Annotated in this window: 47 protein-coding genes, 1 rRNA gene and 2 riboswitches (1 of these 50 running past the window's edge); of the genes, 33 read left to right on the forward strand and 15 right to left on the reverse strand. The window is 53.9% G+C overall.

The window, feature by feature from the left end:
- Nucleotides 1-48: 48 nt before the first annotated feature.
- The 3 genes from rrf (at nucleotide 49) to YWK_RS0114860 (ending at nucleotide 2,393) form a co-directional block, all read left to right on the forward strand.
- Nucleotides 49-165: ribosomal RNA gene (gene rrf, locus YWK_RS0114850) — 5S ribosomal RNA — on the forward strand.
- A 276-nt stretch (nucleotides 166-441) separates the two neighbouring features.
- Nucleotides 442-912, forward strand: a complete 471-nt coding sequence (locus YWK_RS0114855; protein ID WP_026965415.1) for a PTS transporter subunit EIIC — start codon at nucleotides 442-444, stop codon at nucleotides 910-912.
- 35 nt (nucleotides 913-947) lie between these two features.
- Complete coding sequence (locus tag YWK_RS0114860; RefSeq protein ID WP_026965416.1) at nucleotides 948-2,393, forward strand: PTS transporter subunit EIIC; 1,446 nt, start codon at nucleotides 948-950, stop codon at nucleotides 2,391-2,393.
- Between the two features lie 86 nt (nucleotides 2,394-2,479).
- Here YWK_RS0114860 and odhB read toward each other — a convergent pair whose 3' ends face one another.
- Together odhB and YWK_RS0114870 are read right to left on the reverse strand one after the other, a co-directional pair.
- Entirely contained in the window at nucleotides 2,480-3,760 is a 1,281-nt protein-coding gene (gene odhB / locus YWK_RS0114865; protein WP_026965417.1) for a 2-oxoglutarate dehydrogenase complex dihydrolipoyllysine-residue succinyltransferase, read from the reverse strand.
- A gap of 14 nt (nucleotides 3,761-3,774) precedes the next feature.
- The gene (locus YWK_RS0114870) at nucleotides 3,775-6,624 is read right to left on the reverse strand and encodes a 2-oxoglutarate dehydrogenase E1 component (RefSeq protein ID WP_026965418.1); all 2,850 of its coding nucleotides are present in this window, start codon (nucleotides 6,622-6,624) and stop codon (nucleotides 3,775-3,777) included.
- Nucleotides 6,625-6,826: 202 nt separating this feature from the next.
- On the opposite strand from YWK_RS0114870, the gene YWK_RS0114875 reads away from it, so the two are divergent.
- The 3 genes from YWK_RS0114875 to YWK_RS20165 all read left to right on the forward strand — a co-directional run bounded on the left by YWK_RS0114875 (nucleotide 6,827) and on the right by YWK_RS20165 (nucleotide 9,624).
- Entirely contained in the window at nucleotides 6,827-7,084 is a 258-nt protein-coding gene (locus YWK_RS0114875; RefSeq protein ID WP_026965419.1) for an HPr family phosphocarrier protein, read from the forward strand.
- Between the two features lie 199 nt (nucleotides 7,085-7,283).
- On the forward strand, nucleotides 7,284-7,646 hold the full coding sequence (locus YWK_RS0114880; RefSeq protein WP_026965420.1) for a hypothetical protein: 363 nt from the start codon (nucleotides 7,284-7,286) through the stop codon (nucleotides 7,644-7,646).
- A gap of 397 nt (nucleotides 7,647-8,043) precedes the next feature.
- Nucleotides 8,044-9,624 carry a PAS domain-containing sensor histidine kinase gene (locus YWK_RS20165; RefSeq protein ID WP_169727194.1) on the forward strand — a complete coding sequence of 527 codons (1,581 nt, stop codon included), beginning with the start codon at nucleotides 8,044-8,046 and terminating at the stop codon, nucleotides 9,622-9,624.
- 131 nt (nucleotides 9,625-9,755) lie between these two features.
- Here YWK_RS20165 and YWK_RS0114890 read toward each other — a convergent pair whose 3' ends face one another.
- Nucleotides 9,756-11,084: an amino acid permease gene (locus YWK_RS0114890; RefSeq protein WP_026965421.1), complete on the reverse strand. Its 1,329-nt coding sequence runs from the start codon at nucleotides 11,082-11,084 to the stop codon at nucleotides 9,756-9,758.
- Nucleotides 11,085-11,323: 239 nt separating this feature from the next.
- On the opposite strand from YWK_RS0114890, the gene aspD reads away from it, so the two are divergent.
- The 4 genes from aspD to YWK_RS0114910 all read left to right on the forward strand — a co-directional run bounded on the left by aspD (nucleotide 11,324) and on the right by YWK_RS0114910 (nucleotide 17,043).
- Nucleotides 11,324-12,958 (forward strand): aspartate 4-decarboxylase, encoded by a 1,635-nt coding sequence (aspD, locus tag YWK_RS0114895; protein ID WP_026965422.1) that lies wholly within the window; start codon nucleotides 11,324-11,326, stop codon nucleotides 12,956-12,958.
- Nucleotides 12,959-13,123: 165 nt separating this feature from the next.
- Nucleotides 13,124-15,346, forward strand: a complete 2,223-nt coding sequence (locus YWK_RS0114900) for a BglG family transcription antiterminator (protein ID WP_026965423.1) — start codon at nucleotides 13,124-13,126, stop codon at nucleotides 15,344-15,346.
- A 32-nt stretch (nucleotides 15,347-15,378) separates the two neighbouring features.
- Nucleotides 15,379-15,648 (forward strand): PTS sugar transporter subunit IIB, encoded by a 270-nt coding sequence (locus tag YWK_RS0114905; RefSeq protein ID WP_026965424.1) that lies wholly within the window; start codon nucleotides 15,379-15,381, stop codon nucleotides 15,646-15,648.
- A gap of 18 nt (nucleotides 15,649-15,666) precedes the next feature.
- Nucleotides 15,667-17,043, forward strand: coding sequence for a PTS ascorbate transporter subunit IIC (locus YWK_RS0114910; protein ID WP_026965425.1), 1,377 nt, complete (start codon nucleotides 15,667-15,669; stop codon nucleotides 17,041-17,043).
- 75 nt (nucleotides 17,044-17,118) lie between these two features.
- Here the strand turns inward: YWK_RS0114910 and YWK_RS0114915 are convergent, their stop codons facing one another.
- Nucleotides 17,119-18,453, reverse strand: a complete 1,335-nt coding sequence (locus tag YWK_RS0114915; RefSeq protein ID WP_026965426.1) for a GntP family permease — start codon at nucleotides 18,451-18,453, stop codon at nucleotides 17,119-17,121.
- 406 nt (nucleotides 18,454-18,859) lie between these two features.
- On the opposite strand from YWK_RS0114915, the gene YWK_RS0114920 reads away from it, so the two are divergent.
- Nucleotides 18,860-19,195 (forward strand): hypothetical protein, encoded by a 336-nt coding sequence (locus YWK_RS0114920; RefSeq protein WP_026965427.1) that lies wholly within the window; start codon nucleotides 18,860-18,862, stop codon nucleotides 19,193-19,195.
- Between the two features lie 133 nt (nucleotides 19,196-19,328).
- Here the strand turns inward: YWK_RS0114920 and YWK_RS0114925 are convergent, their stop codons facing one another.
- Together YWK_RS0114925 and YWK_RS0114930 are read right to left on the reverse strand one after the other, a co-directional pair.
- Nucleotides 19,329-20,702, reverse strand: coding sequence for an amino acid permease (locus tag YWK_RS0114925; protein WP_026965428.1), 1,374 nt, complete (start codon nucleotides 20,700-20,702; stop codon nucleotides 19,329-19,331).
- A gap of 348 nt (nucleotides 20,703-21,050) precedes the next feature.
- Nucleotides 21,051-22,652, reverse strand: a complete 1,602-nt coding sequence (locus YWK_RS0114930) for an acyl-CoA dehydrogenase family protein (RefSeq protein ID WP_026965429.1) — start codon at nucleotides 22,650-22,652, stop codon at nucleotides 21,051-21,053.
- Nucleotides 22,653-23,060: 408 nt separating this feature from the next.
- Between YWK_RS0114930 and YWK_RS20170 the strand changes: the two genes are divergently transcribed.
- Nucleotides 23,061-25,274, forward strand: coding sequence for a protease pro-enzyme activation domain-containing protein (locus tag YWK_RS20170; RefSeq protein ID WP_051375642.1), 2,214 nt, complete (start codon nucleotides 23,061-23,063; stop codon nucleotides 25,272-25,274).
- A gap of 137 nt (nucleotides 25,275-25,411) precedes the next feature.
- A complete protein-coding gene (locus YWK_RS0114940; protein ID WP_026965430.1) occupies nucleotides 25,412-26,383 on the forward strand; it encodes an aldo/keto reductase in 972 nt (323 codons plus the stop codon).
- A gap of 24 nt (nucleotides 26,384-26,407) precedes the next feature.
- Here YWK_RS0114940 and YWK_RS0114945 read toward each other — a convergent pair whose 3' ends face one another.
- Together YWK_RS0114945 and YWK_RS0114950 are read right to left on the reverse strand one after the other, a co-directional pair.
- Nucleotides 26,408-27,637 (reverse strand): winged helix-turn-helix domain-containing protein, encoded by a 1,230-nt coding sequence (locus YWK_RS0114945; RefSeq protein ID WP_026965431.1) that lies wholly within the window; start codon nucleotides 27,635-27,637, stop codon nucleotides 26,408-26,410.
- A 134-nt stretch (nucleotides 27,638-27,771) separates the two neighbouring features.
- Complete coding sequence (locus YWK_RS0114950) at nucleotides 27,772-28,293, reverse strand: MFS transporter (protein WP_084453755.1); 522 nt, start codon at nucleotides 28,291-28,293, stop codon at nucleotides 27,772-27,774.
- A 91-nt stretch (nucleotides 28,294-28,384) separates the two neighbouring features.
- A riboswitch (TPP riboswitch) is annotated at nucleotides 28,385-28,488 on the forward strand.
- An 83-nt stretch (nucleotides 28,489-28,571) separates the two neighbouring features.
- Between YWK_RS0114950 and tenA the strand changes: the two genes are divergently transcribed.
- From tenA to YWK_RS0114990, 8 genes are all read left to right on the forward strand, one after another.
- Nucleotides 28,572-29,273 (forward strand): thiaminase II, encoded by a 702-nt coding sequence (gene tenA, locus YWK_RS0114955; RefSeq protein WP_026965433.1) that lies wholly within the window; start codon nucleotides 28,572-28,574, stop codon nucleotides 29,271-29,273.
- A gap of 27 nt (nucleotides 29,274-29,300) precedes the next feature.
- On the forward strand, nucleotides 29,301-30,224 hold the full coding sequence (gene thiD / locus YWK_RS20175; protein WP_051375647.1) for a bifunctional hydroxymethylpyrimidine kinase/phosphomethylpyrimidine kinase: 924 nt from the start codon (nucleotides 29,301-29,303) through the stop codon (nucleotides 30,222-30,224).
- A gap of 17 nt (nucleotides 30,225-30,241) precedes the next feature.
- The gene (gene thiM, locus YWK_RS0114965) at nucleotides 30,242-31,060 is read left to right on the forward strand and encodes a hydroxyethylthiazole kinase (RefSeq protein ID WP_026965434.1); all 819 of its coding nucleotides are present in this window, start codon (nucleotides 30,242-30,244) and stop codon (nucleotides 31,058-31,060) included.
- 1 nt (nucleotide 31,061) lies between these two features.
- Nucleotides 31,062-31,709: a thiamine phosphate synthase gene (gene thiE, locus YWK_RS0114970; protein WP_084453756.1), complete on the forward strand. Its 648-nt coding sequence runs from the start codon at nucleotides 31,062-31,064 to the stop codon at nucleotides 31,707-31,709.
- Nucleotides 31,710-31,813: 104 nt separating this feature from the next.
- The gene (locus tag YWK_RS0114975; protein ID WP_026965436.1) at nucleotides 31,814-32,716 is read left to right on the forward strand and encodes an aldo/keto reductase; all 903 of its coding nucleotides are present in this window, start codon (nucleotides 31,814-31,816) and stop codon (nucleotides 32,714-32,716) included.
- 137 nt (nucleotides 32,717-32,853) lie between these two features.
- Entirely contained in the window at nucleotides 32,854-33,633 is a 780-nt protein-coding gene (locus YWK_RS0114980; protein WP_026965437.1) for a M15 family metallopeptidase, read from the forward strand.
- A 643-nt stretch (nucleotides 33,634-34,276) separates the two neighbouring features.
- Entirely contained in the window at nucleotides 34,277-34,621 is a 345-nt protein-coding gene (locus YWK_RS20180; RefSeq protein WP_245578634.1) for a hypothetical protein, read from the forward strand.
- 14 nt (nucleotides 34,622-34,635) lie between these two features.
- The gene (locus YWK_RS0114990; RefSeq protein WP_026965438.1) at nucleotides 34,636-34,992 is read left to right on the forward strand and encodes a spore coat protein; all 357 of its coding nucleotides are present in this window, start codon (nucleotides 34,636-34,638) and stop codon (nucleotides 34,990-34,992) included.
- Between the two features lie 124 nt (nucleotides 34,993-35,116).
- Here the strand turns inward: YWK_RS0114990 and YWK_RS0114995 are convergent, their stop codons facing one another.
- A complete protein-coding gene (locus tag YWK_RS0114995; RefSeq protein ID WP_026965439.1) occupies nucleotides 35,117-36,166 on the reverse strand; it encodes a zinc-dependent alcohol dehydrogenase family protein in 1,050 nt (349 codons plus the stop codon).
- A 469-nt stretch (nucleotides 36,167-36,635) separates the two neighbouring features.
- On the opposite strand from YWK_RS0114995, the gene bcaP reads away from it, so the two are divergent.
- Together bcaP and YWK_RS0115005 are read left to right on the forward strand one after the other, a co-directional pair.
- Nucleotides 36,636-38,066 (forward strand): branched-chain amino acid transporter BcaP, encoded by a 1,431-nt coding sequence (gene bcaP, locus YWK_RS0115000; RefSeq protein ID WP_026965440.1) that lies wholly within the window; start codon nucleotides 36,636-36,638, stop codon nucleotides 38,064-38,066.
- A gap of 383 nt (nucleotides 38,067-38,449) precedes the next feature.
- On the forward strand, nucleotides 38,450-39,940 hold the full coding sequence (locus YWK_RS0115005) for a UDP-N-acetylmuramoyl-L-alanyl-D-glutamate--2,6-diaminopimelate ligase (RefSeq protein WP_026965441.1): 1,491 nt from the start codon (nucleotides 38,450-38,452) through the stop codon (nucleotides 39,938-39,940).
- Here YWK_RS0115005 and YWK_RS0115010 read toward each other — a convergent pair whose 3' ends face one another.
- On the reverse strand, nucleotides 39,941-40,639 hold the full coding sequence (locus YWK_RS0115010; RefSeq protein WP_051375643.1) for a response regulator: 699 nt from the start codon (nucleotides 40,637-40,639) through the stop codon (nucleotides 39,941-39,943).
- Complete coding sequence (locus YWK_RS0115015) at nucleotides 40,630-42,228, reverse strand: ATP-binding protein (RefSeq protein ID WP_051375644.1); 1,599 nt, start codon at nucleotides 42,226-42,228, stop codon at nucleotides 40,630-40,632. Before YWK_RS0115015 ends, YWK_RS0115010 begins: the two co-directional genes overlap by 10 nt.
- A 305-nt stretch (nucleotides 42,229-42,533) precedes the next feature.
- On the opposite strand from YWK_RS0115015, the gene YWK_RS0115020 reads away from it, so the two are divergent.
- From YWK_RS0115020 to YWK_RS0115030, 3 genes are read left to right on the forward strand one after another with little or no spacing between them, the layout of a single operon-like run.
- Nucleotides 42,534-43,373, forward strand: a complete 840-nt coding sequence (locus tag YWK_RS0115020) for an ABC transporter ATP-binding protein (RefSeq protein ID WP_084453758.1) — start codon at nucleotides 42,534-42,536, stop codon at nucleotides 43,371-43,373.
- A complete protein-coding gene (locus tag YWK_RS0115025) occupies nucleotides 43,357-44,208 on the forward strand; it encodes an ABC transporter permease (RefSeq protein ID WP_084453759.1) in 852 nt (283 codons plus the stop codon). Before YWK_RS0115020 ends, YWK_RS0115025 begins: the two co-directional genes overlap by 17 nt.
- Nucleotides 44,209-44,233: 25 nt before the next feature.
- Nucleotides 44,234-45,307, forward strand: a complete 1,074-nt coding sequence (locus YWK_RS0115030) for an ABC transporter substrate-binding protein (protein ID WP_026965446.1) — start codon at nucleotides 44,234-44,236, stop codon at nucleotides 45,305-45,307.
- A 157-nt stretch (nucleotides 45,308-45,464) separates the two neighbouring features.
- On the opposite strand, the gene YWK_RS0115035 is transcribed toward YWK_RS0115030, so the two are convergent.
- Nucleotides 45,465-46,604 (reverse strand): trans-sulfuration enzyme family protein, encoded by a 1,140-nt coding sequence (locus YWK_RS0115035; RefSeq protein ID WP_026965447.1) that lies wholly within the window; start codon nucleotides 46,602-46,604, stop codon nucleotides 45,465-45,467.
- Nucleotides 46,601-47,761: a trans-sulfuration enzyme family protein gene (locus YWK_RS0115040; RefSeq protein ID WP_026965448.1), complete on the reverse strand. Its 1,161-nt coding sequence runs from the start codon at nucleotides 47,759-47,761 to the stop codon at nucleotides 46,601-46,603. The genes YWK_RS0115035 and YWK_RS0115040 overlap by 4 nt, the downstream gene beginning before the upstream one ends.
- 110 nt (nucleotides 47,762-47,871) lie before the next feature.
- Nucleotides 47,872-47,978: riboswitch (SAM riboswitch) on the reverse strand.
- Nucleotides 47,979-48,162: 184 nt separating this feature from the next.
- On the opposite strand from YWK_RS0115040, the gene YWK_RS0115045 reads away from it, so the two are divergent.
- The 6 genes from YWK_RS0115045 (at nucleotide 48,163) to YWK_RS21150 (ending at nucleotide 54,931) form a co-directional block, all read left to right on the forward strand.
- Nucleotides 48,163-48,861 carry a phosphoadenylyl-sulfate reductase gene (locus YWK_RS0115045; RefSeq protein WP_245578635.1) on the forward strand — a complete coding sequence of 233 codons (699 nt, stop codon included), beginning with the start codon at nucleotides 48,163-48,165 and terminating at the stop codon, nucleotides 48,859-48,861.
- A gap of 143 nt (nucleotides 48,862-49,004) precedes the next feature.
- On the forward strand, nucleotides 49,005-49,784 hold the full coding sequence (locus YWK_RS0115050; RefSeq protein ID WP_026965450.1) for a sulfite exporter TauE/SafE family protein: 780 nt from the start codon (nucleotides 49,005-49,007) through the stop codon (nucleotides 49,782-49,784).
- A 78-nt stretch (nucleotides 49,785-49,862) separates the two neighbouring features.
- Entirely contained in the window at nucleotides 49,863-51,032 is a 1,170-nt protein-coding gene (sat, locus tag YWK_RS0115055) for a sulfate adenylyltransferase (protein WP_026965451.1), read from the forward strand.
- Nucleotides 51,025-52,719 carry an NADPH-dependent assimilatory sulfite reductase hemoprotein subunit gene (locus YWK_RS0115060; RefSeq protein WP_026965452.1) on the forward strand — a complete coding sequence of 565 codons (1,695 nt, stop codon included), beginning with the start codon at nucleotides 51,025-51,027 and terminating at the stop codon, nucleotides 52,717-52,719. Before sat ends, YWK_RS0115060 begins: the two co-directional genes overlap by 8 nt.
- 14 nt (nucleotides 52,720-52,733) lie before the next feature.
- The gene (gene cobA / locus YWK_RS20185; protein WP_051375645.1) at nucleotides 52,734-54,137 is read left to right on the forward strand and encodes a uroporphyrinogen-III C-methyltransferase; all 1,404 of its coding nucleotides are present in this window, start codon (nucleotides 52,734-52,736) and stop codon (nucleotides 54,135-54,137) included.
- A complete protein-coding gene (locus tag YWK_RS21150; protein ID WP_026965453.1) occupies nucleotides 54,134-54,931 on the forward strand; it encodes a sirohydrochlorin chelatase in 798 nt (265 codons plus the stop codon). The genes cobA and YWK_RS21150 overlap by 4 nt, the downstream gene beginning before the upstream one ends.
- Nucleotides 54,932-54,983: 52 nt before the next feature.
- Here the strand turns inward: YWK_RS21150 and YWK_RS0115075 are convergent, their stop codons facing one another.
- Both YWK_RS0115075 and solA read right to left on the reverse strand, forming a co-directional pair.
- Nucleotides 54,984-55,358, reverse strand: coding sequence for a hypothetical protein (locus YWK_RS0115075; RefSeq protein ID WP_026965454.1), 375 nt, complete (start codon nucleotides 55,356-55,358; stop codon nucleotides 54,984-54,986).
- A 133-nt stretch (nucleotides 55,359-55,491) separates the two neighbouring features.
- On the reverse strand, nucleotides 55,492-56,673 hold the full coding sequence (gene solA, locus YWK_RS0115080) for an N-methyl-L-tryptophan oxidase (protein ID WP_035467223.1): 1,182 nt from the start codon (nucleotides 56,671-56,673) through the stop codon (nucleotides 55,492-55,494).
- Between the two features lie 369 nt (nucleotides 56,674-57,042).
- On the opposite strand from solA, the gene YWK_RS0115085 reads away from it, so the two are divergent.
- A protein-coding gene (locus tag YWK_RS0115085; RefSeq protein WP_156909171.1) for a ubiquinol oxidase subunit II crosses the window boundary here: on the forward strand, nucleotides 57,043-57,671 show its 5' portion. It continues 328 nt past the right edge of the window; 629 of the gene's 957 nt are visible here — the first part of the coding sequence; the start codon lies at nucleotides 57,043-57,045; its stop codon lies off the right edge, out of view.

The raw sequence follows: 57,671 nt of genomic DNA on the forward strand, positions 1-57,671 counted from the left end.
GAAGGATGTAACTCAACGCACAAGATGTGCGATGAGCATACATAGATGTCTGGTGGCAATGGCGGAGGGGAAACACGCGTACCCATCCCGAACACGACCGTTAAGACCTCCAGCGCCGATGATACTTGGGGCGGGAGCCCCTGGGAAAGTAGGACGCCGCCAGGCAAGAGAGCAAAAGAGCTCAGTGCTACACGCACTGGGCTCTTTTATGTAACGGGGCGTTAGCACTTATCTTGGGTTTGTGAAGTCTAGCCCGCAGGCACGTAATTTCTAACCTCTCACAACCTACCTATTGCATCATGTGGTTGCCTGATGTATTTTAGGACCAAGGTTAGCGTATTACTGCGGATGGCATGCAGGTATGAGCTACGTGATAGTTCATGTCTGCATTTTTTCGTCCATGGCGGCAAACGCTTACACTACAACAAAAGGGGGATGTTTATGCAAAACAACGGGAGCCTCTTAAAAGTCGTTCTCTTGATGGCTGTTATTTTCCTCATAGGCGCTATCCTATACTACTTGGGACTGCCCAGTGGGCTGAACGTGCCATTCCTGCTCTCTGTGGGGTACGGAATCCTATCCAATTATTCGGCCATCCTGGCCATTGGTCTGGCTGTGGCCATTGCGAGAGAAAACCAAGGTGCGGCTGGATTGGCTGCTTTCCTGGGATATGAGGTCATCATTCAAGGCGCGACGGCCATTCAAAACTCCATCGACGCGAGTGATAAAAGCGCGTTTGTTCTTGTTGCTGGACTTATCTCTGGTGTACTTGCCGGCTTAATGTACAACAGATTCTACAACACAAAACTGCCCAGTTGGCTTGGATTCTTCGGCGGCCGTCGCTTCGTTCCAATGGTCACAGCCTTTGCTTCACTGTTCATCGCGTTGATTCTTGGACACACCTGGCACTAATTCTTTTGATGCTCAGGCGATAAAGGGGGATACTCATGCTCGGTCAACTACAGAGAATTGGCAAGGCGCTCATGTTGCCGATTGCCGTCATGCCCGTTGCGGGCCTCTTGCTGCGGTTAGGGCAACCGGACACGTTGAATATACCGTTCATGGCGGCTGCGGGGAATGCGGTGTTCAACTTCCTACCGCTTCTCTTTGCGATTGGTATCGCGGTAGGGTTCGCAAGAAACAATCACGGGCTCGCCGGTTTAGCTGGATTTATCTCGTATCAAATCTTGTCCTGGGGCGCCGTTGCCATCAACAAGGATAACAACCTGAGTTATCTGGGAGCCATCATTTGCGGCCTGTTAACAGGTTGGTTGTTTAACAAGTTTAGTGAAATGAAATCTCGGTCAAGGATGCTCGAGTACATCGGTGGTGGACGCGGACTCGCCGTCATTCTGATTTCTATTTTGTCCATTGTACTTGCCATTGTGGCTGGACTCATTTGGCCTTACGTACAAGACCTATTTAATGCGCTCGGTAAGTGGCTGGGCGAAACGGGCGCGATAGGCGCCGGGTTCTACGGTTTGTTCAACCGCTTGCTCATTCCGCTTGGTCTCCACCACGTCATCAACACGTACATCTGGTTCGTATATGGAACCTACCACGGCCCACACGGTGTCGTGACGGGTGACCTCAGCCGCTTCTTTGCGGGCGATCCGCATGCTGGCGGCTACATGGCAGGTATGTTTCCTATCATGATGTTCGGCCTACCAGGTGCTGCATTGGCGATGATTCTGGTCGCCAAGCCGGAACGACGCAGCGTTGTCGCGGGTGTTCTGGGGAGCGCTGCATTCACCGCATTTCTAACCGGTATCACCGAACCGATTGAGTTTGCATTCATGTTCCTTGCGCCCGTGCTGTTTGTATTCCACGCGGTGCTCACTGGTGTCTCGATGTTTGTGTGTTACGCGCTGGGTATTCGCGACGGGTTTACGTTTTCGGCCGGTGTGATTGACTATGTGTTGAATCGAAACTACGCGACCCATGGCTGGTGGATCATCCCCATCGGCTTGGTCTTTGGCGTCATTTACTTTGTGGTGTTCTACTTTAGCATTAAAGCGTTCGATATCAAGACCCCTGGACGTGAAGACGAAGACGCGAGTGGGCCGGTAGGCGGCGGATTCATCCTTGATGAATATCAGGTTGCGGGTGACCCCGAACAGCGCACAGATTCAGCAACCTCTGCGAAAGCAAACCCGATGTCTGTTCAGGCCAAGGGGTATGTGGAAGCGCTCGGAGGAGCGGATAACATCGTGGAAGTGGAAGCGTGCACGACGCGCTTACGGCTCAATTTGAAGGACGTAAGCAAGCTGAATGAGGCTCAGTTGAAGGCCCTTGGTGCCAGCGGCGTAATCAAGCTGAATCAGCACAATGCGCAGGTCGTCGTGGGTACCATCGCCGATACGCTTGTCGACGAAATGAAGCAGCACATGTAATGGATCAAGGACTGCATAAAAAAGGGCTGTCCGAGCGGGTGGTTTACAATACCCGCTTGAGACAGCCCCGTTTCATATTGTCGAACTTAGCCTTCAATCAACAGAGATTCCGGATCTTCGACGAGTTCCTTGATCTTTGCGAGGAACTGAACGGCTTCCGCACCGTCGACGATGCGGTGATCGTATGACAGGGCAATGTACATCATTGGCCGAATCTCAACTTGTCCATTCACAGCGACCGGGCGCTCCTTGATGCCGTGCATACCCAGGATACCCACTTGTGGCGCATTCAGGATAGGCGTAGACATCAAGGACCCGAAGACGCCGCCATTGGTAATGGTGAACGTACCGCCTTGCAGGTCTTGGAGGCTGAGTTTGTTCTCGCGTGCGCGTTTCGCCAGCGTGGCAATCTCGCGTTCGATTTCCGCAAAGCTCAACCGATCCGCGTTCCGTACCACCGGAACGACCAAGCCTTGTTCGGTCGCGACGGCGACGCCGATGTCGTAGTACTTCTTGATGATGATGTCTTCGCCTTGAATTTCTGCATTCAGCAGCGGGAATGCTTTCAATGCACCAACGGTAGCCTTGGTAAAGAAGGACATGAAGCCAAGGCCAACGCCATGCTTCTCCTTGAATGCTTCCTTGCGGCGCTTGCGAACTTCCATGATGGCGGTCATGTCGACTTCGTTGAACGTGGTCAACATGGCAGCGGTATGCTGCGCTTCGACCAAACGCTTCGCGATGGTGCTGCGGCGACGAGACATGCGCACGCGCTCTTCTTCGCGGAACGACCCCTTGTTCACAATTGCGGGCGCAGCCGGTGCTGGGGCCTTCGGAGCTGCAGGTGTAGCAGCAGGTGCACTTGCACTCGGCGCCACATGGGCCAGAAGATCTCGAAGTTCAATGCGCCCGTTTTCGCCGGTACCCTTCACTTTATTGATGTCCACGCCAAATTCCAGCGCAGCCCGACGGATTGCAGGGGTTGCCCGGACTGGACCATTGGACTCTGCTTCCGGCGCTGCCGTGGGCTGAGCTGCAGGTGTTGGCGCAGGCGCAGCGGCAGGAGCCGAGGCAGCCACTTCTTGTGCTGCAGGCGCAGCGGCAGATGCTGCAGCCGGCGTAGGAGCGGACCCAGCAGCGCCAATCACAGCCAGCGTCTCACCAATCGCCACGGTGTCTCCGGTTTGTTTTGCAATAGACTGCAGCACACCTGCTTCGTCGGCAATGACTTCAATATTCACTTTATCCGTTTCGAGCTCGACGAGGGCTTCGCCGGCATCGACAGTATCGCCCACTTTTTTCAACCATGTCCCCACCGTTGCTTCGACGATGGATTCGCCTAACTCTGGAACTTTCACTTCACTCACTGTGACAGCCTCCCTCACTGTAAAACAGCAGATAATGTTGGTTGCAGTGCTTCGTCGAGAATGCGAGCTTGTTCCGCATTGTGTGCATGTGCGTGACCTTCAGCCGGGCTGGCTTGTTCTGGACGACCGACGTAGCGCAACTTCACCTTCGCAGGCAGCAGGGCTTGCAGTTTCGGTTGCATGTAGGTCCATGCGCCCATGTTCTCCGGTTCTTCCTGCAGCCAGACGATTTCTTTCAATCCCGGGTACTGCGCGATGACATCTTGCAACTCTTCTTCCGGGAATGGGTAGAGCTGCTCGATACGAGCCACGGCCACCCACGTGAGGTCTTGTTCAGACTTTTCCATCGCGTTTTCGAGGTCTACAGCCACTTTGCCGCTGCATAGGATTAACCGCTTGATGTCTTTCGCTTTCAAGGCGCGAGTGTCGCGCAGAATCGGTTCGAAACGGCCTTCGCTGAACGCGGTGCCGTCCGACATCGCCTTCTGATTGCGAAGCAGGCTCTTTGGCGTCATGATGACGAGCGGACGAGCGGTTTTACCCAGTCTTGCCGCTTGCAGACGAAGCAAGTGGAAGTACTGCGCTGCCGTCGTGACGTTGGCCACCATCCAGTTATTCTGGGCTGACAGCTGCAGATAGCGTTCCAGGCGAGCGCTGGAGTGCTCTGGGCCCTGTCCTTCGTATCCGTGCGGCAGCAACAGCACCAGACCAGACGACTGTCCCCACTTGGAGATGCCGGCAGAGATGAATTGGTCAATCAGAACTTGCGCTGTATTGGCAAAGTCGCCGAATTGCGCTTCCCACATGACCAGCGCGTCTTTGGCGTATACCGAATAGCCGTATTCAAAGCCGAGCACAGCTGCTTCCGACAGAGCGCTGTTATACACCGCAAACGAAGCCTTTGCTTGTGGCAGCGCCTGCAGTGGAACGAATTCTTTGTTTGTGTTCACGTCATGCAACACGAGGTGGCGATGGCCGAACGTGCCGCGTTCTGAATCCTGACCTGTCAAGCGAATGGGTGTGCCGTTCGCCAAAATGGTGGAGAACGCCAGGGATTCTGCCAGCGCCCAGTCCACTTTCCCGCCTTCGTCCAACGCGTTGCGGCGACGCTCCAAGATGCGTTTCAGCTTTGGATAGACCGCGAAGTCGGACGGGAACGTGAGCAAGGCCTCGTTAATTTTCTTGAGTTCCTCAAGCGAGACGGGTGCAGGGGCAACGTCTGAGACCGCCCATTCGGTAAACGGAACGTCTTCCTCGACCTCGCCGACTCTTGCGTACGCTTCTTTCAGCTTTTGTTGGACTTCTGCTTCCATCGCCGCTGCGTCTTGCTCGGACAACACGCCTTCAGTCTTCAGAGCGTTCGCATACAGCGTGCGAACCGTCGGGTGTTCGGAAATCTTCTTGTAGAGCAGCGGTTGCGTCGGAGATGGGTCATCTCCTTCGTTGTGACCCCAGCGACGATATCCAATGAGGTCAATCAAGAAGTCCTTGTGGAAGCGTTCGCGGTACATGTGCGCCAGGCGAATCGCTGTCAGGCACGCTTCTGGGTTGTCTGCAGACACGTGCACCACAGGGATTTCGAAACCTTTCGCGAGATCGCTCGCGTACCGGGTGGAGCGGCCCTCGTCTGCCTCAGCCGTAAAGCCAAGGTGGTTGTTGGCGATGATGTGAATCGTGCCACCCGTCGAGTAGGCGCGCAGTCGAGACAGGTTCAACGTTTCAGCAACGACGCCTTCCCCAGGGAATGCTGCGTCACCGTGAATTTGTACCGCAATCGCCTTTTGCACATCTTGCGAGGGTGCGCCGCCGTGCGTGCGGTCGTCCTGCGCTGCGCGTGTATATCCTTCAATCACCGGGTTGACGAATTCCAAGTGACTGGGATTGTTTGCGAGTGTGATGCGGACTTCCACTTGCGTGCCTTCGCCAATCACGCGGTTCGCACCCATGTGGTATTTGACGTCGCCCGTCCAACCGTGGTTGATGCCCGTGGAACCTTCCGACGGAACCAGGTCTTTGTTTGGCGATCCGTGAAATTCTGCAAAGATTTTTTCGTACGGTTTGCGAAGAATGTGTGCAAGTACGTTCAGGCGTCCCCGGTGGGCCATGCCAATCATCACGTTGTGCGTACCTGCGGAAGCCGACAACTCGACCAGTTTGTCGAGCATCGGGACCATCGCGTCAACGCCTTCAATGGAGAACCGTTTTTGACCGGCAAATGTGCGATGCAGGAACTTCTCGAACGATTCCACTTCAGTCAGGCGATACAGGAGTTGGCGTTTTTCTTCTGGAGAATAAGGTCTGTGTAATTCATCGGACTCAACGACTTGATCCAGCCACTTGCGCTCTTCCACATCCGTGACCTGGTTAAATTCATAGGCCAAATCGCCAGTGTAAATCGCTTTCAGCCGTTTGACGGCGTCCAAGCCCGTCCGGACATCTTGTGGCGCGTTGGGCCAAATCATGGACGCGGGAATCGACGCCAAATCAGCTTCGGTCAACTGGTACTCGGCCAGTTCCAGAATGGGAACCGGAGTGGGTTCGGAGAGCGGATCGATATGAGCCGCCAAATGGCCGTAGTTGCGGATGTTTCGTACGAGTTCCGTCGCTGCGACTAGACGGCGCGCGAAATCCGGGCTCAGGACACTGCTCGGTACGTTTGCTGCGAGCGGTGCGTCGCCTGCGGATCCGCTGCCGACAAAGTCCGCCGGGTTGCCGAATTGGTCAAACAGCGCACGAGTTTCCTCATCAACCGAGGTTGGGTCTTGTAAATATTGCTCGTAAAGCTCGAGAATGTAGCCACGATTGGGACCGTGAAAATCCTGCCAGAACTGTGCTCTGGTCGTTGTTGCTGCATTGTCCCCCACAGTGCAACCCCTCTTTGCTGTCACATTTTGTTGTATATGAACGAATAAATACTCCGGCCTTCTTTGATCCTACAAGGTAGCGCACGCGTGTTCCAATGCCGGATTTCGATGAACTGTATCACAAAGTGAGAATGAAAGGAGGCACGGAAATCGGGTATGTTAAGACCAAAAGCACCCATGGACAAGAGTGGAGGTAGATATCATGTATGAACGGAGCGTTGTTGTATTACTCCGCCAGGGATTGCATGCTCGTCCGGCGGCTGAGTTTGTCAAACGGGCAAACACATTCAGAAGCCAGATCACGGTTACGAAGGACGGTAGGTCCGTGGATGCCAAGAGTATTCTTGGGCTCATGGGATTAGCAGCGGGTCACGGAAGCGAGATCACCATCAGTGCCAACGGCACGGACGAAGAGCAGGCCGTCGAGACGCTTGTACAACTGGTCTCCCAAGAAGGATAGGCCTTAGGGCACATGTTGTGATAACGGATTCGGCCGGAAGCATCGACGTTGTTTCTCCAAGCTTGCCTGACAAACGCCGCCCTGTCGGCAGGCGATTCTCCGCTGGTATTTGTCATGCGCCGCGCCCAGGCGGATAATATATCGTGGTGGTTTGCCCCCGGCATCCACGACAAACTTACATACAACGGGTGGCGTATGCATGGTCAAATTGGAAGTACAAAAGCGGATTATCGAGAGGGCATTCAAGAAACATCCCCTCCCTTTCGATGTGGAACAGGAGACGTTTCGTTGGACGGGAAGTACCAAAGTCACAAGTAGACAAACCGAACGAACGTATGAAATCAACGTGGACATTTCCCTGAAGCCGAATAAGCGGCTGTTTGGAGAGGTGTCTGCTTGTTTGTGCAAACCAGAGGGGGTTCGGTTTGAAGACTTGGTGATAGTGACCATGATTGATCCGAAAATCCAGGGGACCATTCGGCTCACTGGATTGCCGAGAGCAGATGAGTCGCATGACTTTGCGAAATTCGTCAAAAAGGTGAGTGAGGCAGCGGAGAAGTAACGTGGCCGTCAAAGTTCGCTTAGCAATTTGCAAAATCACTAGACTACCACTGGTTCAGCACAAACCATCGCGTTTGTGTGCTGAACCATTCCAAATGGAATTTTGCAAGACGCATCCCGGGTCTGCTGAGCGACGCCAGTGGAATCTTGTACATCGCTGTAATTTGGAAGTTATTACAGCGCATCCGAACGTTCAGATAAGGAGGAAATTAGGGAGAATCGAAGAATATTTATAGTTGAAGGGATACAATTGGAAATTGTCTGACAGTGAGAGGATATGTGTTGTGGATATGAAACACAGGGATCATGAGTGGAGGAAAATCCATATAACTCCGGTGAAACAAAGGGTATTCTACGTCCTTATTGGCTTAATGTGGATATTTTTTTCTGGATGGTTGATGACGCACTGGGTACAGTATCCTGTCACTGTATTTGGTTTGTGGATTTTCGGAACCGTAGTCGTACCGGTGGTTCTGCTCATCCTTTTCCGACAGCACAAAGCATTGCGCGATACGCGCGAGGAATACAGGTTGTTTGTTGAGCGCATTCGACAACCGATTTTGATTCACGGTGATGGCATCATTCTCGATGCCAATCGGTATGCCGTGGATCTTTTTTGTGCGCGCAACAAAGAGGAACTCATTGGGAAGCCTGTCTTTGACTTCGTTTGTCCGGAATATCGCGAAGTTGTACAGGAGAGAATTGGTCGATTGAAGCAAGGCATCGCTACGGATGCTTTGGAGGAACAGATTCTGACACTGACTGGAGAGGTTCGGGTCGTCGAGATTGTTGGCGTGCCCGTGACGTATAATGGTCGACCAGCCATCAAATGCATGATTCGGGACATGACGCAACGGAAGCAGACGGAGGAGAACCTCAAGCGCGTGGCGGAGTTGTTTCGCTTAATAGAACAAAACATGACTGATGCGATAGCTGTCATGAACGTGGATGGAACCGCAGAGTATATTTCCCCGTCACACACACATTTGATTGGTCGTCACCTCGTTGCAGAAGGTGGAAAATATATTTCCGAAGCTGTGCATCCAGATGATTTGCCGCGTATCAAAACATTGTTTCAAGGACATAGTCCATTCCGGACGGAGTGCCGTGTGAAGCATGCATCGGGCCGGTGGATCACGGTAGAAATGAGTGGGGTCCCGGTCATCGATGAGCAGCAGAACGTGAGACGCATGGTGTTGGTATGTCGGGACATCACGGAGCGCAAAGAATCTGAAGCGATGTTGCGAAAGTCGGACAAGCTGGCAGCGGTCGGAGAGTTGGCCGCAGGCGTGGCGCACGAGATCCGGAACCCGTTGACCGCCTTGAAGGGATTTACTCAGATCCTGCGGGCCAAGGCATCGTCCCACGACCTGCCCTTCTACGAGATTATGCACAGTGAATTGCAGCGTATCGAGGTGATTACGAATGAACTCCTCATGCTTGCAAAGCCTCGAGAGTGCAAATTCAAAGCGGTTCAGGTGGTCTCCATCGTACAGGAGGTCATCACCCTTTTGAGTTCACGGGCGGTCCTGAACAACGTACAAATTCACCAGGAGTTTGAGCAGAACACGCCGATGGTCCAATGCGATGAGAACCAGTTGAAACAGGTATTCATCAATGTCATCAAGAATGCCATCGAGGCGATGCCTCGCGGTGGTAACTTGTATGTGAGGATCCAGTCGCAGGGAGACAGGGTGTACTTGGAGTTCGTGGACGAGGGGAATGGGATTGCAGCCGAGCATTTGCCCCTGATTGGACAACCGTTCTTCACCACTAAGGAAACCGGTACGGGGCTTGGTCTGATGGTCAGTTATAAAATCATTCAAGGCCATGGCGGCACGATGGACATTCAAAGTCAAGTTGGGTCTGGGACCACCGTGACCATCTCGCTTCCTGCTGTCACGATGGCTTCTGACCAACTACGGAATCACACTCGTGAAAACTTCGTCAATACAGATTCCTTCGGCATCGCTCAATGAGCTGTCCAGGGGCTTGTACAAAGATGCTTCGGTGGATGGTCTTTAGCGCTTTCCATGTTGGAATGAGCGATTGCAATTGGCTTGCCATAAGAAATACCCCGCTGCTCAAGCGGGGTATTTCTTATTCTCTCCTAGGCGTCCTGCTGTTTCAGGGGAGTGGAAATCGGAACTAACCCTTTCGGTAGTACCCAGTAACTGGCGGCAATGGCGACCAGTCCTACAAGGGTGATAAGGGTAGCGATGATGGGCGTGGTACACACCACTCCTATCAGTACGGCGACTGTGACCACGCAGGAAACCAACGCGGAAAAGGTCACACCACCGCGCTTCATCCTGCTCACCAGCAGCAGGATCCACACGAGAATGACCGTGTAGCCGGGGAACACCATTAGATCTTGAAACGTCTGTCCTTTTGCAAAGAACGCCACGATGACACCTACGTACAGAAACAAGGTGCTGCAGAGCAGTGCGCGTACAGGTACTTTACCTCGTGAAAGTCGGGCCAAAAACTGGGGTGCCTGACCGTGCACAGCTTGTGCGTAGAGAATGCGGGATGCTGCGTACATTCCTGTATTGACCGCAGATAGGACAGCGGTGAGCAGGACTGCGTTCATGATACTCCCGACGTAGGGAATGCCAACCGCGCGAAAGACTTGGACAAACGGGCTCTCCGTAAATCCCAAGGTATTCCACGGAACGAGGCTTACGATGACGAGAATTGGAAGCACGTAAAACAAAATTACGCGAAGGATGACACCGCGAACCGCCCGCGGAATCGTTCTTTCGGGGTCCTGCGTTTCACCCAGAGTCATACCAATCATTTCAACGCCACCAAAAGAAAACATCACCACAAGCATGGCTGACAATAAGCCACTGACTCCATGCGGAAATATCCCACCGTGTCCAAGCAAATTCTGCGCAGCTTCGTGAGGGTGTCGACCCAATACCAATACGGAACCGAGGACAACAAATAGTACGAGTGTGGCAATCTTTACGCCTGCCAACCAATACTCCATCTCCCCGTAGATTTGAACGGGAAATAGGTTCGCGATGGTCATGATGAGAGACATGACAAGTGCAAGAACCCAGAGTGGAACGTTTGGCAACCAATATTGCATGAACGATGCAGCTGCGGCCATTTCTGCGGCCATGACCAGAACCCAGTTGACCCAGTACAACCAACCTACGCTGTACCCTGTAAATTTGCCCAAAATCGGTTCCATCAGGTCGCGCAAGGTCCTTGCATTCGGTTGGCTTACGGCCAGCTCCGCCATACTTTTCATCACGATATACAGAATCATTCCGCCGATGAGATATGGAATGATTACGCCCGGCCCTGCCAGTCCAATGGACGAACTACTCCCTTTGAAGATTCCAGACCCGATGGTTCCGCCAAGTGTCAGCATCATGATGTGACGAGGCTTTAACCGCCTGTCCATGTCAGATTTGATGTCGCTCATGTTGTCTCCTTCCCACATTGAGGCACGTCATTGCCGTGTCAAAGATGCCCCTTTATCGCTGTTATGCTTTTGTGCTTTTATGCAATAAAGTGAGTGTATGAGGAGAGATAGGTTTTGTCAAATGGACAATCGTGGGCTGAACGCAGAATAGCTCCAGCACGCAAAGCGAATAATGATCTTCGGCTTCAAGAACGGACAGAACTGCACTGTGTGCGCCGCAGCGTAAGGAGTTGTTGGACATGGACTATGAACAAGCAGAACGTCGCATCATGGAGCGAGCATATGAGGGAATCAGCCCTTTCGAGTTTCGGAACCAACTCATCCGTCTCGCGAAAGAGGGAGAGAAGAAAAGTGCACGAGCAATGCTGGACGCAGGCCGGGGAAACCCAAACTGGATTGCGGCGACACCCAGGGAGGCGTTCTTCGCATTAGGGTACTTTGCGGTTCAAGAAAGCCGCCGAGTGTGGGACGAGCACGACCTGGCCGGAAAGCCGAATGTCGCAGGGATTGCTGGCCGATTTCAGGACTTCGTACGGAACAACGAGCAGATGCCGGGCATGAAGCTCCTATATGACATCGTGGAATACGGGATACGGGAGAAGGGCTTTGACCCGGACGCGTGGGTCTACGAGTTGGTCGACGGTACGATTGGTGACAACTATCCGATGCCGGACAGGATGTTGGTGCACGTGGAAAAGGTGGTTCACGACTACCTGATTCAAGAGATGTGCAACCACGACACATCCTCTGGCAAGTTTGATGTGTTTGCGGTAGAAGGCGCAACGGCCGCCATGTGTTACATTTTTGACTCGCTTCTGGAGAACTACCTCCTTTCCTGTGGCGACAAGATTGCCATCATGGTTCCAATCTTCCCACCCTATGTAGAGATTCCGCATTTGGCACGCTACAACTTCGACGTCGTGCGTATCAAGGCGACAGGGATGACCGACGCAGGCATCCATTCCTGGCAATATCCAACGACGGAGTTGGAAAAGCTCAAAGATCCGTCCATCAAAGCGCTGTTTTTGGTGAACCCGAGCAATCCTCCCTCAGTGGCGATACAGCCGGAATCCGTGCAACAGCTGGTCGACATTGTGAAACAGCACAATCCGAATTTGATGATTATATCAGACGACGTGTACTGCACGTTCGCTGATCACTTCCGTTCTCTGATGGCGGACTTGCCATTCAATACGATTGGTGTGTACTCGTATTCAAAGTACTTCGGGGTGACGGGATGGCGTTTAGGCGTTGTGGCGATTCATGAACACAATGTGTTTGACCACCTACTGAAGCAGTTGCCGGAAGACAAAGTGGAGATTTTGAACAAACGCTACGCTTCGCTGACTCAGCACCCGGAAGGCATTCGATTTATCGACCGCATGGTGGCCGACAGTCGCCAGGTGGCGTTAAATCACACGGCTGGTTTGTCTACGCCGCAGCAAGTGCAGATGGCGCTGTTTTCTGTGTTTGCTCTATTGGACAAAGAGCAACGCTACAAGCAACTGACGAAGGACATTTGCCGTCGACGCAAGCAGCTTCTTTACGAAGGACTGGGATTGCCAGTACCGAACGTGCCATACGATGTCAACTATTACACGGAGTTCGACCTGGCCGAGTGGGCCAATGCGAAATATGGCAGCGCCTTCGCGGATTACTTGACGCAGCACTATGAGCCGGTGGATATTCTGTTTCGTCTGGCGGAGAACTCTTCCATCGTACTGCTGAGCGGGGGCGGATTTTACGGTCCAGAATGGTCCATCCGGGTCTCTCTCGCAAATTTGGATGACGACGCATATGCGCAGATTGGGCGCGAACTGCACACCGCGTTAGAAGGTTACGTTGACGAGTGGAGACGGGCGAACGGAGGCTAGGTCACTATTTCGCACCTTTCTTCCGCTACATAACGGAAATTAGATGCTGTTTTTTGCAATTGAATTCACCATTCCATAGGCATAAAATCAACTCTGTAAGGGCTTTCATAGAATTCAATTCTTGCAATACACTTCCGGATCGTCAACGTGCAGGAGGGGTGAAACGTGAACACGGAAGCACTGCTGGCGACGTTGCGTTTCAGGAAGTCCCGTGTTCGAGAGATATTTCACGACCTGCTGGGACGCTCTGGAGCGACAACGACTGGAGAGTTGGCGGAGCGGTACCATCTGAGCACACGAAGTATCCGCTATGACCTCGATGAGATTGCGAAGCTGTGCGAGGACTTGCCGGTACGACTGATTCGTCAGCGTAACGGTGTGTGGCTGGACGGAGAACCCGACGCGAAGGCACACATCCAAGAGCAACTGCGGCAATCTCCTGGGCTTTCGGCGGTGGCTGTTCCGGAGCTCAGGTTGCACCGGCTACTTTCCGTATTGTTGACGGCGGAACAGCCGATTGTCGTCAAACAGATTCAGGATTTGCTCCAAGCCAGTCCACGTACGGTGTACGCCGACATGGACAGAGCAGAGTCCTGGCTGGTTGGATTGGGCTTACAGTTGACTCGCAAGCCGCATTACGGGGCGAAGGTGGAAGGCTCCGAGTTGTTGCGGCGCCACGCTTGTTTCAAGTTGCTGCTCATGGCTTGCCAACGGGTGGAGGACTTGGATTTGTGTGACGGCCCCGAGTCATTCTGCGAACGCCTGACGACTCAGGTGGACGGTCATGTGCTGGAAGGTTTTCTGGACGTTGAGGATCTGGTCCGGATTGTTCAACTACTTGGTGGAACGGTCCGGCAGCGTCCGCACAGCTCGCCGTGGTGGACGAAGGTCGCACTGTACGCCGCTGTCACTTTGAAACGAGTGAAACGCGGACACCAGGTTTTATTGACGAAATCTAACGTCAGGCAGCTTCAGGAGACGAGCGAGTACGCCTTCGCGGTTCAATTCGTGGACCAGCTGCGGAATGTGTTTCGCGTGACGCTGGGTGACGAGGAGTCTGCCGCGCTGACTCTGCACATGCTGGGATTGTACCCCAATCTTGAACTCGACGCGGCAGATGTAGAGTCTCAATATGATCCGTTTTCAGAAACCTTGGTGAGACAGATGTTGTCTGCCGTCGACACCGGACTTGGGGTCATGTTTAGCACGGATGAAGAGCTGTTTCGCGGGCTTATTCTTCACATCAAGCCAATGGTCTACCGCTTGTTGCACGGGGTGGCCATCCAGAATGAGTTGTTGGATGAGATCAAAGAGGATCACGCGTTGGCGTATTATGCTGCGGTGGTTGCAGGACAGCGGCTCGAAAGTCTAATAGGAAAGTCCATCAACGCGGCGGAGATTGGTTACATTGCATTGCACTTTGGAGCTGCACTGGAGCGCAGGCGAGAACGACCGCAAGGTGGCAGCGGCAAAATCCGGGCTTGGGTGGTCTGTGCTGGAGGAATCGGCACAGGGAAGATTCTGCAGTCCCGCATTGAGGCCAGTTTGACGAATCTACACGTGGTCCGAGTCGTGGATCAGGAGCAAGTGCAGAGAAAATCACTCGTGGACGCCGATGTCATCGTATCCACGGTGCCTTTGACTCATGTTCCCTGTCCGCACATCGTGGTCAACCCGTTGTTGCCGCTTCCGGATTACCACAGACTCCAACGTTGGGTGGCGACCGTGGTTGGCGAGTCGAACGCGGCATCTGTTGCAGCCCGTTTGAAAGCATCGATGCAAACACTGATCAGCCAGTATTTCGAGATTTTGGAACCGACAGCGGTCGAAGAGGAAATCGACCGCATGCTCGATAGAGTGAGCCCATACCTCTTCTTGCGACAGGGTAGACAGGACAGCGAAATGAACACGGTAGAGAGAAACAGAAAGAAGGTTTTACGAATGCTCGATGTACTGACCGAGGATTGTATCCGGGTTCAGAATCGCGCCCAGAACCGAGCCGAAGTCATTGAGGTGGCAGGTGAATTGCTGGTCCAGGCGGGGGCAGTGGAACCTCGATATGTGGAGGCCGTGAAAACGTCCTTGGAAGTGAACGGGCCGTATATGGTGATTGTGCCTGGCGTAGCCATTCTGCATGCGAGACCGGAAGATGGGGTGCGACGTGTGTGCATGAGTCTAGTGACGCTCTCGGAAGGAATTCGATTTGGTCACAAGGATAACGATCCAGTGGATATCGCGATTGCCTTTGCCGCCGTGGATCAGCACCAGCACTTGCAGGCGCTCTCTGATTTAATGCGGCTTCTGGCGGACGAAACTGCGCTCAAAGACATTCGCTCGGCGGATTCCGTGGCGCGCGTACTTGAAACCATTGGACGGGTCGTTGCCTAATACGTTGAACTGGATAAGGAGGATGCAAATCAATGAAAATTCTCGCGGTATGTGGAATGGGATTTGGTAGCAGCATGGTGCTCCGGATGACGATTGAGTCTGTATTGAAGGAACTGGGTGTCACTGCAACGGTGGCCACCTCGGACATCGGCATGGCGAAGTCTGAGATGGCGGACATCATTGTGACGTCGTCCGAGTTTGCTCCCCTGTTGAAAGACAAAGGGGTACCGATTTTGGAAATCAAAAACTACGTCGACAAACAAGAAATGAAAGACAAACTGTTGACCGTGCTGCCGAAATAAGAAAGGGGACTGGCGCAAATGGGCATCATCCACTTTATTGTTCATGAAATTTTGGACCAAGCCGAACTGCTGGTTGGTATCATCGCGCTCATCGGTTTAATTACCCTTCGCAAGTCCTTCAGCGACATTATCACTGGAACGCTGAAAGTGATTGTCGGCTTCCTCATTCTGTCTGGTGGCGCCAACATCATTGTCGGTGCGCTGGCGCCGCTCGGAAATATGGTTCAAGCCGGATTCCACCTGCACGGTGTCATTCCCACCAATGAAGCGATTGTCGGCGTCGCACAAAAGGCATTCGGCGCACAGACCGCCATCATCATGGGGCTCGGGTTTGTGGTCAACTTGCTCCTTGCACGGTTTACCCGGGCGAAGTTCATCTTCCTCACTGGCCACCACCTTTTCTTCATGGCGACTGTGATTGCCGTTGTGCTGGGAAGTGCCGGAATCACGGGGACCAACCAAGCCATCATTGGCGCTATTTTGGCGGGCACCGTTTCCACCATCATGCCTGCATTTGTGCATCCATTCACGAAAAAGGTGACAGGCGGCGCGGAATTCGCCTTGGGACACTTTAACACGCTGGGTTACATCACGTCTGCTGTAGTCGGTAAATTCGTCGGCAAAAACAGCCGAACCACGGAGGAAATCAAGGTTTCGCCAAAGATGGGATTCCTACGGGATTCTCTGGTGATGACTACGCTCACGATGATGATTCTCTACCTGATCCTCGCCATTGCGGCAGGACCGAAGGCCATTGCGGATTACACGCAGGGTAGCAACTACATTATGTACTCTCTGGTTCAAGCGATGACGTTTGGCGCTGGTATCGCTGTCGTGTTGATGGGCGTGCGGATGATTCTGGCGGAAATCATTCCGGCTTTCCAGGGGATTGCACAAAAGATTGTCCCGAATGCGGTTCCGGCACTCGACTGTCCGACGGTGTTTCCGTTTGCACCAACGGCTGTGTTGGTCGGGTTCATCTCCAGTCTCGTCGGCGGTATTGTCGGCATGTTTCTCATGGGCCCGCTGGGCCTGGCACTCATCATACCAGGCATGGTGCCGCACTTCTTCGATGGCGGTACGGCAGGTGTCTTTGGGAATGCAACAGGGGGACGCCGCGGCGCCGTCATTGGGGCCTTCATCAATGGCCTCTTGATCACTGTCCTTCCGGCACTGTTGCTCGCGTTCCTTGGATCTCTCGGACTGGCGAACACCACGTTCGGTGACAGTGATTTCTGCTGGGTCGGTATTTTTGGTGGGTTGATTGCCAAAACTGGCGTGGCTGGCGCGTACATCTTGACCATTGTCATCTGCGTCATCCTGGTTGGACTCGCGAGCTTGGTTACGAAGCGGAGTGCTGCGAAAGCCACTTCAGACTCTTCCATTCAGGCGTGAAAGAGCGGTCTCCTGAGCATGTTCGCACAGGAGACCGCTCTTTTTGTGCTTTTCCCACCCAACAACCCGTTTGACTCAAAAGATGGAGAACAGTGCGATGGCGACAAACATGCCAATGGTCGTGATGACGACGCTGACCACAGCGAGTGGTCCGTAGGCGCGCTTGTGGGTATCTTTCGCGATGGAACGGATGAGGGTCACCACGTATCCGTTGTGCGGCAACGCGTCAAGACCACCGGAGGCGAGGGCGGAGACGCGGTGCATTGCGCCCGGATCAATCCCCATCTTCGTGTAAATGGGCGCCAAAATCGGCAGAGCGATACCGAGACCGCCAGAAGCTGAGCCTGTGACACCGGCAATCAAGGTCACGGCGATACCAAGGCCCAGCAGCGGGGGCCCCGGCATGTGCGTCACGGCATCCACCACTTGCTTAAAGCCTTGCGTATTGGCCACCACAGAACCGAATCCGACGACGGCACAGGTGTTACAGATGGCTACGACTGAATCCTGTACGCCGTCAGCCAACGTGCCCCAGAAGCGCTTGACATGGGTGATCATCAACAGCAGGGCTATCACGATGCCAGCTGTCAACGCGTACACCGCGGCAATCGTCGATTCGACGTGAAAGGCGTTGGTCATCACGGCGAGGCTGATGACCACCATGGCCAACGGAACCACCGCCACTCCCCAATGCGGTAATGTCCGTTCAGCCGCGACTTCTGAAGTGGCCGCCATTTCAACGGCGGAGTCCGAAAGTTTGAGGCCTGAATGGGAATCTTCAAAGTGTTCTCCCCGTGCCACCGCACGTTTCACCGCAAGCATCAGGTACACGCAACCGGAGACAGCGATACCCGCGGCGACCAGCATGCCAATGATTCCGCCTGCCCACGGCGTTGTATGAAAGTATTTCGTGGGAATGAGATTCTGGATTTCCGGGGAACCGGGCATCGTCATGGTAAACGATACGGACCCTAGAATGATGGCTGCGGGAATGTACCGACGCGGCAGGTTTGCCTGCCGGAACAAAGCCAGCGCCAAAGGAAAAACGGAGAATCCGACGACGAACAGCGATACGCCGCCATAGGTCATGATGGCGCAGGTAAGGACAGTGGCGAGAATAACCCAGCGTTCGCCCAAAAACCGCATGAGTGCGCTGGCGATGGCGTCCGCGGCACCGGTATCCGCCATCACCTTGCCGAATACGGCGCCCAGCAGGAACAAAATAAACCACGAGGCAAAGAATCCTGAAAACCCTTTCATATACGTCCCCGTGAGCACTGCAGCGACGTCCTGGCCTGCGGTCACTGCCACGACTGCGGATGCAATGATGCCGGCCACAATGATGTTGATGCCGCGCATTGTCATCCAGATCAGCAGTCCAAGGGCAATGACAAGAAAGAGAATCGCCATAGAATTCACTCCTCTCACTAAAATGTTGAATCATTCTGTAAAATCAAGATGAATGCGTAACCGACGCGGAAGACGAAAACAGCTGAAATCGCGAGATGGAACAAGTTGGTCACTTGAAAACGTGTCGACTATCACCGTCCCATGATATCAATATTACATAAAAAACGTAACATTCGTTAGATTTGTGTCCACGATGATTCTATCATACCCAATCATTGGTGGAGCGTGAGGGGAGATGGACGCGTATACTCATGAAGTAGAGTCCGTTCAAAAAATTTCCTATCGATTATTTATTGTTGACGGCATGCATGGTACGTTAGATTCATCGAAGTTTGGATGTTGGGAGCATCTATAGCGTCGCGGTGGTGGTCGCGGTATCTCCGGAGCTGTGGACGGGGGTGATCTGATGGACAAGGAACTGCTGGAGTTCTTGACCGGGATGGAACAGCGGCTCGATCAACGAGTGGCAGATCTGGAACAGCGATTTGAGCGACAGATAGCTGGCCTTGAACAGCGCATCATGCAGCATGTCGATGAACAGATGGACGACGTTCGTAAACGTTTCGATGACGTTTATGTGCGCATCGATCAAGTTCATAAGCGCATTGATGCCGTTGTGCAAGAAGTGCAAGCTGTAGGCCAGTCGGTTATCGAAACACGGGAGATGGTGGACAAGCTGTCCGGCAGACTCCAAGATACCGAGCTTGACGTGAAGTTGCTGAAGAAGGTCGTAGCAGGTTGAAATGAACGGGTGTGCCCAGTGGGGTATGCCTTTTTGCTATTGCGCGCCATTGGAACCCTTGTCCTCACATGGCCCTACAATGGTCAAACATAGCGGCGTGCCAGAGCAGATGTGCCTTGGCACGCCGCGCCGTTTACATGTTGCCAGGGAGTTTAGAATTTCGGGACATCGTTTGTTTTACAGCAAAGATTATCATCAAAATCACGACACTCACGAGGCTGAGGATCAACTGGGAACGATTGTCTGCTGTAAAGGCCATGGAAGCGATTACAACGACTATCGCAATGATTGTTAAATACGTGAGATACGGGTACGCCCACATGCGCACGCGCAGCGACTCTGGCGACTCCCGTTCTAGCTTGCGCCGTATGCGCAGTTCCGATACAGCAATCAACAGGTAGATGAACAATCCGACAGCACCAGAGGAATTCAGCAGGAACAGGAACACGGTGTTCGGCGACAGATAGTCCATCGCTACGGAGAGATAGCCAATCACCATGCAAAACAGAATGGCTTTGACCGGCACGCCGCGGTCGTTCGTGTCCACTAAGCCCTTTGGTGCGTGACCTTGGTTAGCGAGTGCAAACAGCATCCGCGAAGCGGTGTAAAGTCCAGAGTTCAAACAGGACAAAACGGCGGTCAATACAACGAGATTCATGATCCAAGCGGCGCCTGGGATTCCGATGACTTTCAACGCACTGACATAAGGACTGACCATCGCGCTCTTGTCATTCCATGGCAAGATGGTGACGATGAGAAAAATAGATCCGATGTAGAAAACCAGCACGCGCCAAATGACCGAGTTCGTCGCCCGAGAAACGGCCTGCCGGGGTTCTGCTGACTCGGCGGCAGCCACCGTCACAATCTCTGACCCGAAGAAGGAGAAGACGAGCGTTGTCACGCTAGAAAATAGGGCGACAATACCAAGCGGTGCAAACCCGCCGTGCCGCGTCAGGTTGCTGAAATCCAGATGTGCGTGCGGCCAGAGGCCGAGGACGTACAGTGCGCCAAAGAAAATAAATAACACGATGGCGGCCACCTTGATGGAGGCAAACCAGTACTCAAATTCCCCGTAGGACCGAACGGAGACCAGGTTGGTCAGCGTCAACAAGAGCAACAGGATGGAAGCAAGGACCCACAGTGGGACGTTCGGTAGAAACCAATTCTGAAGTGTTTTGGCGCCTGCCGTGGCTTCCACTGCAACAACGATGACCCAGAAATACCAATACAACCACCCGACAAGAAAGCCAGCCCAATCTCCCAGTGCTTCGCGGGCGTATGCGGCGAACGATCCGAGCGAGGGATGTGCCACTGCCATTTCCCCGAGCATCCGCATGACCAAGACGACAAGAACGCCGGCGAGTGCGTATGAAATGACGGCTGCGGGACCCGCAGATTGGATGACTGCACCACTGCCGACAAACAGTCCAGCGCCGATAACGCCGCCGAGCGAGATCATGGTCATGTGACGCATTTTGAGGTCTTTCTTGAGCGATTTTTGGCTCACAAATAAATCCCCTTTCAAAACTACGTCTCAATGATTTACACATAACGAATATTATCAGAAGTTTAATTTCATTTTAACCCTTCGAAAACTGCATGATCCTGGATTTGCAGGTAACACCTTTTTGATTCCTTGAATCATTCGGGATAAAAACGAAATCTTCTCTCGGTGAAATGAGCGATTTGCAAAATAACGACGAACCGCTCTAGAGGAATTTTGCAAATCACTCAAATTAAGAAAGGGACCAGTGCCCTCTCAGGCATTCCGGTCCCTATGGTTCGCTTTGTAAGTGGCTAATATGTTGGCACAGGTGGTTTGCGACTGAGCACCAGCTACTCAGGAATGCTCCACTTATGCATCGAGGTCCGCTCCCCACACCTGTTCGTCCGTGAAGGCCCAGTCTGGGTACTCCTGATGCTCTATGAACCGGTTCACGTACAATCCTGCGAGTTTGGCATACAACTCTCCTTGTGTTTCCGAGAGGTTGTATAGTAAGGCAGCCTGCGTCGCGTCGGCAATCTGCTGCAAAGCGTGTTTGGCATACCATTGTGCGGCTGGGCCATTGAGGGAAGTAAGGTGCGTTAACGTCTTCTGAATGCATTCCGATGCGTCTCGAGCTTCCCTCGTATCGGCGCGTTCCAGCATCGGGAGAACTTCCTCCAGGTACTTCTCGTAGGACTTGTGCTTGTTCACGGTCTCCAGAAAATCGAGGGACTGTATGTTGCTGGGACCTTCCCAGATGGGCGTGATCAGCGCTTCGCGGTGCCAGCGGGCCACAGCGTATTCTTCCAGGAAGCCGAGACCTCCGAATAATTCCATGCCCATGGCTGTCATGGCAGCCGCGTGATCGGCTGTGCGATTCTTGGCGAGATGGGAGAGGAAACGCGCGTGATGGTAGGCCGGCGTATACGGTGGACGAGCATCCCAAGCCTGGTCAAACTTCTCGATGGCGTGGAAGGAAAGCGCAAGGCCACCGGCCAGTCGGACGGAAAAATCGGTCAAATCGCGGCGAATGAGCGGGTGGTCCTTCAGTAACTTTCCAAACGTGCGTCGGCGCGACACACGACCCAACACTTCGAGGTGGGATTTGCGCGCAGTACCCATGGCGCTGACTGCGTTCGCGAGGCGGGAAACCGTGAGGTTTTCGAGCGTGTAGTAAATGCCCTCTTCGGGGCGACCGATAAGATACGCCTCGCTGTTGTTCAGTTCAGCTTCGCCGGACGGGACAGCGCGGGTCGCGCTCTTGTCCTTCAGGCGGCGGACGTGGTAATTCAGATTTCCATTGCGGTCGAGGCGAGGCAGAAGGAATAGAGCCAGGCCTTTTGGACCGGATGGCGCGCCCTCTGGCCGAGCGGTTGTGATGGCGTAGTCGGTGAGGCCTGCGCCGCTCGCGAAGTATTTGTCGGCCGTAATCCGCCACACGTCTCCGTCCTGGCGGGCGGTGGCGAGGTTTGCGCCGAGATCACTACCACCTTGCGACTCCGTCATCCACGTGGCCCCGAATGCTTCACCAGACAACAGCTGTTCCTTCCACGCGGAAAACGCAGGCGCGTACTTGTGGATGGCGTACGCGGCTTGCCCGGTGATAGTCACGACGCAGTAGAGCCCGGGGTCTCCAATGAGATAGCCAAGGGCAAAGTGATGGTGCCAGCTTCCGCCTTCGTAAGGAGGACGGTTGATACGCGCCGCTTCTTTCAACACGGCGCGGTGGACTGGGCTGAGCCGCACTCTGTCAATCCGTTGCCCGTCTATGTCGTGGTGAACCAGGATGGGGCGAGCGTCGTGATCGACATGGTAAACGGTTTCATACACATCGCGACCGGCGAATGCTCCGAAAGCGCGCAAATCCGCTTGGTGCTGCTGAAAGTCTTTCCAGTAGTGTTGCAGCACAGCTTTCAGATGAGAATCGCTGTCGTAGTGGTTTTTCCCGTACGCGTAGGAAATGTGGTTCATTCTTTTCGGACTCCTCCCAGTTTTTCATTCAGCGATGGAAGCAGGTGGCTTCGCAGTTCCAACTCTTCAGTTAGGAGATGATGTACTGTCGGTGGACGTGAAGCGTTCCTTGTGCACAGGATTCATTTAATATGAAATATACGGAAAATTTACATGAACGACTACAGGAATCTGGGGCAGCCTGGACAATTTATGTTTCATAAGTGTTGCCATGTACACAAAAAGAGACGTTCACTGCGGATGAAATGCGAGGATGGATAGGTGGTACGCGCCGGATATTCATCATATTTTACAACCTAGGAACGGCAAAAGCGGCGGCGAAACAGGTGTATACGCGACACATCTTAGAGGGTATGACATTGCAATCCATCAACCGGAGATGTAAATCCGGACAGGGGAGGGCTACTTGTGAGGGAGTGGCATCACGCAGTCAAAGTGGCACTCGGGTTGGTCGGGCTCATCGGGGCAATGGCGCTGCCATCGGCCCCACGTGCATTTGCACAGGGCAACTCGTCGATTATGGTGTTGCCAAACAACGCGAATGCGTCCAAGCATGGCAAGTTGCTGGGACACGCCGATGCGAACAAAAAGGTTTCGGTGACCATCAGTCTGCATCTGCGCAATGCGGACAAAGTTGACGGCTTCATTGCAGATCTGTACAATCCTTCGTCACCGAACTACAAGCATTTTCTCACGCCACAGCAGTTCGCGCAGATGTTTGGCCCATCTAGTGACACCATCAACCAAGTCACCCATTACTTCACGTCGAAAGGGTTGCATGTAGACAGCGTATCGCCGGAAAGGACGCTGATCCAGGTCAGTGGTACCGTTGCACAAGTAGAGCGCGCGTTTGGGGTCACCATGAACAACTATCAAAACGCGGAGGGACATCAGTACTACGCAAATGCGAACAACCCGCAGTTGCCGAGCGACATTGCCGACGTGGTTACCGGTATTACAGGTCTCGACAACGAGCCCCACTGGCGGCATGCTGCGCAAGGTCGACAATCTTCACCGCATGTGTCCGGTAAACCAAACACGGAGGCATCACATGTAGGGAGTGGTCCGGCGGGAGGATACACGCCGAGTGAACTGCGGGCTGCGTACGACGTGAACCCGCTGAACAGCGGGGGGACGAATGGCTCAGGTCAAACCGTAGCGCTCTTCGAATTGGATGGTTACGTGAAATCGAACATCACGACCTACGACAACTACTATAGCCTCGGTAGTCCCGCCCCGACCAACGTCCTGGTGGATGGATACAACGGTGCTGCCGGACAGGGCGAAGGCGAAGTGGAGCTGGACATTGAAGTGATCAACGCCATGGCTCCGAAAGCCAACGTCACTGTGTACGAGGGCCCGAATTCGGATCAAGGTGTCATTGACACCTACCAAAAAATCGCATCGGACGACAAGGCCAAACAGGTCAGTGTCAGTTGGGGACTGTCTGAGTTGCAGAGCAGTGCATCCACGATGAACAGCATGCACACGATTTTCCAACAGATGGCCACCCAGGGGCAGAGTGTCTTCGCTGCATCCGGTGACAGTGGCGCGTACGACGGTGGGGATACCCAACTTGCAGTAGATAGCCCCGCGAACGATCCATATGTTACAGGCGTCGGTGGCACACACTTGACCTTGAGTGGCGGTAGTTACGGCAGCGAGTCTGTATGGTCCAACTCGACCAACAAGACTGGCGGCGGTGGCGGGCTGTCGACGGTGTACAGCCAGCCTAGTTGGCAGACGGGGACAGGGGTTCAGAACAGTTACAGCAACGGGAAGCGAGAGGTACCGGATGTCTCGGCGGACGCGGATCCCAATACGGGGTACTCCATCTACAGTGCGGGCCAATGGGTGGTCTATGGAGGCACATCGTGCGCAGCCCCACTTTGGGCTGGATTGGCCGCCTTGAACAACCAGTATGCCGAGGCAAACGGAAAGGCCGACTTGGGTTACGCCAATCCGACACTGTACAAGATGTTCAACACCACGCAGACCTACCCGGCGTACCACGATGTAACGCAGGGGAACAACCTGTATTATCCAGCGACGGCCGGCTACGACATGGCCAGCGGCATCGGAACACCTGATGCGTACAACCTCGTCCGGGACCTCAACGGAGGGAGCTCCGGTGGCGGAGGAGGTGGCGGTGGAGGCGGAACGCAGACACAGCTCCTCAGCAACGGTGGCTTTGAAAACGGGAAGACACCGTGGGTAGAAAGCAGTTCCGGTGGATACGAACTGATTGACACCACGTATCCTCACACGGGCAGCTACTCTGCCTATCTGGCGGGGTACAACAATGGCACGGACACGATATACCAAACCATCTCCGTGCCGTCCACGGCCAAGACCGTCACGTTGACGTACTGGACTGATGTGGACACCACTGAGACCACACACAGTTACGACTACTTGTACGTGCAGGTTCGCAACGCCAGCGGCACCGTGTTGAAGACGCTGCAGACGCAGAGTGACGGCACGGCAGCTGGCTGGCGGAGTCAATCGTTTGACCTCGGCGCGTACAAAGGGCAGACGATTCAAATCGCATTCAAGGCCACCAACGACTACAGCAATCCTACCAGTTTCTTCGTGGATGACGTCAGCGTCACAGCGCAGTAAGCAATCACCGGGTAATGTCACAAGGCCCCGCTCTTGGACAAGAGGGCGGGGCTTTGTCTGTGTGCGGTTTGATCCATTGTGGCAACTTCGCTACGCTCAAACTAAACGACTACAGGCATATCGGAGGAGTGACCACAGTGCAGTATCGTCGATTGGGAGCGAGTGGCCTGGAGGTATCCGTACTCGGGCTTGGCACGAACGCATTTGGAGGACGCGCGGACAAGGAGACATCCATCCGGATTGTCCATGCCGCGCTGGACGCAGGTATCAACTTCATCGACACCGCGAATATTTACACGAACACCGCCTCGGAAAGTATCATCGGTGAAGCGCTGGAAGGGCGGCGCCACGAAGTGGTGCTGGCCACAAAGGCAGGATTGCCGAAGCGTGAGGGGCCGAATTGGCGGGGATCGTCCAGAGTGCACCTGATGCGCGAATTGGAGGGGAGTCTGAAGCGACTGCGCACAGACTACGTGGATCTGTATCAAATTCACTCGTTCGATCCGCACACACCCCTCGAAGAAACCCTGCGCACGTTGGACGACATGGTGCGGTCTGGCAAAGTGCGCTACATCGGCGCGTCGAACTACGCGGCGTGGGAGTTGATGAAGGCACTGGCTGTCAGTGACCGGCTGGGATTGAATCGGTACGTGTCCATTCAGCCGTGCTACTCGCTGGCTGACCGGACACCGGAGTTGGAACTGGTGCCGTTGTGCCTGGACCAAGGCTTGGGTATCATCCCGTACTTCCCGCTTGCAGGTGGAATTTTGACCGGGAAGTACGCAGGGGGAGAGACTCCGAGCGGATCGCGCGCAGACAAAGACCCGAATTTTGCAAAGCGGCTGGATGAGAAACGATTGACTCTTGGTGCCAACGTGGCTCGCCTGGCGGAGGAGTTAGGCTACACGGCAAGTGCGTTGTCACTCGCCTGGCTGATGCAGCGCCCAGCTGTGTCCACGATTATCGTCGGGGCTACGCGCGTTGAACAGGTACAGGAAAACTTGAAGAGCCTCGATGTCACGCTGACGGACGAAACGGTTCAAGCGCTGGACGAGATGAGTCAGGACTTTGTGTACGGGCCTCCGTTTGCAGCGTATCGGTTGGGATAAGATGAGGGTGGAATCCTCCGCCCTTCACACGGTCAATCCTTCGGGCTCCACCCGTTCAATGTTTCCCACCTCTGCCTGATGGAACTGCGCAAAGGCATGCAGCGCACGAAATAGCCGGTCGCAGAGCGTCTTCGTCCAACGGATACCGGGTTCAATCTGGAGTAGCTGGACGTCCAGTCGTGCGCGTGCCCGGTCCAACCGGGGATCCATGCGGCCAATGAGTCTGTCGCCCGCCAGGATGGGCATGGCGTAGTACCCGAATTTGCGCTTGGCCGCGGGGATGTAGACCTCCCAGGTGTAGGAGAAGTCAAACAGGTCCATGATACGTTCTCGCCGCCATAAAAGGTTGTCCAGCGGCGGCAGGAACCGGATGTTGCCCACCCGAACAGGCCATGGGTCGGCGCTGGACGCCTGGTGTTCTAGCAACCGGTCGACGTCTTCGGAGCGCACGTAGTGGACGCTCTTCACGCCTTCTATGTGGATGGGGACGAGGGTACCCTGTGCTACCCGCTGTTCAACCGCCTGCCTGCGCTCGCCTGCGGTCATGCGGTGCCAGCCGAAGCGGGGGTCCCCTGGATGGAACACGCTGTACGCTCGGATGTACTTGTCCACCAAGGCTGCTCGCGCGTCGGCGTCATCCATCTGCGATGCCTGGTCCAGCAAGTCTTGGGGTACCGCCCGTTCCCGAAGGTCGAAGAAGCGGGTGGCTCCTTCGCGCCGGACGACCTGGATGCGGCCGATATCGTGGAGAAGGTTCAGCGCATGCGACGTGGCCTTGGTCTTCGGATGCGTGTTGTCCCAGTAGCCATGGACCTTATCCGAAGATTCAAACGCCTTGGCTGGCAGCGGACCTTCCACTTCCAGCCGCGTCAAGACCTCCTCGACCACGGAACCCAGTTTATCTAGTTCCGGCTGAAGCCGTTCGCAACGTTGGCGTCGAATTACTTCAAACATCGGATAGTCCTTCATCGGGATGACACATGCGGCGTTGGCCCAGAACTCGAATACTCGTCCCTCGCTGAGCAACTGCTCGAGCGCCGCCGGTCTATATCCGCGCATGCGGGCAGAGAGAACCAGGTGTTGGTTCCTCTCCACGGCTGCGACCGGATCCAGCTGAACGCATTCGAGCGTCTCAATCATGTGCAGGACGTCGTCCGGTTCAGATACCTTCGCACTTCCCTCAGCGTGAAGTCTCTGTTTCTCCAACAGGAATCTCCGCACGGCCACTTTGTTCACGTTGAGTTGTGTGGGCATCATTTCCACCTCTGCCTGTACTGTACCACGCCATGCGCCAGAGAACAAATGTTCCCCATGCACCTGGAAAGATTGAAATGCGCCACAAAGTAAGCGAAACTTCCCTCTACACTCGGTGGCGCATGTTTACAATGCTATAAGGAGCGAAATTCTTGGACTGTAGAAGCGAGAATCCCCAACAGAATGACTCCGCCTCCCGTGAATCCAACAATGGCGGACGGATGGAGCCAGTTCGAAGCCAGTCCAGACAGGTAGGATCCAAGTGGAACACCAACACTTATCAGGGAAGAACGAATCCCAAATACGCGACCCTGTAACTCTGTCGGGACCATCAGCTGGACCATCGTTCGCGCCATGGGCGGATGCACCGCAAAAGTAGCCCCCGCAAGCCCCATGCAAATCACTGTGGTCCAAGCGTGGTGGAGCCATATCATCGGTAACAGCGAAGCTCCCCATGCGATAATCATACAAATCATCACAATCCCCTGGTGTTTGGGTGTCTTCATCAGTCCATATACGGCGGATCCGAGTATAGAACCGATGGAGTACGCGGTCCCCAACAATCCCAATGTGACGGCGGACAACATGAGCTCGCGATGGACAAGCAGTGGAAGAGACACCTTCAGGACCGCAACAGAAAAATGTGTAAGAAGAATAACCGTTTACATATTCCTATCAAGCAACTCTAGCGTTACGCTCTTTGCAACGGTTGTTTTCCGTGATATCTTAACCTTGAACCAAATGAATTGGAGCCACTAGGGGAGCTACACTGCTGAGACAAGGGATTTTCCCTTGGACCCTTAGCACCTGAACTGGGTAATACCAGCGTAGGAAAGTGGCGTGAAGCAATCGTGTCGGGTCCATGCCATTTGTACAATCCGACATTCCTTGCTTCCTACCCCCAGCGGCCTCCGATACTAGGGAGGCTATTTTCATGTCCTTTTCTGAGCAGCTCCGACGCGAGGCAGACCATGTGTTCCAAGCCATCCGGCAACATCCCTTCGTGCAGGGACTGGCCCACCAGAACTTGTCCCGCGAGACACTGATCCACTACGTGAAGCAAGACGTCCAGTACCTAAAGACGTATGCGAAAGTCTACGGGCTGGCCTTGGCTAAATCGCAAACCATCGAACAGATGAAGTTTTTCCACGAGCGGATTGGCGTCGTCCTCGACGGGGAAGCCCTGCCGCATCAGAATCTCTGCCGTGCTGCGGACGTGCAGTATGAAGACCTGAAAACCCATGCCACACATATGGCGCCGACGGCTCACCACTATGCCCACCAAATGCTTGCCACTGCGTACGCGGGCACCCTGGGTGAGATTTTGGCTGCCCTGTTGCCGTGTCACTGGGTCTACGTGGACGCAGCCGAATACCTGCTTCGCGAATATCGCCCCACGAAAGAACATCTGTTTTACGACTGGATTTCGTTCTATGCCAGTGATCCGATGCAAACCAGTTTGCAAGACTTCTTGCATCTCTTGGACGCGTACGCTGACAAAGCTGGGACGGACGAACTTGAGCGAATGAAAGCCGCATTCCTTGCAGGATGCCACCTCGAGTACCGATTCTTTGACATGGCTTACACGCTAGAAGATTGGACTCTACCTGTCACACAGTCGCAATCACGCAAGTAGAATCAGGGGGAATACAGATTGCAGCAATTGCTAAACGGCCATATTCCGCGCGCATTGACCATCGCTGGCTCGGACAGTGGCGGCGGAGCCGGCATTCAGGCGGATCTCAAGACCATGCATCAGTTTGGCGTATACGGTATGTCCGTTATTACGGCGCTGACTGCCCAGAATACGCAGGGCGTCCAAGGCATTCACGAAGTACCTGCAGCGTTTGTGCGGCAACAACTGGAGTCGGTTTACTCAGACATCAGGGCGGATGCCGTCAAAACCGGTATGTTGTCGTCCGAGCCCATCATTCGGGAAGTCGCGTCCTTCCTGGACTCCGTCCATGCACAACAAGTTGTTGTGGATCCCGTGATGGTTGCAAAAGGGGGATCCCGCCTGCTGTCGGAAGACGCGGTGGAGGCACTCCAACGCACACTCCTGCCGCTGGCGTACATGGTGACCCCGAACCTGCCGGAAGCAGAAGTGTTGTGCGGTTATCCTCTGAAAGACTGGGAGGCGTGCCATCAGGCAGCTCGGGATATCGCCAATTTAGGACCTCGCGTGGTCATCATCAAAGGTGGGCACGCCCCTGTGGAATGGAGTCACGAGGTACCGGGCGGCGTGGACGTCGAGGATCATCCTGTGGTTGACATCGTGTACCACAGTGGGGAATTTACGTACTTTGCCACGCCTCGGATTGAGACAAAAAACACGCACGGGACGGGTTGTACGTTCTCGGCGGCCGTGACGGCGATGCTCGCGCGGGGGGCGGCTCTGCTCGAGGCCATCTCGGCGGCCAAGGCGTTTGTGTTCCGCGCCATCGAAGGGGGGCGCAACTGGGACGTTGGGACTGGACATGGCCCTACGGATCATAGTGCGCCAGTAGGCAGCCCCGGTGCACCTCGCCCCGGCGGGTTCTACCTATATACTGGAATCGACTGGATGGAATTATCGAAGGTGGAATGAGAACGGAGGATGTATTCATGAACGTCGGGTACTGGCTGAAAGAAGTACGGGAGCATCGACCATTAGTCCACAATATCACGAACATCGTGGTCACGAACATTGCGGCAAACGTGCTACTGTCCGCTGGGGCATCTCCGGTGATGGCCGATGCCAAGGAGGAAGTTGCCGACATGGCACGGATTGCAAACGCTCTGTCCCTCAACATGGGCACCATCTCGGCGGACATCGTGGACGCCATGCTTCTCGCGGGTAAATCCGCAAACACGCACGGTGTACCGATTGTGTTCGATCCGGTCGGCATCGGAGCCACTCCTTACCGCACGGAAGTAGCCCATAGACTCACGTCCGAGTTGGATATCCAGGTGTTGCGCGGGAACGCGGGCGAAGTGGGCGTGTTGCTGGGCTGCGGCGGGGAAGTGAGAGGCGTGGACTCCGCAGGCGCGAGCGAAGATTTACCTGCTGCCATGAAGGCATACGCGAAGCAGCATGGTACGGTGGTGTTGGCGACAGGAGAAGTGGATCTCGTCACAGACGGAGAGTCTGTGTGGCGACTGCACAACGGTCACCCTTTGATGGCTGCCATCACGGGATCCGGGTGCATGTTGACTGCCTTGTTGGGTGGCTTCGTCGGCGTGGTACCGAAAGGCAGCCCGCTTCGCGTTTATGCAGAGGCGGCGGTGTCGGCCGTGACGTGCATGAATGTGGCAGGCGAGTTGGCGGCACGCGGATGCGACGGGCCAGGGACGTTCCAGGCGCGGCTGTTTGATGCACTGTATCAACTGCGGGAAGATGTGGTCAATGAATGCGCGAAGATAGAGCAGGTGAAGGTGGACTGACGTGGCTGAGAGAGACTTAGGATATCTGAAAGACAGGTTGCAATTATACGTCGTGACAGATGAACGGCCCGACACGGACAGCGTTCTGCAGGCGGTGCGTGAGGCCGTCGCTGGCGGAGCGACAGCTGTGCAATTGCGGCGCAAAAACGAAGACGGGCGCCGTCTTGTGGAGATGGGGCATGCCATTCGCCGGATCACACGGGAATTTGGCGCGCTGTATTTCGTGAATGACAGGGTGGATATTGCCCTCGTGACGGATGCGGATGGGGTACACGTCGGACAATCGGACATTCCTTGCAAGGACGTCCGGGCCTTGATGGGCGATAAATTTGTCGGCATCTCAGCGGCGACTGTTGAAGAAGCCAAGCAGGCTGAGCGGGACGGGGCGGATTACCTTGGTGTAGGCGCCCTCTATCCCACATCATCCAAGGCGGATGCCGAAGTGTGCGGCGTGGAAGCGTTGGAGGAGATCTTGCAAGTAGTCAGCATTCCTGTAGTCGGCATTGGGGGCATCAGCCTGGAAAACGTACAGGACGTGATTCGGGCCGGTGCGGACGGCGTTGCCGTCGTCTCTGCTGTCATGTTGGCGGCGAATCCGCGTTCAGCGAGCCAACAATTCCTGGAACAAATTCGAGCGGCACGCGGTTAAATCAGCGAGCGAATATCCCGGGGCACGTGTGGATGACACGTGCCCCACTGTTTGATTGCGTGCTGTATACTGGACACATATACCAGCGGGACGGGAGATGAAACATGGACAAGAGGCGCCTTGGTACAAGCGACTTATGGGTGTACCCCATAGGTGTGGGGTGTATGTCGTTCACATCGGAAGAGAATGCGCGGGAACTGATTCATGCTGCGTTGGAGAAAGGCGCAAACTTTTTTGATACAGCTGACTTGTACGGTCAAGGATTGAACGAAGAGTGGGTCGGGAAGGCGCTCAAACACCGCCGTCGGGATGTCATCCTTGCCACCAAAGTGGGCAATCGTTGGGAACCGGGCAAGCCAGGATGGTACTGGGGGCCCACGAAAGACTATATTCTTCATGCCGTTCGCGACAGCTTACGCCGCCTGCAAACGGACTATATTGACCTGTATCAATTACATGGAGGCACTTTGGAAGACCCGATAGACGACATTATCGAAGCCTTCGAGCAGCTGAAGTCGGAAGGACTGATTCGGTACTACGGGATTTCCTCCATTCGGCCGAACGTGATTCGGGAGTACGTCCGGCGCTCAAATATCGTCAGTGTGATGAGCCAATACAGTCTGTTGGATAGGCGCCCCGAGGAGAGCGTATTGGATCTGCTTCAAGATCACAATATTAGTGTGATTGCACGTGGCCCGCTGGCGCGTGGGTGGCTGTCCACAAAGGGGAAAAGCGGCCAAGAGCGTTTTCTGGATTACACGGCCCCTGAGATTCGGACTGTGCGCCAACAGCTGGGTGAAAGGATGGGTACAGACAGAACATTGACCGAGTTGGCGTTTGCCTACATTTTCGCGCATCCGGCTGTGACCGTGGCCATCCCTGGTGCGAGTCGTTTGGAACAGTTACTCGAGAACCTGGATAGTGTGCCGACCCGCTCGCTGTCACCGGAGGAGCTCTCGTGCATTCGGTCATACCTCAAGCCGCAACAGTACGAAGCACATCGTTGAGTGGAATAGTCCCACCAATGGAAAGGAGAGCGATGTAGAGGGTATATCCGCCTTTGCAAAGGGCTACAGTGAAAGGTGTATACGTGCAACTTTTGCCCCCACGCGGCGTAATGACTTGGACATAAGGGGGATACACCATGCGCAATATTCGGACAAGCCTCATTGTGTCAGTCGTTCTTGTTGCCGCCGCTTATGGCGGCATGCACTGGGCGTTTGATACGACTCGACCACTCTCCGATTCTCCCCAGATCAAGCGAAATTCGTTGAAAACAACAACAGACAAGCCCAACGCAGCGTCGCTGTCACATGCGGCACCGCCAGACGCCGTTCAGGTGGTTTCGAATCCCACCAGTCTTGAGGTGCTGGTGAACAAGGACTTCGCATTGCCCGCCAACTACACGCCACCGGATTTGGTAGATCCGAACGTGCCGTTCATCTTTTCTGGAAAAAGCGAGAAACGGCTCATGCGCAAGCCTGCCGCTGAAGCGCTGGAGCAGATGTTTGCTGCGGCGAAAAGAGACGGTATTTACCTGTCAGGGGTGTCAGCCTACCGTGCGTATGCCACGCAAAAATGGTTGTTCGACGATTACGCCAAACAGGACGGCTACCCAGCGGCCAATCGCTACAGCGCGTTACCTGGTGAAAGTGAGCACGAGACCGGTCTCGCTATTGACGTGAGTGGCAGCACCGGCCAGTATGCAGTGACGGACGCATTTGCCAATACGAAGGAAGCAACCTGGCTGGCGAAACATGCGTATAAGTTTGGATTTATCATCCGCTACCCCAAAGGTAAAGAAGCTATCACTGGGTATAAGTATGAACCTTGGCATCTCCGTTACGTGGGGCAAGAAGTGGCGGAAGTGATGACGAAAAAGGGAATGACGCTGGAAGAATACTTGGATAAAACACCGGTATAACCATCGGGGGCGAAAAGGCGGGGGGCACCAAAATGTTGTTCCCTGACGCGTTTGTCCACAGCCATCCATCCTGGATTGGCGAGCATTGGAAACGCATCAGTGTTATCCCCACAGAGAATGAGGCCGCAAGAAATTGCTGGCGATGTGCTTGCCTTTCTCGGAAGGTAGTCGTGTGAACTGCTGTTTTCCGGTGATCAGACCCTGGCTGTGATGGCTAGGGTCTTTTTGCTGTGAACAACTTGTCCACAACCAATCCAAAGCTGTGGATAAGTCCAGTTCCTGCGAATGAACTCTGCCATGGAGATCACCAAAAAAGCCTTGTGGCACCTACATTTACGAGGACAAAGGACAGTACCGTAGATGGCCATTTCATCGATTCGCAGGGAATTCAGACTAGCCTGTTATGTGGGTAAGGTCGCTGCTTATCCACACCGATTTTGCACATATCCACAATATCCACTGCACAGTGTGGATAAGTTCGTGGATAAGTAAGTGGATAACCCAGAATACAAGATCAATGCGGATCGGGATAGATGATTCAACTGTTGCGGTCTTTGCAGTAGGGTGGCCGGCACCGGTAATGAATAACTTGCCTACCGTCAAGGGAACCTAATCCAGAATCGGGCGAAAGGAGATGGAAGGGATGCAGGGACAGAATCAGCAGCAGGGTATGCCAGGACAGAACCAGGCTCAGGCACTCAGTCAAATGCAGCAGCAAAACCAAATACAGCAACAAGCGGTGATGCAGACGCCGCCACAGGTCATCACTTCGAAGGATTTGAGTTATCTGAAGGACGAGATGTCGTGGGAACTCATTGCGATGAAAAAGTGTGCGCATTACGCACAGGAGTGCACAGATCCAGAGGTTAGAGCGTGCATCGAGAACATTGAGAAGATGCACGAGCGGCACTACAATCTATTGCTCCAACAGTGCCAACCTACACCTGCAAACACAAGTGCGCAGGGTGCCACGGCGCAAATGCATTAAGGAGGGAGCGCGCAATGCAACAACAGAACCGGACCATCCAAAACCCGAAACCCGCCAACGAGCCAAAGGTCAAAGGACCGCAGATGAATGACAGAGACAGGCTGAACGATATTCTGTCAACAGAAAAATACTTGACAGACAGCTTCAACACGGCGGCACGTGAGGCAAGCCACGACCGTCTGCACCAAACGGTGATGACCGTTCTGACGGAGACGCATCAGGCTTCGAGAGATGCGTACAACATGATGTTTAAAAAAGGTTGGTACAAGCTCGAGGCCGAGACACCGCAAAGAATTCAGCAGGCACAACAACAGTTTCAGAATTACTCTACGCAGTTCCCGTACGGAAGCGGTCATCAAACTTTGCAATAGACATGACGAGCCCACACGAGGTATCGGTGGGCTCAACCTTGTTCAACCCTTCTTGCCAGAAAGCCTCTTGCTGCGTGAGCTCATTGGCAAACTGCACATGGGTGTACCCGCCCAGGGCGGCCTGTCAAAACCTTGTGATGACATTGAATCCTTTTGTCCGAAAATGGGTCATGTTATCAAACACTTCATTGACGTCCTCTAGGTACACCTCTCGCTCAACAAGTGATTTCGGGTTCAGGCGACCTTCTGACACCAAAGACAACAGCCCTCGATAATCCGGATGGGGAATGCCCAAACTACCCACAATTTCAATCTCTGCGCAGGTGATGAAGTCCATCGGTAATGCGACGAATCCGCCTTCTTCCGAGGTCGTTAAACCGATTTGCACGTGTCGACCACCTTTGCGTAAGGAAGACACAGAATTGAGTACTGTTTCCTTAATTCCTAAGGCGTCGATTCCAACATGTGCGCCACCCTTTGTGATTTCTTTGATGGCTTCCGGTACGATTTCTTTACGCGCATTGACGCCAGCGACCGCGCCTTCCTGTCGCGCTTTTTCCAGCTTCTCATCGTCCACATCCACTGCGATAACCTGGGCACCTACCGCGTAAGCTGTTTGAATCGCGGACAGACCTACACCGCCTGCGCCATGAATGGCAACCCATTCACCTGGCTTGACGTTGCCACGCATCACACCGTGATAACCGGTCATAAATCGACAGCCAATGGCAGCTGCCGTCACCGCGTCGACATTTTCAGGGAGGGGGATTAAATTGAAACTCGCATTTCGCACGACGACATATTCGGCAAAACTTCCATCCCAGTTGAAACCGTAAATTCCTAAGTTTTCACATCGGTTCGGAACCCCGCTATGGCAATACTCACAATGGCCGCAAGCGTAATGAAAGGGTACGGTGACTTTGTCGCCAATCTTGAATCCTTGGACGTCCTTGCCTAACGCCACCACTTCGCCGCCAAATTCATGTCCCGGAGTAATCGGCAATTCGGGGGCTAGTCCAATCCATGACCAGTCTCCCATCCATGCGTGCCAATCACTCCGACAAATTCCACTGGCCTCCACACGAACCACCGCGTCCTGGGGGCCTGGCGTCGGATCAGGGATGTTTTCAATGACCAGAGGTGTGCGATGTTCGACAACGCGTGCAGCTTTCAATGAACTCAGCTCCTTTTTCATTTGCTTTTTTAGATGAGAGAGACCAAAGATGGTCCGTTGCGACTTACGGTGACCGATATTCATGTTATGGGTGAATCTTCAGGACATTCCTCCGGAGGGTTCTCTTTTGAGGGTTGTTTCAGCTGATTCGATAACAGTTCCATCTTGTAGCCCGAGTGTAGTAAGCGCTTTCAATTGTTTTTACATGCATCCCCCCTCACTGTTCGCTAACTCCATTATAGCTTCAATCCGAGAAANTGTAATCTTCTGATAGTTATTCTTTCTGACCCCTCACCAATCCAACCGATCTTGCCAATCACTGAGTGTCGTTATATATTGGTAAACTATATGGATATTTTTCAATATTGTTTATTTATATGTTTCATACTAATATGATTGCATTCGACAAAATCCGATTCAAATCGTCAAACTTTTCGTTCACATAATTTTCACATGGAGGTACTAATACGTGAATTTATTTCGCAGGAAACCAATAACGCTGGGTAACAACTCCGGACTCGGTAGTTCTGCACTGAAGAAATCGTTAGGAGCGTTTGATCTAACGACACTTGGTATTGGTGCAATTATCGGTACGGGTATCTTTGTTCTGACCGGTGTAGTTGCAGCAGAACATGCAGGACCCGCGTTGATTCTATCCTTTGTTCTGTCGGGGATTGCATGTGTATTCGCCGCACTGTGTTACGCCGAGTTTGCTTCTACTGTGCCGGTTTCGGGTAGCGCATATACTTATAGTTACTCGACGTTCGGTGAGATGATTGCGTGGATTTTAGGTTGGGATTTGATTTTAGAATATGGACTCGCTTGCGCCGCGGTTGCGAGTGGGTGGTCAGGCTATTTTCAAGGCTTGCTCCAAGGTTTCGGGATACATTTGCCAACCGTTTTGACCAGTGCGTATAACCCAGCCAAAGGAACGTATTTTGATTTACCAGCAGTGATGATTATGCTCCTGATTACTTTCTTGTTGACACGCGGAGCGAAGGAATCTGCACGGATGAATGCCGTGATGGTTATCGTCAAAATCTCTGTCGTCTTATTGTTTATCGTAGTCGGTGTTTTTTACGTGAAACCAGCAAACTGGACACCGTTTATGCCGTTCGGCTTTTCCGGCGTGACCACAGGTGCTGCTACTGTATTTTTTGCCTATATTGGCTTTGATGCAGTATCAACCGCTGCCGAAGAAGTGCGAAATCCCCAGCGTGACATGCCGATTGGTATCATTGCATCGCTTGCGATTTGTACCGTGTTGTATATTGCTGTATCCCTCGTTTTAACGGGGATGGTTCCGTATCGTCTTTTGGATGTGAAAGACCCAGTTGCTTTTGCGATGCAATACGTACACCAAAACATGTTTTCCGGGCTGATTTCACTCGCTGCATTGCTGGGGATTACCACGGTGCTCTTAGTGATGAGCTATGGACAAACACGGCTTCTGTACGCGATTAGCCGAGATGGGCTTTTACCAAAGGCATTATCAAGGGTTAATCCGAAACGTCGCGTTCCGGTCATTTCAACTTGGACGACGGGCATTGTCGTATCGTTGGTCGCTGGTATCGTGCCATTGGATCGCCTTGCGGATCTCACTAATATCGGCACGTTGTTTGCCTTTGTGGCTGTCTCGATAGGTGTCGTGGTACTTCGCAAGACGGAGCCGAATCTGAAGAGAGCTTTTAAAGTCCCATTGGTTCCATGGATTCCGATTTTAGCTGTCATTTCCTGTGGCTACCTACTCTTGCAACTGTCTCATACCACGTGGATTAGCTTTGTCATTTGGTTTGCCATTGGTCTGGTTGTGTACTTCACCTATGGCCGTCGGCACAGTAAGTTGGCGCAACAAGAAGATGTTTCAGTGGAGGAGCCAACTTTAATGAGAATGTCATAACGGAATGCGTTTCATAAACGCACAGATGAACGATAACGGAGCAGTCGTTGATTCATGGGCGGATGCGAGTCTGTTTGGACCGTACCGACCATGACAGCCCTGCTCCGTGTTACATATCGGCCGACTTTGGCTGTGTAGGATGTATGAATGCGCTATCACAAGCTGCGTCTACTCTCCGCGCTGCATCCTGTAGCGAATCAGGCATCGTCTTTTTGATTTTCATCAATGACAGGGCCCTTCCTTACATGATGTGGTAGGACGCGACCCCGAAGATTCCCTTATGAAATTCTTAGGAACTTTTCATCTCATCTTAAAACTGCAGTGGTAGTTTGGGGCAATGAAGATCATAGCGGTTTCATATTCCGTAAAGATGGGATGTCGACATGAGACTCTCCGGATTGTTGTCCCCACTCACAACCTGTCGCATAGAAGCGGAGTTGAATCTGGACATCAAAGGGATTGCGTTTGATTCTCGCAAGGTGAACCCAGGTGACCTCTTCGTGTGTCTCACGGGAACGGCCCAAGATGGTCATGCATTCGTTCATGATGCCATCGGACGCGGCGCGATTGCTGTCGTCGCCGAACGGGAGCTCTCCGTTCCGAAACACGTCCCCGTGGTCGTCGTACCGGATTCGAGGGCTGCGCTGGCAGTCATTGCTGCACAGTTTTATCACCATCCCAGCAGAAAGTTGAAACTCATCGGCGTGACTGGGACGAACGGGAAAACGACGACCGTACAGTTGCTGAATCACATGCTGAATGAGTCTGGCAACCCGAGCGGGTCCATTGGAACCTTAGGAATGACTGTCGGTAATTATACGGAAAAGACGCGGAATACTACGCCGGAAAGCCTAGAGATTCAACGATATCTAAATATCATGGTTGAACACGGTGCCAAGTACGCCGTGATGGAGGTATCCTCCCACGCATTACACATGGGGCGTGTCCGCGAGTGCCACTTTCATACAGGTGTGTTTACAAACCTTACGCACGACCATCTCGACTACCATCGTAGTTTTGCTGAGTATCAAGAGGCTAAAAAAATACTGTTTTCCGCATTGCCATCTGCTGACGCAGGACATGCGTCCTATGCCATTCTCAACGTCGATGACAGTAGTTCTGAAGTGTATGCACGCGCTACGAAAGCGCGCATCCTGACCTACGGAACGTCATCAAGAGCAAACGTAAGGGCAGAAGATATTTGTGTAACACCATCGGGCACGTCCTTTACCGTCCAAGGCCTGGGATCTCGAGTGCACATACACTGGCGACTTCCTGGCGTCTACAATGTCTACAACGCGCTGGCTGCTCTCTGTACAGGGGTGGCCCACGAGATTCCGATGGAGCAGATGGTGGCAGCACTGGAGAGTTTTCATGGTGTGGAAGGTCGTTTTGACACGCTGGTATCCCGGAATGGGGTAAAGGTGATTGTTGACTACGCGCATAACCCTGACGCCTTGAAGAATTTGTTAGTCACCGCCCGACAGGTCAGTTCCGGACGGGTATATTGTGTGTTTGGGTGTGAAGGGGATAGGGATAGATACAAGCGTCCAGTGATGGCCAACATCGCACTCGAACTGAGCGATTTTCCTGTTTTAACGCTGGATAATACGCGGACAGAAGACCCGGATTCTATATTGAGAGACATGACCTCTGATTACGTGCGACGTGAAGTACCAAAATCCGCGTATCGCGTAATCTCGGACCGTCGCGAAGCGATATGGTTTGCCCTCGAACGCGCGAGATCTGGGGATGTCGTCGTCATTGCAGGCAAGGGCCACGAGACAGTACAAATTCTAGGGCAAACAGAAGTTCCCTTTAACGACAAACAAGTTGTACGAGAGTTTTGGAGTCAACTTGGTTTGCTGTCTTGATTACAGTCGGTACTCAACGATACGGAAGAGGCGTCGAGGTCGCCCAACAGTTCCATAGGACAACGCTTCCGCCGCAATCTGTTTTTCAACCAAGTAATCGAGATATGTCCGTGCTGTAGAACGGCTGACTCCGGCCAGCTCGGCGACTTCTTCCGCAGTGCATGCCCTTCCTGCTTGCTCCAGCGCCCTGCCAATGCGGTCAAGGGTTCGCCGGTCAATACCAGATTCGCCTTCGTGCTTCTGCACGCCCGTCGCGCGGATTTGTTTCAAATGGTCCACTACTTTCTGGTCGACGGACAGTGACATGGACAATCGTTTCTTGTACTGGGCATACTTCTGCAGGGATTCACCGAGACGTTCCAAGTTAAAGGGTTTCATCAGATAATCAAAAATTCCTAAACGAAAACCCTCTTCAACGACTTCCAATTCTTTGGCCGCGGTAATGAGAATGACGTCACAAGGGATCTTTTGAGAACGGATTTCACTCAGGACATCGAGCCCGCTTTTGTCGGGCAAATAGACGTCGAGAACCAGTAAGTCGGGAGGATTTTGCTTTAACAGATGTAATGTTTCCTCACCGGTGTACGCTGTATCGAGGACCTTGTAATGCGACTGCGCATCGATGTACTTTGCGTGAAGTCGCGCAATCATAAAGTCATCGTCCACGACCAAGACCTTTAGGACATTTGTCATCGGCATTCCACGATTTCCCCTTTCGGCAGGACCATTTCCAGGATGGCTCCCTGGGAAGACGAGAGAATGGACAATTTGCCGTTTGCATTGGCGACCATTTGAGAACACAGTGACAAACCAAAACCGCGACCCGGACCTTTCGTGGTGACTCCGTCCTCAAAAATTCGACTTCCGAGTTGCGGGTGAATGCCTGGGCCGGTGTCCTTTACAGTCAGCGTGAAAGACTCTCCTTCATCATTCAGATACACGGTCACCATGGGTTCGCGGCTTTTGGTTCTTTCACCCGCCAAAGCTTCTAAAGCGTTTTCAATCGCGTTGCCAAGGACTGTGACGACAACATCGCGATGGGGGCAGTGTTCGGACAGTTTTGACGCGGAGTCGATGGTCAACTGGATACCAAGCTCCCGAGCCCGGTGAATCTTGCCGACAATGATGGCCAGAACCGCCGGATCGCGGATTCGATGTGCGAAAAAGGAAAGTAGTTGGTGCTGTTCTCCGTTGATGTCATCGATGAGTTCACGGACGAGGTCGTACTCCTCTAACTGAATTAGTCCGGAAATGGTGTGTAAGCGATTCATAAACTCATGTCGCTGACTGCGCAAGGCGTCCGCATAGCGCTCAATATCTTCCAGACGCCGTTCCATTTGGTCCAGCTGCATCTTATCTCGGAAGGTGATGACAGCACCCATCGCTTCATTGTTGAGAAGCACTGGTACGCGGTTGACCATAATCATTGTGTTTCCGATGATCATGGGTAGATCAACGTAATCTGGGCCGTCGGAAATGACTGTACAGAGTCGCGGGTACGGCACAACGTCTTCTGGCTCCTTTCCTAACAAATCGTGAGCTTCCAAATCCAGAATCCGCTTTGCTTGTTGGTTGCACGCGCTGATGTGTCCTGTGCTGTCTACAGCCAGAATGCCTTCTTGGATGGATTGTAAGATGGCGGATTGTTCTTGAACCAATTGTGCGATTTCGGACGGCTCCATTCCGAAAATTTGCCGTTTGACGTGACCAGATAAGAGATGCGCACCCAACAAAGTCATGAGGAAGGCGCCTGTGCTCAAGCCAATGACTTCCATTAACGACATTCCAATTTGCTTCCAGATATCGCTGACGAGGAACCCAACAGATACAACGCCAATTTGCCGGTGGTTTGCGTCGAAAATGGGCGCCTTACCGCGGATGGATAAGCCAAGGGTTCCCACTGCCTTCGTAATGCTTGTTTTCCCTTGCAGTACGATTTCATCGTCACCCCCGACCATTTTCTTTCCGATTTGACTGGGGTCAGGGTGGCTGTATCGGACGAGTTGCATGTTTCCCACGACGATAAATTCGGCACCGACGGTGCGTCGGATCCGCTCCACGAGAGGTTCTATGATGCTTGGCGGGTTCTTCGCGTGGAACGCCTGTATGATTTGGGGCATATCCGCGACAGTTTCCGCAATTTGTAAAGACTGCTCTCCCTTGTCCTGAAACTCGTCTTTGATGGTGATGTATGAAAAGCCGGATGCGACAAGGAGAAATCCAAGCAGCGCGTTCAGGCCGACAAATAAGTTCAATTTCGCCCGGAGTGTGAGGCGTGCCTTCCGCACGTGAATTCCACCCTTACACTGATAGATTGTTGAATTATTGATAATATTACAACTATCATAGACATAAATCGATGAATGGTTCCAATTCACGACCTCGATGTACCTCCCGCCACGGATACTTGAGTAGACTTCCTCAGCGTCCATACACAGAGACAGATACCCCATTTTCAGTCTGCCAAAATCGTCAAAATCATTAAAACCGAATCATTGAAACAATTCGTCAAATATCTATTCAGGCTATTGGATTTGGCTTATGTTTTGACCTATAACAGACAAATTCCAATCAGTTATGGGTGGTGGTACAAATGACAACTGAGAGAATGGTTCGATATGTTGCTCCAGACAATGCCTCGACGCCTGTGATCAATCTGAAAGCGGTTACAAAAGAATATATCAAGCCTACAGGAGAAATCCACACCGTTCTACAGGACATCAACCTCCAAATCGGCAAGGGCGAATTTTGTTCCATTGTCGGTCCATCAGGGTGTGGTAAGTCAACGACGCTGAATCTGATTGCCGGCTTTGAAGCACCCACCGCCGGCAAAATTCAAATTGGTGGAACCTTGTTGCAAGGTATCAATCCGTCGGCAGCGTGCGTGTTTCAAACGGACAATACGTTTCCGTGGAAAACCGTCATCGACAACGTGTCACTCGGCCTGAGACTGCACGGAATGAAAAAATCCGAGGCCTACGAACAAGCGCGGCACTGGATTGAAAGAGTCGGGTTGAAAGGGTTTGAGAACCACTACCCTAGTCGGCTGTCCGGCGGCATGCGCAAACGCGTTGCCCTTGCACAGTGCCTGATTATGCAGCCAGAGATCCTCTTGATGGACGAATCGTTTTCAGCCCTCGACGTTCACACCCGTTCGGTGATGGAAAATGAACTGCTGTCCATTTGGGAGGAAACTTCCGCATCCGTGGTGTTTATCACACACGACCTTGAAGAAGCCATTGCACTCAGTGATCGGGTCATTGTGATGACGGCTGGACCAGCCGCCACCATCAAGGGAGATTACCGAATTGACCTGGAGCGGCCCCGCAACGTCGCGGAAATCCGGTTCGATCCGGAATTCTTAAAACTCCACCAACAAATCTGGAATGACTTGAGAGATGAGGTGATGACAAGTTATGCACAGCTCCACTAACGTAAGTCAAACTCAAATTGAAATGACAGCGCGGAAAAATGCGCTTCGCTCACAAGCCATTCGAAATCGCCTGCGGACACTTGTGCTGCAAATTCTCGTCTTTGCTCTCATTGTCGGGTCGTGGCAGCTCCTTTCCAGTCGGCATTGGATTGACCCATTTTTCTTCTCCAGCCCGGTGGACATTGTGAAGCACATTGAGACATGGGTGGTAGACGGGACGAGTGCTGGCCCGCTGTACGAACATTTTGTCGTGACATTTGAAGAAACGGTGATTTCTTTCATCATCGGCACGATTCTGGGTGTCGTGATGGGGTACCTGCTCGGCAGGAACAAGTTGTTGTCGGATATCTTTGGTCCTTACATTACGATGCTGAATGCATTGCCCAGAGTCGTGCTGGCCCCGATTTTCATTGTTTGGTTTGGCCTTGGTATGCCATCAAAAGTCGCACTCGGGGTGACGCTCACCTTCTTCATCGTGTTCTTCAACGCCTTTCAAGGCGTTCGAGAAGTGGATCGAAATCTCGTCAATAACGCCCTGCTTTTGGGGGCGAATCAGCGCCAGCTTGCGCGGCACGTGATTATCCCATCTGCGCTGACGTGGATTCTTTCCAGTCTGCACACCAGTTTTGGTTTTGCGTTGACCGGCGCGGTGGTTGGAGAGTTCATTGGCGCCACCAAAGGACTTGGTTTCCTCATATCTGAAGCACAAGGTTCATTCGACACAACCGGGGTCTTTGCCGGGATGGTACTGCTGTCCATCACATCGTTGTTGGCGGATTGGTTGGTCACTCGTTTGGAACGCCGATTCGTTGTGTGGCGTTCAACGGCCAAATAAAAACGAAACTCAGGGAGATGGTCAAATGAAACTGCGCTTCAAACTCAGCACGGGCATTGCTGCGATTTCCGCGTTCGCATTGCTGGTAACAGGTTGCGGAACGAATTCGAGTCCAACGTCAGACGCCAAGACATCCAACTCAGGGGGGAGTAGTAGTTCTGCACCGACCATAAAAATCATGGTTGGCGGCATGTCCAAGATTATCTATCTGCCGGCGGAATTGACAGCTCGCCTCGGCTATTTCAAACAAGAAGGGCTGAATGTACAGTTACTCGATGAGACTGCTGGCGTAAGTGCTGAAGACGAATTGGTCTCCGGGCAAGTCGACGGCGTGGTTGGGTTTTACGACCACATTATTGACTTGCAGGCAAAGGGCAAAAACTTGGTCGACGTGGTTCAGTTGAACGCGACACCGGGCGAGCGATTGATGGTGGTCAACAGCGAGAAAAACCAAATCAAGACGTTAGCCGACCTGAAAGGGAAGAAAATTGGAGTCACAGACCTCGGATCGTCCACGAACTTCCTCGCGAGCTACCTTGTCGTCAAGGGCGGCAATTCGGCATCAAGCTACACGCCGGTGCCGGTGGGCGCGGGTCAGACGCTTATCGCGGCGATGCAGCAGGGACGGATTGACGCAGCTGTCACCACGGAACCTACCGTCTCTCTCTTGGAACAAAAGAACCTTGCATTTCCGTTGGTTGACATGGCGTCAGTGGATGCCATGAACAAAGTACTTGGTGGCACCTATCCCGCGTCGTGTTTCTATATGAAAGCGGACTATGTTCAAGCCCATCCAGACGTCGTTCAAAAACTTGCGGACGCTTTTGTGAAGACGATGCAATACATTCATACGCATACACCGGAGCAAATCGCTGACCAACTTCCATCGGAGTACTATGCTGGAAACAAGCAAATGTACCTGATGGCGCTGACGAAGAGTATGCCGATGTTCACACCGGACGGCAAAATGCCGACGAATGGTCCGGAGACCGTCTTGAACGTATTGACCGCGTTCAACCCGCAGCTCAAACACGCAAACATTAACTTGTCTGCTACGTACACGACACAATTCGTGGACAAGGCGTTGCAGGGTCACTGATGGCGTATCTCCTGGTTTTGAGGCCCAGAGTTCTTCGCCCTACCTATTGGTATAGGAGGTCTGGGTGACAGAGAGGGTACCAATCGGCCGGATTGGTACCCTTTTCATTGGTGTGAGGACCATTGTGCATGTGAGACGAATCCCTACCGCCCAGGAGTCAGATTTTCCTCAGCGCGTGCTCCAAGTCCTCCAATAAATCTTCTGCGTCTTCAAGTCCTACGGACAGGCGAAGCAATCCGTCCGTAATCCCCAATCGGCGACGCTGTTCTTCCGGCATGGCGGCATGAGACATGCGTGCAGGATAGGACAAAATGGTTTCCACAGCGCCGAGGCTCACGGCAAAGATGGGTACATGTAAGTGTTCGACGAACCTGCGTACGGCATCTGAAGACCCTAAGTCAAACGACAGCACGGCTCCTGGCCCCTGCGCTTGCCGTTGGTGAATCTCCGCCCCAGGATGTGTGGGCAGGCCTGGGTAAAAGACGTTGTGCACTTTGCTGTGTTGGCTCAAGTAGGCGGCAATCTGACTGGCTGTGGCCTGGCTTTGACGAATTCTCAAGGGGAGTGTCTTGATGCCGCGCATCAGCAGCCAGCTATCTTGGGGCCCGAGGACGCCGCCGCATCCGTTCTGAATGAGGTAGATTTCTTCGGCTAAATCATCGTCGTTGCAGGTCGCAACGCCGGCTACAACGTCGGAGTGCCCGCCGAGAAACTTGGTCGCTGAATGCACGACGACATCTGCGCCGAGTGCGTGAGGATTTTGCAGACAAGGGGACATAAACGTGTTGTCCACGATGGACAGCAGGCCGTGGTCGCGCGCGATGTGAACCGCGCCTGCCAAATCTGTCACGCGAAGATTCGGGTTGGACGGTGTCTCCAGGTAGATGGCCCGGGTTTGTGGGCGAATGGCGGCTTCAATCTGGTTCAAGTCCGTCGTATCGACAAACGTTGTTTCAATCCCGAGCCGCGTGAACACTTTGGTCAGCGCGCGGAACGTGCCACCGTACACGTCTTCACAGGCAATGATGTGGCTCCCGGCCGAGAGGGTGAGCAGCACACCGGTGATAGCCGCCATGCCCGAGCTGAACGCGAATCCATGGCGGGCTCCTTCCAATGCCGCAATGGCGTGTTCTAGCGCTGCGCGTGTCGGATTCCCCGAGCGCGCATAGTCAAATTTGGGTGTATCGTCGAGGCTCTCCCAGTGAAAGGTGGAGGATTGGAAAATGGGGACCGACGAAGCGCCCGTGTGTGGGCAAATCTCAACCCCGGTATGCAGGGCCAATGTGTCAAACTTCATCCCACCGTCACCTCCTGCCTTGCGGATGTTAGGGCTGCATGGATATCTGTCATTAAGTCGTCTGCGCTCTCGATTCCGACGGAAAGTCGAAGCAACCTGTCCGTCACTCCGCAGCGATTCCGCATATCTTCTGGAATGTCGCAATGCGTTTGACGCGCCGGGTACGTGATCAGCGACTCTACGCCGCCCAGGCTCTCGGCAAACGTGATCACACGGAGATGTTCGAGAAACGGAGCAATCCAGTCTGCGCTGTGCACTTCAAACGATATCATTCCGCCATATCCCCTCGACTGCTGCTCGTGAATGGACCGACCAGGGTGCTCTTGCAAACCAGGGTAATACACGCGGGAGACCAGTGGATGTTGTACCAACCAGCTGGCCAGTTTGCGGGCGTTTTCTTCGTGCCGTTCCATACGGAGGTGCAGCGTCTTGATACCGCGCAACAGTAACCATGCGTCTTGGGGGCCGAGGACGGCGCCGACGGAGTTCTGGATGAAGTATAACTTGTCGGCGAGTGCTGCATCGCGAACCACCAGTGTTCCGGCTAACACGTCGTTGTGGCCGCATAGATACTTGGTCGCGGACTCAACCACAATGTCTGCACCGAGATCCAGTGGACGCTGGTGATAAGGCGTCATAAACGTGTTGTCTACAATGAGCAGCAGGTTTTTTGCCCGCGCGAGATGGGCGCAAGCCTGGATATTTGTCACTTTCAACGTGGGATTGCTTGGGGTCTCGACAAACAGTGCCACGGTGGTGGGACGGACGTTCGATTCGACAGCGGAGAGGTTGGACGTATCGACGTAAGTGGCATCAACGCCGACGGGGCGCAGAAGCTGCTCGAACAACCGATATGTGCCGCCGTACAAATCGTCGGACAACAGAACGTGGTCTCCGGGACGAAATAGGCGGGTTACTGCGTCAATGGCTGCCATACCAGAGGAGAAGGCGAATCCGCGAATCCCGTTGTGAAGGCTGGCCAGGGTGTCTTCCAGAGCGAGGCGCGTCGGATTGAGGCTGCGTGTGTAGTCAAAACCAGTGGATTGCCCGAAACCAGGGTGTCCGTACGTGGTGGAGTGATGGATTGGAATGGAAATGGCTCCCGTACTCGGGTCTTTGCGGTTCCCGGCTTGCGAACAGATGGTTTCAATTTGCATGTCGATGTCCTCCCTCATTTCCCACTAGACTCGGCAGACTCCACCAGGTCAACAAAAAACCCACTCGCGAGGAGTGGGTGTGTCTGGCGACGGTCAGACAAAGGGCACTCCTCTCATCTCTCAGGTGCATGCACCTGCAGGAATTAGCACCTCTCCGGATTTCTCCGGTGGTTGCCGGGCTTCATCGGGCCAGTCCCTCCGCCGCTCTGGATAAGAGTTCGACCTATTCCGTTGTGATGTTGGAGAAAATATATCATTCATGTCACCCGCTCGTCAAACTATTTCTGAAGTGAGTGTGTTGTGAAATTTATAAGAATGGGGATTGACACGTGAACTAAAGTGGGGGTACCATGCTTGCAGGTCAATTTAAATAATACTCATCGGAATATGGGGTGATGGAGTTGGCTCAAGGCGTATTGGATACTGATCACATCGCCCGTTTGGCCACGGAGTTAGAGTATGCAAGTCCGCAGGAAATCCTGCAGGTGGCGGTACAAGAGATTGCAAACCTGACGTTTGCCTGCAGTTTCGGTGCGGAGGATATGGTGTTGCTCGACATGCTGATGTCCATTGCTCCTCAGACCACTGTATTCTATCTCGACACGGACGTTTTGTTTGAGGAGACGTATGCATTGCGGGATCGGGCCGTGGCGAAGTACGGCATTCCCAACTTGCTGCAGGTACGACCGAAGTTGACGCTCGAAGAGCAGGCGTCACAATTCGGCGATGCGCTTTGGGAACGTGACCCCAACCAATGCTGCAATATTCGAAAGGTTCAACCGTTGACCGAGACGCTGGCCAAGTTTGATGGGTGGATTACAGGGATACGCCGCGAACAAGCACCGACACGTGCGAACGCGCAGGTGTTTGAAGTAGATAGAAAGTTCAATTTGGTCAAAGTCAATCCGCTGGCCACTTGGACAGAGGGGCAAGTATGGAAGTACATCCGAGACCACGACGTTCCCTACAATCCTCTGCACGACCAAGGTTACCCGAGCATCGGTTGTTTCCATTGTACTCGTCCTGTAAAGCCTGGGGAAGATCCGCGCAGCGGGCGGTGGGCAGGTTTTGAGAAAACGGAGTGCGGTCTTCACAAGTGAGCGATTTGCAAGATTTCACTAGCGTCGTTTCGTCATCACACGAAGTGTTTCATGACTGTGTGAAACACTTCGTGTGTTGAACTAGTTGTCACAATGGCAAATCGCCGAAGTCGCCGGCTCACGATGGGGTGGTGCGTAGGAGGATGACCGTGGATTGGAAGATTGCATGCGTCGGATTCGTCGTCGGCAGCCTCATCGGTCTCACGGGCATGGGGGGCGGTTCCGTGATGACGCCCTTGATGATTTTTATGTTGCACATGCACCCGACGGTTGCTGTTGGAACGGATCTACTCTACTCGTCGGTCACCAAAGTCGTCGGCTCCATCCAACATATCTACCAGAAAACAGTTGATTTCCTCGCTTTCCGCTGGCTCGCCTACGGGAGCGTACCGGGAGCGCTGATTGGAGCCACAGTGATTGGATTGTTGTTGCGCCACTACCCGGAACACGAGGTGAACACGCTCGTCGGCCGACTGCTTGGCGTTGTCTACATCCTCGCACTTGCCGCGATGATCTGGCGCTGGCTGGCTCGTCATCGAGTCAAGCCAACGACAAGTGAACCAAAACCTACGTTGCGGTGGAAGTTGGCGTCACTCGGTTTTTTTGCTGGAGCAGTCGTTGGCATGACTTCGGTCGGGAGCGGCAGTCTGTATATCGCTGTTCTCGGCCTGCTGTATCCCATATCTGCGGCGAAGTTGGTCGGTACAGACATCTTGCAGGGCATGTTAGTGACCGGTGTGGGCGGGATTGCGCACCTGGCCTTTGGCAACGTGGATTTGCCTATGGTGTTCGCGCTGTTGTGCGGGTCTATACCTGGCATCCTCGTGGGCAGTCGCATGACCGTCCGCATGCCAGAGTGGGCGGTCCAAACCGCGATTGTCATGATGCTCGGCTGGTCCAGCTGGAATTTACTCGCGAAATAACCCACAAACGCCGCTCGTTCAAAGCATCAAGTGGAGTTTTGGGCAGTTTCTGACAATGACATCAAGGAGGAGAATCACGTGTCTCTCATTGAACCCCACGGCGGTGTGTTGGTACAACGTCAACTCACCGGGCAGGCCAGGGAGGAAGCCCTTCGCGAAGCGCAGAGTTTCCGAAAGATTGTGATTTCAACCTGGACGATTTCCGACCTTGAACTGATTGGAGTGGGCGTGTTTTCCCCACTGAACGGGTTTGTGAACCAAGCGGACTGGAAAAGCATTATCGAAGAGATGCACCTGTCGAACGGCTTGGTCTGGACCATTCCGGTGACCTTGCCGGTGGAGGAGCACATTGCGAAGGCAGTCAAGGTCGGAGAAACCGTCGCACTGGTTGGCGAAGATGGTGTCATCTACGGAACGCTCGACGTGGAAGAGGCGTACCGTGTGGATAAGCGGGTGGAAGCAAAGGGGGTATACGGGACCACCGACGAGGAACACCCCGGGGTCAAGCGCCTTTTGCAGCAAAGCCCATACCATTTGGCCGGGCCGATTACCCTTCTCAATCGCAAAGAGCCCACAGAATTTGCGGAGTTCTACCTGGATCCAGTCGAGACCCGCGCGGCGTTTGAACGACGCGGATGGCGCACGGTGGTTGGTTTTCAGACGCGCAACCCAGTTCACCGGGCGCACGAGTACATCCAGAAATCGGCCTTGGAAATTGTAGACGGACTGTTTCTCAATCCGCTGGTCGGAGAAACGAAGGCAGATGACATCCCGGCGGATGTGCGGATGCGCAGCTACCGGGTCCTGTTGGATCACTACTATCCGAAGGACCGTGTGTTCCTATCGGTATACCCGGCTGCCATGCGGTATGCGGGGCCGCGGGAGGCCGTGTTCCATGCGCTCGTGCGCAAAAACTTCGGCTGTACACACTTCATTGTAGGGCGCGATCACGCCGGTGTCGGCAATTATTACGGTACCTACGACGCTCAGCACATTTTCCGCAACTTTCGTCCCGAGGAACTCGGCATCCAACCTCTCTTCTTTGAAAACAGCTTTTACTGTGAGAAATGCGACGGTATGGCATCGGAGAAAACCTGCCCACACGACGCTGAGTACCGCTACATGCTCAGCGGCACAAAGGTGCGTCAAATTTTGCGATCCGGCCAAAGGCCATCACCCAAGTTTACGCGGCCGGAAGTGGCAGAGGTGCTTGTGCAAGGACTGGCGGAGGTGATTCCAGTTGGCTGACGAGAAGAATGTGTCCAAAGTAGAGCTGATTAAAGAAGCCAGCAACCACTTGCGTGGGACCATTGCGGAGGCGTTGCAGGACGGAACGAGCCACTTTTCTGAGGAGAACTTTCAAGTCCTCAAATTCCATGGGGTCTACCAGCAGGACAACCGCGACTTGCGCAAGGCGCTCAAGAAAGAAGGAAAAGAACGCGCGTACTCGATGATGATCCGCGCCCGCATTCCGGGGGGCGTGTTGAATGCGGAGCAATATCTGCAGTTTGACCGCTTGGCAGATTTGTATGGCAGCGGCAGCCTGCGCATCACGACGCGTCAGACGTTCCAGTTGCACGGTGTGCTCAAGCACAACTTGAAAGAGACCATTCGCTCTATCAACGAGGTGCTCATCACAACCCTCGGTGGCTGCGGAGATCAGGTGCGCAATACCATCTGTTGCGCCGCTCCGCATCACGGACCGTTTTACGATGAAGTGCGTGCCGACTTGCTGGCCGTGGTCGACCGCCTGTCGGCCAAGACGCACGCCTACCACGAAATCTGGTTGGATGGCGAAAAGGTTACTCTGGACGAGGATGAAACGGAGGAACCGGTCTACGGGCGCACGTACCTCCCACGCAAGTTTAAGCTTGCCTTCGCGTACGAGGGTGACAATTGCAGTGATATTTACTCGAATGACATCGGCATTGTCGCACATCGCGACGGAGATGCGGTTGCCGGCTACACGTTGGTTGTCGGAGGTGGCATGGGCCGCACGGCCAGCGACAAAAATACGCATCCGGCGCTCGCAAAGCCGCTGGCGTTTGTGACGAGAGATCAGTTGGTCGATGTGTGCACCGCCATCGTGAAGGTGCAACGCGACCACGGCAATCGTGTGGACAGAAAGTTTGCACGAATGAAGTACCTGATTGAGGCGAAAGGCCTCGACTGGTTCAAAGCACAGGTGGAGGCGGTGTACGGCGCCAAACTGTTGCCGCCGAGAAATTTGGTCTGGCATTCTTCTGCGGATCACCTGGGGCGGCACGTCGATGAAAACGGCAAGGGGTACCTGGGTCTGTTCATCGCAAGCGGGCGCATCCGGGATACAGATGAAGTTCCATTGAAGACCGTGTTGCGCGAGATTGTGCAAACGTACCGCCCGGTGATTCGCTTGACCACGCAGCAAAACTTGTTGCTCACGGAATTGAGCGTGGAAGCGCTGGATGAGATTGAACAGAAGCTTCGGGCCGCAGGGATCCACTTGGCGTCCGAGTTTCCACCGACGAGGCTGGCGTCTATGACTTGCGTGGCTCTCCCCACCTGCGGGTTGGCCATTGCAGAGTCGGAGCGGGTATTTCCGGCGGTGATCAGGCAGTTTGAGTCGGTATTGGAGGAGTTGGGGCTTGCTGAGGAGAGCATCAGCGTTCGCATGACGGGCTGTGCGAATGGTTGCGCACGTCCGTATATCGCTGAAATCGGCTTTGTCGGGCGCGCCCTCGGGAAATACGACGTATTTCTTGGCGCCAATGCGGAAGGCACGCGGTTGAACCAACTGTTCAAGGAAATGGTGCCTCTCGACAACCTGGTGGACACTGTCCGCCCCCTGTTGAAGGCGTACGCAGAAGAGCGCCTGCCCAACGAGCGGTTTGGGGATTTCTGTCACCGTGTCGGATTGGAGCGACTGCGCGAGCTGGAGTCGATTTCGGTCGGGTAGGGAGGAATGCAGCGATGGTGTCAGGCCGTGTGTATCTCATTGGTGCCGGACCGGGGGACCCTGGACTGTTGACCGTGAAGGGCAAGCAGTGCCTGGAACGCGCGGACGCAGTCGTGTTTGACCGCCTGCTTTCGCCGAGATTGCTGGGGTATACCAAACCCGGCGCGGAATTGTACTTTGTTGGGAAGGCCGCGGATCATCACACCATGGCCCAGGAGTCTATCAACCAGTTGCTTGCGGAGCTGGCCAAAGCGGGGAAAACGGTCGTCCGTCTGAAAGGGGGCGATCCGTTCGTGTTCGGACGCGGCGGCGAAGAAGCAGCGTATCTGCAGGCGGAAGGTATCCCGTGGGAAGTGGTGCCAGGTGTTACGTCCGCTGTCGCGGTCCCGGCGTATGCTGGCATTCCTGTCACCCATCGCGCGGTCTCTCCTTCGTTTACCGTGGTCACGGGCCATCGCTGCAAAGGTCAAGAAGATTCACTGGACTGGCAAGCGCTCGCCAACGTAGAAGGGACACTGTTGATTCTCATGGGCGTACGTCAGTTGCCGGACATTGTGGGACACCTGATGGCACATGGGAAGGCGCCTGATACGCCGATTGCGCTCATTCGCTGGGGCACGCGTGCTGCCCAGGAGACGCTGGTGGGTACGTTGGCAGATATCGTGGCAAAAGTGGAAGCCGCGCGCTTTCAAGCGCCGGCCTGCATTGTCATCGGCCCGGTTGTCGCCGCCCGGGAAACGCTGCAGTGGTCGGAACTGCGACCGCTCTTCGGCAAACGGATCCTGGTGGCGGCAGAAACGAGGGAGTCTGCAGATGCGTTGTCCTGTGGCCTGGAACGCTTGGGCGCGGAAACGGTGGGCTTTGCGGTAGAGGATGCCCTGCAGTTAGATGGTGACGGCGTGATGACGGCGATTACGGGTAGTCTCAGCGGTCCGTCTTCGTGGGTGTTTCACACGGCGCTCGGTGTGCGGGATTTCTTCCACCATTGGCGAGCGTCTGTGAAAGACGTCCGACAATTGGCGGGCATGCAGTTTGCAGCCACCAGTGCCTCAGCCGCTGAGGCCTTGCGTGCACAGGGTATTGTTCCGGATTTCTTGGCGGAATCGCCAGCATCCAAGTCGCTGTCGCTGTGGGTGGACGCGGCTCTGTTGCGTGGACGGGTCTTCGCGGAAGAGGTGCCTGTGTGCCACCCGCACAAGGCAATTGCTGTGCTCCGGCACGGGATCCAAGTGCAAGTGCTGCCTTGGCGCCACATCGGGGACACACATCCGGCAACGGTGCTGCTGGAAGAATGGTTGGCAGAGGGATACGACGAAGTCCATGCGGAAACACCTTGGGCCGAGTCCGTGATGCGCGCTGTGTACCTGGGACAAAACAGTGCCGCACAGCCACTCGGTTGGGCGCTGGGCGCGCCATGACGACGGGGATACTGTTTGTCGGACATGGTACGAAAAACGAACAGGGATTGGCCGAATTTCGTACGCTCATATCTCACGTCGCAAGGCGACTTCCGAGTGACGTCCACATTGTCCATCACTCGTTTGTGGAATTTGCGGAACCGACCGTTGTCGAAGGCATCCATCAGTGTATTGCCGACGGGGCGACGGATGTACTCCTCGTTCCCATCTTCTTGTTTACGGCACAGCACCTCAAACGGGATGTGCCCGGTATGATGGCGAAAGCAAGCGCATCCCATCCCGATGTGACGCTTCGGATGACACCGTCTCTTGGCCATCTCCCTGCGTTTCTCAGCGTGGCCGCAGAGCGGTTGCGCCAAGCAGGCTATGAGAGCGGCAGCGATGCACCGGTCTTGTTGATTGGCCGCGGAAACAAAGACCCGAAGGCACAAGCTACGTTCGAGCAAGCTGCGCTGAGGCTACATACGGAGCACAACGTTTCCAGGCTGGAAACTGCGTATCTATCTGGCACAGGCGTGAGAATGGAAAGCGTGTTGGAGACGATGGTTAAGCGCGGTGAGAGAGAAGTGTGGATACTCCCGTACTTGTGGTTCGCTGGGTATTTGACGGAGAAGCTTCCGGACCGGGTTGCGCGTGTTTTACGGGGGACAGGTGTGTGTGCTCGAATTGCATCGTATCTCGGCGTTCACGATGCCTTGGTCAATGCCATTCTCGACGAGGTAGACAAACAGCTGGAGCATCGATGCATGAATCATCATCGATGCATGAATCATCAGCGCTTCACTATCCCATAATATTCTGAACGAGGAAACACCCCTGACGGGCACGTCAGGGGTGTCGTCGAGCTTATTTCAAGTCTTTCTGAATGTCGTTCTTGACCTTCTGAGCATTGGTGCCCGAGTGCAGCCCGAGGGAAGCCGAGTTGCTCAGATCCTGTTGGATTTCGTTTTGGACCTGTTGCGCATCTGTGCCGGATAGGCTGTTGGTCATTTGGCCAGCAGGTCCGGCAGATTGGGCCTGTGCCTGGAACTGGTTGCTGGCACCAGCTGACTGCTGAAGGTCCTGTTGGATTTCGTTCTGGACCTGTTGCGGATTTGTGCCGGATAGGCTGTTGGTCATTTGTCCAGCAGATTGGGCTTGAGCCTGCATCTGATTATTGGCGCCAGCTGACTGCTGAAGGTCCTGACGAATGTCGTTCTTCACTTTTTGCGGATTGGTCATTGCTCTACCTCCTGTGTGCTGGGATTGAACTGCAGGCACTATTGTGCGTGGTGGAGGCGGCAATCATGTACGGTGCTTACGGCAGTGATTCCCACTTGTTCCAACGTGGGAGACCGATATGTAGAAAGCCATTTCAAAACCGATCCGGTCGAAATTGAGACACGTCCAACCTAGGGTGCCCGTCGGTTACCATCTGTGCCAGCACTTCGCCCACCGCGCTTGCAAACTTGAAGCCATGGCCAGAGAAGCCGGAGGCCAGGTGCACGTGCGGGTATCCAGGGTGGTTCCCGATGAGAAAATGTTCGTCGGGTGTCATGTTGTACATACAGACTTTTCCTTCTTTGAGTGGACCGCTGGTTCCCGGTAAGAACTCGGCCAGGAATTGGCGTAACTCCAGATCTTCCGCCTCTCCCGTGTGAAACGTCCGATCCACCATGTCCGGCGTACAGGGGCTTCCCCCGTCGTGCCTCCCAACTTTCACACCGTCCCCGAAATCTGGAAATCCGTAAAACCACGCGCTCTGCGTTTGCACACAAAAACCTGGAAAGTGCGGTGCCCGGTACAGCGATGGGGCCAAGTTCGTTTCTGGATTCGTCCGATACCAAGCGAACACTTTCCGCAACGGCTGCATCGGAAGTGCCCACTCCGGAAACCAGCGGTTGAGTACAGCGGGCGTTCCTGCGCCTGTACACAGCAACAGATGTTGGCCTCGAAATGTCTCCCCATTCCACGAGACCTCCACGCTGTCTGGGAAAAGTTTGATGTCGTCCAATGATCCGCCAAAGCGGGTTGTTGCACCGTGACGCAGACAACCTTCCTTATACGCCATGAGGCATCGTTCGCTGAAGAGGACACCGCCTAAGGGATCAAACTGGGCCATGTATTCTTCCGGCATGGCGAGGCCAGGCCAACGGTACACGGCTTCCGAACGGGTGAGCCGCTCGAAGGGGAGGCCGTGTTCGCGAACGCTTGATTCAACGCCCTCGATACTGGTGGCACCTAGGTGCATGATGTTCAATACGCCGACTTTTGCGAACAGTGGAGTGGGCTCCTTTTGGTGGGCGTCCGCCCACTCCTGTTCCAACTCCGTCCAGAGTTGACGCGCGCGTAACGCGAGCGGAACGTACGTCGCTCCTTCCGCATACGCGATGCGGATGAGCCGTGTGGAACCATGGTGGCTTCCGAAGGTGTGCGGTGGCTCGTGGGGATCCAGCAGGAGGACCTTGACGCCTTGTTTCGACAAATAATAGCCTGCAGCAAGTCCCATGGAACCGGCGCCAACAACAATCGCTTCGTACGGTGTGCGTATGCTCATTCGTGCGCTCTCCTCTCGTTCATCTATTGTCACAAGTATGTGATGTTTCTGTCTATGAGACAAGGAGGAGCTACGTGCGTCGACTCAGCCATGTTGATACGTTACAGGCTGATTTTTACGCGGATTAGACATACTTATCGATTTTCTCTGATAATTGCGCCATCTACCATTTTGACAGGTCTGTGAACACCATTGTGACTAGTTCATGAACTTGTGTCGAAAGACGCTGGCATGACGCGAAATCGGGCGTATTCTGTGATTTGCAAGGGAGTCCATCTGGACTAGTCAGAGGGTCGAAACGGCGCATTGACACGCGCGTTCGTGCCCGAGAGAGATTGTTCGATATTGCTAGGAAAGGAGAGGGGTGCAGTGTTTCGAAGACTTCCCGCGCACCTCGGCAAGATCTCGGCCATCGTTGCCGCGGCTACAGTACTTCTCACAGGCTGCAGTCCGGAATACGCAGTATTAAATCCGGTCGGCCCTGTCGGGAAGACAGAAGAACATCTCATTATTCTCTCAGCCATTTTGGTTGCAATTGTAGTCATCCCTGTACTCATTTTGCTGGCCATTATTGTCTATCGGTACAGAGATAAGCCAGGCAACAGGGCCCCCTATTCCCCGGAATGGGTGGACAGTAAGACGCTGGAGTATGTGTGGTGGGGAATCCCCATCATCATTATCGCGATTCTCGGTGCCTTTACAGCGAAGACCACGTTCTCGCTGACCAAACCGCCGGAAGCGAACGTGAAGCCTATCACCATTCAGGTCATTTCGCTGAACTGGAAGTGGTTGTTCGAGTATCCGGATCAGAAAATCGCTACGGTCAACTACTGTGAGATTCCGACGGGCGTGCCTGTGCAGTTTGAGTTGACCTCCGACGCACCGATGAACTCGTTCTGGATCCCGCAGTTGGGCGGTCAGGAATACACGATGCCCGGCATGGCCATGCGGCTCTGGCTGCAGGCGGACAAACCAGGCAAGTACAACGGATACGGGGC

It is taken from the genome of Alicyclobacillus pomorum DSM 14955, from assembly GCF_000472905.1.
Taxonomy (GTDB): Bacteria; Bacillota; Bacilli; order Alicyclobacillales; family Alicyclobacillaceae; genus Alicyclobacillus_A; species Alicyclobacillus_A pomorum.

What these genes read in the sequence shown, in the direction of transcription:
- YWK_RS0115050 (WP_026965450.1), top strand. Translation starts at nt 49,005, where the DNA reads ATGACCGTGGATTGGAAGATTGCATGCGTCGGATTCGTCGTCGGCAGC.
- YWK_RS0114915 (WP_026965426.1), bottom strand. Translation starts at nt 18,453, where the DNA reads ATGGCGATTCTCTTTCTTGTCATTGCCCTTGGACTGCTGATCTGGATG.
- cobA (WP_051375645.1), top strand. Translation starts at nt 52,734, where the DNA reads ATGGTGTCAGGCCGTGTGTATCTCATTGGTGCCGGACCGGGGGACCCT.
- YWK_RS0115010 (WP_051375643.1), bottom strand. Translation starts at nt 40,639, where the DNA reads ATGCCGATGACAAATGTCCTAAAGGTCTTGGTCGTGGACGATGACTTT.
- YWK_RS21150 (WP_026965453.1), top strand. Translation starts at nt 54,134, where the DNA reads ATGACGACGGGGATACTGTTTGTCGGACATGGTACGAAAAACGAACAG.
- YWK_RS0115035 (WP_026965447.1), bottom strand. Translation starts at nt 46,604, where the DNA reads ATGAAGTTTGACACATTGGCCCTGCATACCGGGGTTGAGATTTGCCCA.
- YWK_RS0114975 (WP_026965436.1), top strand. Translation starts at nt 31,814, where the DNA reads ATGGACAAGAGGCGCCTTGGTACAAGCGACTTATGGGTGTACCCCATA.
- tenA (WP_026965433.1), top strand. Translation starts at nt 28,572, where the DNA reads ATGTCCTTTTCTGAGCAGCTCCGACGCGAGGCAGACCATGTGTTCCAA.
- solA (WP_035467223.1), bottom strand. Translation starts at nt 56,673, where the DNA reads ATGAGCATACGCACACCGTACGAAGCGATTGTTGTTGGCGCCGGTTCC.
- YWK_RS0114860 (WP_026965416.1), top strand. Translation starts at nt 948, where the DNA reads ATGCTCGGTCAACTACAGAGAATTGGCAAGGCGCTCATGTTGCCGATT.
- YWK_RS0114875 (WP_026965419.1), top strand. Translation starts at nt 6,827, where the DNA reads ATGTATGAACGGAGCGTTGTTGTATTACTCCGCCAGGGATTGCATGCT.
- aspD (WP_026965422.1), top strand. Translation starts at nt 11,324, where the DNA reads ATGGACTATGAACAAGCAGAACGTCGCATCATGGAGCGAGCATATGAG.
- YWK_RS0114930 (WP_026965429.1), bottom strand. Translation starts at nt 22,652, where the DNA reads ATGAACCACATTTCCTACGCGTACGGGAAAAACCACTACGACAGCGAT.
- YWK_RS0114980 (WP_026965437.1), top strand. Translation starts at nt 32,854, where the DNA reads ATGCGCAATATTCGGACAAGCCTCATTGTGTCAGTCGTTCTTGTTGCC.
- YWK_RS0114880 (WP_026965420.1), top strand. Translation starts at nt 7,284, where the DNA reads ATGGTCAAATTGGAAGTACAAAAGCGGATTATCGAGAGGGCATTCAAG.
- YWK_RS0114855 (WP_026965415.1), top strand. Translation starts at nt 442, where the DNA reads ATGCAAAACAACGGGAGCCTCTTAAAAGTCGTTCTCTTGATGGCTGTT.
- YWK_RS20180 (WP_245578634.1), top strand. Translation starts at nt 34,277, where the DNA reads ATGCAGGGACAGAATCAGCAGCAGGGTATGCCAGGACAGAACCAGGCT.
- YWK_RS0115025 (WP_084453759.1), top strand. Translation starts at nt 43,357, where the DNA reads ATGCACAGCTCCACTAACGTAAGTCAAACTCAAATTGAAATGACAGCG.
- YWK_RS0115030 (WP_026965446.1), top strand. Translation starts at nt 44,234, where the DNA reads ATGAAACTGCGCTTCAAACTCAGCACGGGCATTGCTGCGATTTCCGCG.
- YWK_RS0114910 (WP_026965425.1), top strand. Translation starts at nt 15,667, where the DNA reads ATGGGCATCATCCACTTTATTGTTCATGAAATTTTGGACCAAGCCGAA.
- YWK_RS0114890 (WP_026965421.1), bottom strand. Translation starts at nt 11,084, where the DNA reads ATGAGCGACATCAAATCTGACATGGACAGGCGGTTAAAGCCTCGTCAC.
- YWK_RS20165 (WP_169727194.1), top strand. Translation starts at nt 8,044, where the DNA reads ATGACGCACTGGGTACAGTATCCTGTCACTGTATTTGGTTTGTGGATT.
- YWK_RS0114945 (WP_026965431.1), bottom strand. Translation starts at nt 27,637, where the DNA reads ATGCCCACACAACTCAACGTGAACAAAGTGGCCGTGCGGAGATTCCTG.
- YWK_RS0115075 (WP_026965454.1), bottom strand. Translation starts at nt 55,358, where the DNA reads ATGACCAATCCGCAAAAAGTGAAGAACGACATTCGTCAGGACCTTCAG.
- YWK_RS0114990 (WP_026965438.1), top strand. Translation starts at nt 34,636, where the DNA reads ATGCAACAACAGAACCGGACCATCCAAAACCCGAAACCCGCCAACGAG.
- thiM (WP_026965434.1), top strand. Translation starts at nt 30,242, where the DNA reads ATGAACGTCGGGTACTGGCTGAAAGAAGTACGGGAGCATCGACCATTA.
- YWK_RS0115005 (WP_026965441.1), top strand. Translation starts at nt 38,450, where the DNA reads ATGAGACTCTCCGGATTGTTGTCCCCACTCACAACCTGTCGCATAGAA.
- YWK_RS0114905 (WP_026965424.1), top strand. Translation starts at nt 15,379, where the DNA reads ATGAAAATTCTCGCGGTATGTGGAATGGGATTTGGTAGCAGCATGGTG.
- YWK_RS0115020 (WP_084453758.1), top strand. Translation starts at nt 42,534, where the DNA reads ATGACAACTGAGAGAATGGTTCGATATGTTGCTCCAGACAATGCCTCG.
- YWK_RS0115040 (WP_026965448.1), bottom strand. Translation starts at nt 47,761, where the DNA reads ATGCAAATTGAAACCATCTGTTCGCAAGCCGGGAACCGCAAAGACCCG.
- YWK_RS0114920 (WP_026965427.1), top strand. Translation starts at nt 18,860, where the DNA reads ATGGACAAGGAACTGCTGGAGTTCTTGACCGGGATGGAACAGCGGCTC.